Raw genomic sequence first — 57,671 nt, forward strand, 5'->3', positions numbered from 1 at the left:
GCCGGCCCTCGATCGCTTCTTGCCACCAGATCCAGCCACACGCTAATTGTCCTACACCGCAAGGCAAATCCGACGCAACGACTCACTCTATTACCGAAACCTCTTTAGGACGAGGCCGCCGCGGCGCGGATGCCTCAGCGACCTATCGACGGCCGCGGCCGTTCGGTGTCGGCGGCCAACCCCCTGGGAGAAATTCATTAAATTAATTTAACCTTAGTCTCCACCAAAACCAGGGCGACTCACTCGGGACCTTCCAGCATCGCTTTGGTGAACTCACTCCGCCATCCGCCGACCTATCCACGGCTGACGCCACCTGTCACAAACCACTCCTTCTGCCCGCCGCATCGGCGGTGCGATGATGGACTACCTCAGCTTGATTTTTAACCTGTTTCGCGCTTGTTCGAGGGGGCGGTGGCGCGCTTGCCGACGTCGTGTCGGGCGGCGCGCTGCTTGTTCTTGGTGCCGGGTGGGCGTCCGGGGCCGGGCCGGGTGGGTTTCGGTGTGCTGGCCGGGAGGGGTGTTGTCGGGCGGAGGTTCCGAAATCCTTGACGGACCCGCGCGGGGGTGAGCCGGCGCGGTTCGGCGGCGGGTTTCTCCCAGGGTCGGCGCAGGTCTTCGGTGAGGTCGCGGGCGAGCCGCAGCTGGGTGTGGGCGGCGATGATCAGCCAGGTCCAGCGGTCGGCTTGCTCGGGTGTGCGGATCCGGGGGCGGGTCCAGCCCAGGGTTTGCTTGAGGAACCGGAAGGTGTGTTCGATGTCGAAGCGGCGCAGGAACATTCGCCAGAGCCGGTCCACAGTCCACGTCGAGTTTTTCGGTGTGCGGGCGGGAGGACCATAGCCACACCGGTTTGGGATCGCGGTCGCCGGGGAGGCGGTCCACGGTCAGGTGGATCAGGGTGCCCTCGATGATCGGTAGCTGGCCGTCGTGGTGCCGCCAGGCGGCGCAGCTGGTTAGGCGGGGGTGCAGCGTTGCCACGCGCACGCTTGGGCGGTGCCGTAGCGGCTGGTGTCGCTGGTGGTGGTCACGTCGGGTTCAGGGTGGGTGCACGGGTCGGCCAGCATGAACTCGGGGCCGTGTTGGGTGGGACGGCCGACCGCGTGTGTTTGGGGTTCATCGCCACCGGCACCGTCATCGAACGCAGCACCCGCTGCGGCACACCCGGCTGCCGCTGCCACGCCGAACCACCCCAACTCCACGGCCCCTACCACCAATGGACGACCAAGTCCGCCGGCAAGACCGTCACCCGCCGTCTCACCAGCCGCCAGGCCGCGCTCTACCGAGAATGGATCGACAACAACCGCCGACTCCGCCAACTCATCGAGCAAATGCGTCAGATCAGTGCCCGCGCAGCCGAACTGATCCTCCCGCCAGACACACCGGCAACCTGATCACACACCATCGGAAAAGGTTAATAATCAAGCTCAGAACGTGTTGGGAAAGTGACTCGGCGGCAGCTTTGCGATTGACCTTACTGCGGTGGCCAATATGGAGGGGAAGGCGATATCGCAGGTCACGCGACCTTGCGCGGCTGCTCGGCCTGACCCCTAACGGATTTTCGACCGCCGGAATCAGCCTTTCCAAACACGTTCTCAGACGGACACAGCCGCGATGATGTGCCATTCAAGCGCTATCGGTAGCGACTCATTAAACGAGGCTAGTGCTGCGCGGCGGCACTTTTCTCAAGTTGACGCTCCGGGTCACTGACCATAATCCTGTATGGTATCTTTCACGCCATGCCACTCACGGACCGTGTGCTACATAGCCGACGTTTCTGGGACGTCACTAACACGCTTTCGAAGTATTTTTATCCTTTCGCCGCCCGCCGGCTCCGCGGCAACGATGTCGTGTTCATCAACTTCGGTTATGAGGAGGATCCACCGATGGCCGTTCCGTTGGCGGCCGCCGACGAGGCAAAGAGGGCCTTTATCCAGCTCTATCACAGCACAGCGACGCAAACGGATATCAGCGGCAAACGGGTGCTGGAAGTCGGTTGCGGCTTCGGTGGCGGAGCGTCATACGTCATGCGCACCTTACACCCGGCCTCCTACACTGGACTGGACTTGAACCCGGCCGGTATTGATTTTTGCCGGAAATGGCATAAGGTGCCGGGCCTGGATTTCGTGCAAGGCGACGCCCAAAATCTGCCCTTCCCCGATCAGTCCTTTGACGCGGTAATCAATATCGAATCCTCACTTCATTATCCTGACTTTCCGCGTTTCCTCACCGAAGTAGCGCGCGTGCTGCGCCCGGGAGGGCATTTCCTGTACGCCGACATCCAACCGTACGCCGGTGTTGAAGCCTGGGAAGCGATGCTGGCTGATTTCCCGCTGCGAATGCTTTCGCAGCGGGAAATCAATGCGGAGGTTCTGCGCGGGATGGAGAAAGGTTCGCAGTACTGGCTCGACTTGTTCGATCGCCATGTGCCTAGATTCCTGCACCGCTTCGCCCGCAAATTCGCCCCACTGCCGGGCACGACCGTCTATCGCGATCTGGAGAACGGGACCACCTCGTACCGGATGTACAGCTTCGTCAAAGATTGAGGCGCATCCCGAGCGAGAGTTTGCTGCCCCGCGTGATCACCGGCGCTTTGTTTCGGACGACGCCCATACCCGCCCACGGATCCCAAACGCCCAGCCTGCGTGCGCCCACCGCAAGTGACGTTCAGTGCTTTCCGCGCCTGAGAGCCACTATGGAGTGGTGACTTTAAGACCGTCTAAGTGTTGCGGCTGCACATAGGCTGAGGGGCTGATTGACAATGCCCGCGAAGTCGGTCGCAGTGAGTTAAGTTTCGGCGCGCCAAAGACAGACAGCCCGCTTGGCGATCGATGAGGTAATCGCCAAGCGGGCTGCTGTACCCGGGGCCTAAACGTCGAAGTAGAGCGCAAACTCGTACGGGTGCGGGCGAATGTTGACCGGCTCGATCTCGTTCTCCCGCTTGAAGCTGATCCACGTTTCGATCAGGTCGGGCGTGAACACGCCGCCTTCGGTGAGGTATTCGTGGTCTTCCTCCAGGCGATCGATCACGTCGGACAGTTGGGTCGGGGTCTGCGGGATACTCGCAGCCTCTTCCGGTGGCAGCTCGTAGAGGTCCTTGTCGACCGGCGCCTGCGGTTCGATCTTGTTCTTGATGCCGTCCAGGCCCGCCATCAGCATGGCCGAGAACGCCAGATATGGGTTGCCCGAGGAGTCGGGACTCCGGAACTCCAGCCGCTTGGCCTTCGGGTTGCTGCCGGTGATCGGGATTCGCACGCACGCCGACCGGTTGCGTTGGCTGTAGACCAGGTTGATCGGCGCCTCATAGCCGGGAACCAGCCGCTTGTAAGAGTTGACCGTCGGGTTGGTGAAGGCCAGCAGCGACGGCGCATGGTGCAGCAGGCCGCCGATGTAGTGGCGGGCCGTGTCCGACAGACCGGCATACCCCGTCTCGTCGTACATCAGCGGGCTGCCGTCCTTCCACAGCGACTGGTGGGTGTGCATACCCGAGCCGTTGTCGCCGAACAGTGGCTTGGGCATGAACGTCACGGTCTTGCCGGCCTGCCATGCGGTGTTCTTGATGATGTACTTGTACAGCTGCATGTCGTCGGCGGCGTGCAGCAGCGAGTTGAACTGATAGTTGATCTCAGCCTGCCCGCCGCTGCCCACCTCGTGGTGGCCCTTCTCCAGGATGAAGTCGGCGTTGATCAGGTTGGTCAGCATCTTGTCGCGCAGGTCGACGTACTGGTCGTTGGGGGCCACGGGGAAGTACCCGCCCTTGGGGCGGACCTTGTAGCCGCGGTTGGGGCTGCCGTCAGCCTCGGTCGCGTTGCCCGTGTTCCACCACCCCGAGATCGCGTCCACCTCGTAGAACGCGCCGTTGACGCGGGAGTCGAAGCTGACGGAGTCGAAGATGTAGAACTCGGCCTCGGCGCCGAAGTATGCGGTGTCGGCGATGCCGGTGCTCGCGAGGTAGCTCTCGGCCTTGCGGGCGATGTTGCGTGGGTCGCGCGAGTACGGCTCGAGGGTGAACGGGTCGTGCACGAAGAAGTTGAGGTTGAGCGTCTTGGCCTCGCGGAATGGGTCGATGCGCGCGGTGTCCGGATCGGGCAGCAGGAGCATGTCGGACTCGTGGATGGCCTGGAAGCCGCGAATCGACGAGCCGTCAAAGGCCACGCCGTTCTCGAACAGGCTCTCGTCGAATGCCGAAGCCGGAATCGTGAAATGCTGCATTACTCCGGGGAGGTCGCAGAACCGGACGTCGACGTATTCGACCTTCTCGTCCTTGACAAGTTTGAAGACGTCGTCGGGCGTCTTATCCGTCACAGAGTGCTCCTTTACTAGGTGATTCGCGGCCGACGGTATGGAGGTGTTGTTGCCCGCCAGTCAACCCCGTGTTGCGCAGACGTTACGTGACCATACGCCCGCCAACAGCCCGCGGTTGGTGGCCGGGTCCTATTGTGGGGCCATGGCCCGCAAGATCGTAACCGGTCAGCCGATAGGGTTGTCCGGGCCGTCCTGCGGGCGGCCCAGCGGGATGCGGAGCCAGCCGATCGGACCGGGCCGATGACGGCGGAATCTACCGGATATCCCGGCAAGACGCTCGGTTTTCCGCGGACGGGTCCGGGTTCGCTGGCGCCGATGGGGCGCCGCCTGGCCGCGCTGTGCATCGACTGGCTGGTGGCTTACGGACTGGCACTGCTGGGCCTGGGCGTCGGCGCCTGGTCCCAGACCATGCTGTCGTCGATGGTGCTGGTCATCTGGCTGCTGCTGGGCGTCATTGCGGTGCGCCTCTTCGGGTTCACCCCGGGCCAATTGCTGCTGGGCCTGGTGGTCGTAACGGTGGATGGCCCGCTGCCCGTGGGGGTCGGCCGGTTGGTGGCGCGGGGCCTGTTGATCGCGCTGGTGATCCCACCGCTGTTCACCGACTCCGACGGGCGCGGGTTACAGGACCGGCTGACCGGCACCGCCGTGGTGCGGCGCTGACACTTGATGTGCGCGGTTGTTTCTCGTGCGGCCGCGCGGCGCGCATCGTCACCGCGCTGAGAGCGCCCGGCGGTTTGCGGCTATTTGCGACGGACGGTGCGCTGGACGCCGCGCATCTTGCCGGCGTTGGGTAGCGGGCCCTTCGGCAGGGCGCCGGCACCGGCGCGCGAACTCAGCGCGGCCAGACGCGATTCCAGGGTGTCCATCTGCTTAACGGTGATGTTGGCCGGAAGTTTGGTGAGGTGGCGTTCCAACTTGGCCAGCGGCACCTCGCCGTCGCCGTTGCCGATGACGATGTCGTAGATCGGCACGTCGCCGACCAGGCGAGCGGTGCGCTTCTTCTCCTGGGCCAGCAGTGGTTTGACGCGGCCCGCCGATCCCTCGCCGACCAGGATGACGCCCGGCCGGCCGATCACCCGATGCACGGCGTCGAAGTGGCCGGTGGTGGCCACGCCCGGGGTGACCCGCCATTTGCCTCGCAGGTTGTCCAGCACCCACGCCGCGGCGCCGGTTTGACCTTCGGCTTGCCGGTAGATGCTGCGCTGGGCGCGGCGGCCGAAGATGATGAACGCCATCAGCGCGCCCAGCAGCACGCCGAAGATGATCAGCGTGATCATGGTCAAGCCGCCGGCCCACACCCCGACCCCCACCGACACACCGACGATCAGTACGAACGCGCCGATCATGTACGGCAGCAGGCGTTTGTCCTCTTTGCGCTGGATGTTGAACGCCTGCCACAGCTGAACGCGGCGCTGCCGGGCGGCGGCCTTGCGGGCAGCACCTGCCGCGGCTTTGGCGGCCTTGTTATGCGCGGCGTTTCGGGGTTTTGCCATAGTCCTCAAGAATACGGACGCGGCGGCTAACCGGAGCCCGAGGCTGCCGAGCTGCGGGCCTGCCGGTAGAGCCGGCCCGCCCGGTAGGACGAACGCACCAACGGCCCGGCCAGGACCCCGGCGAAGCCCAGCCCCTCGGCGTACTGCGCGTACTCGACGAATTCCTCGGGCCTGACCCACCGCTCGACCGGGTGGTGGCGCGCCGAAGGTCGCAGATATTGGGTGATGGTGACGATGTCGCAGCCGGCGCCGTGCAGATCGGCCAGGGCGGTACGCACCTCGTCGGGGGTTTCACCCAGACCGAGGATGAGGTTGCTCTTGGTGACCAGGCCGGCGTCGCGGGCCGCGGTGAGCACATCCAGACTGCGCCGATAGGTGAACGCGGGCCGGATCCGTTTGAAGATGCGGGGCACCGTTTCGACGTTGTGCGCCAACACCTCCGGGCGGGACGCGAACACCTCCGCAAGCCGGCCGGGCTCGCCGTTGAAGTCGGGGATCAACAGTTCGACGCCGGTGTGCGGATTGAGCTCCTTGATGGCCCGCACGGTTTGCGCATACAGCCAGGCGCCGCCGTCGGGCAGATCATCGCGGGCCACCCCGGTGACGGTCGCATAGCGCAAGCCCATGGTGTGCACGCTCTCGGCGACCCGTCGCGGCTCGTCACGATCCAGGGTGGCGGGCTTACCGGTGTCGATTTGGCAGAAGTCGCAGCGCCGGGTGCACTGGTCGCCGCCGATCAGGAAAGTCGCTTCCCGGTCCTCCCAGCATTCGAAGATGTTCGGGCAGCCGGCCTCCTCGCAGACGGTGTGCAGGCCCTCGCGCCGGACCAGGCTTTTCAGCTCGGTGTATTCCGGGCCCATGCGGGCCCGGATGCGGATCCACGGCGGTTTGCGCTCGATCGGGGTTTGCGCGTTGCGCACCTCCAGGCGCAGTAGGAGCCGGCCCTCGGGTGCGACAGTCACATCGCTGATGCTACGCGTGCGACGGAATGTTCACCGACGGGCAGGACACCGTCCAGAGCGTCGCACACGGCCTCGGCGACGGCCGATCGGACATCGTCGACGGTTACCGGGCGTCCGAGCTCCGCCGACAGCGACGTCACGCCGGCGTCGGTGATGCCGCACGGCACGATGGCGGTGAACGCAGCCAAATCGCAGTCACAGTTGAGCGCGAAGCCGTGCAGCGTCGTCGCACGCGACACCCGTACTCCGATGGCGGCGACCTTTCGGGCCGGGCGCCCGACGTCGGCCGCCAGCCAAACCCCCGACCGGCCGTCGACCCGGCCGGCCTCAAGACCCAGGTCGGCGCACACCTTGATCAGCGATTCCTCAAGGCGCCGAACGTAATTGACCACATCGAGCGGTTCGGCCAGCCCGATGATCGGGTAGCCGACCAGCTGTCCGGGGCCGTGCCAGGTGATCTTGCCGCCGCGGTCGGTGTCGACGACGGGGGTGCCATCCACCGGCCGTTCGTGCGGTTCGGTGCGCCGGCCCGCGGTGTAGACGGCCGGGTGTTCCAGTAGCAGCAGCGTGTCCGGTCCGCCGGCGACCCGGGTGTCGGCGAGCTCTCGCTGCAACTGCCAGGCATCCCGGTAGTCGATGGTCCCCAGCTGACGGACGTCGATCTGGGTCCGGCTCGACCGAATTGAACCAGCCACGATGACGAGGCTACTCGTGACCACCGCGGCGGGTTCGTGGTCGCGCTGAGGCGACGCGAGCGGAACCGCCGGTTTGATGCCGGGAAAAAGCGCTGTGCCGAGATAGTGTGCCTGCAATGAGCTTCATCGAAACCGTTGTCCGCGTGGGCATGGCGATCGACGGCCTGGGCGTCGCGGTGATCATCATCGGCGCTGTGGCGCTATCGTGCTGTTCCTGTACCGAGCGCCGCGCAACGCCGCCCAGGCATACCGAGAGTTTCGCGTACAGCTCGGGCGCTCCATCCTGCGGCTTGGAGCTTCTGGTGGCCGGTGACATCATCAAGACGATTGCCCTGAAACCCAACGCGCAAAGTGTCGCCGCCCTGGCCGGCATCGTTGCGATTCGGACCTTCTTGAGCTTCTCGCTCACTGTGGAGATGACCGGACGGTGGCCCTGGCAGCTGAACAACACGACCGCGGCCTCGCCGGGCGAGCTGGTCAAGGCCACCTAGCAAACGAGGCTCGGGACCGCGGGTTACTGCCCGCCGCCGGACAGCACTTTATGGCAGTCGACCGAGCGCATCTCCATCACCAGCGCCAAGTTCTGTTGTGGGTCGACCGGCACGTCGATGATGTGCACTCCGCCGGCCGCCGCGGCCTGATCGAGTATGGCGCGGAACTTGGCGGGATCGTCGAGCCGATGGCCGGTGGCTCCGTAGCTGTGGGCGTACGCCACGAAATCCGGGTTGGCGAAATCGACTCCGAACCTCTGGTAACCGTCGACCATTTGTTTCATCGCGATCATGGCCAGGCTGCTGTCGTTGAACACCACGACAATCAGATCGAGCCCGAGGCGGACGGCCGTTTCCAGATCCTGGCTGTTCATGGCGAAACCGCCGTCGCCGGTGAGCACCACCACCTTGCGCTCGGGATGAACAAGTTTGGCGGCAATCGCGGCCGGCAGGCTGATCCCCATCGATCCCAGCGCGTGATCGATCAGCATGGTGTTGGGTTGGCGGGCGTTGAAGTTTCGGCTGGCCCACAGCATGTGGAGGCCGTTGTCGAGGGAGAGGATGTCCTCGTCGGCCATGAACTCGCGCAGGGTAGCGATCAGGTATCCCTGTTTGGCGGGCAACGAGGTGTCGGCGGCGGAGCGGTTGATGCTGTCCTGCATGGCTTTTCCGACGTTGTGGAAGCCGTCGTGATCCCACGCCGGATTCCGGTCGAGCTGCGCGGTCAGCCGCCGCAGCGCGTCGGCCATGTCGCCGACCACCTGTGCCTGCGGGAAATACGAGTTGTCGCCTTGGGCGGCAAAGGGATTGAGATGGATGACGGTGCGCCCGTCGTCGGGCTGCATGAACATGGATGGCTTCTCCATCACGTCATGACCGATGTTGAGCACTACGTCGGCGGACTGGATGGCGCAGTTCGGATAGTCGCCGGGCATGATCGAACAGCCCAGATAGTTCGGGTCGTCCTCGTTGGCGACGCCCTTGCCCATCATCGTCGCCACGAACGGGATCTGCGTCTTGGCGATCAATTCCCGTACCGCCGCCGCGACGGCGGGCCGGTTGGCGCGGGTGCCGCCGCCCACCATGATCAGCGGCCGGCTCGCGTTCTGGATCAGCGTGGCCGCGGTCTCGATGCTGTGCTGCGTGGCCACCGGAATGTCGCCGTGTCGGCAGGGAACCAGCGGGCCCAGCTCGGTCTCCTGGGCTACATCGTCGGGCAGTTCCAGGTGCGCGGGTCCCTGACGGCCGCCCAACGCCGACATCATCGCCTGCCGCAGCAGCGAGCCGGCCATCTCCCCGGACGGGATCTTGGCCGTGAACTTGGTGATGGGACGCATCACGTCGACCACGTCAACAAGCTGGTACTGCCCCATACGGTTGTCCCGCTCCGCCTTTTGGCCGGTGATGACCAGCATCGGCATGGCCGCCAGATAAGCGTGGGCGACCGGGGTGGTCAGGTTCATTGCCCCGGCGCCCAGCGTCGACATGGCAACAGCGAGCTTGCCGGTCAGGCGGCCGTAGGCCGCGGCCGCGAAACCCGCGGCCTGTTCGTGGCGGAACAGGACGAACCTGATCCGCCCGTCCTTGCGCTGCGCCTCCATGAAATGCAGGTTCTCATCGCCGGGAATACCGAACACGTACTCGACGCCTTCGGCCGCGAGTGCCTCGACGATCTGCTCGCTGGTATTCGACGGCGGCATCAGAGCTCACCGCTGCCGTGGCTGAGCACCGCTTGCGGGTCTTCGGATTTCAGGCCCGCTTTCATCTGGTCCATCTGCTGCATCACTTGGCGCGCCTTGGTCAGGATCGCCTCGGCCTCGGCGCCGGGGATGACCACGGCCGTCGACCCTTTGGCGAAGATCACGTCGCCGGGTACCACCGTGACCCCGCCGACCGCCACCGGAACATCGGCCAGATAGGGCTGAATCTCATTGCCGCCGGCGCGCACCGTTTCGCCGTGGCAGTACGTCGCGAAGTTGTAGGTGCGCAGTTCCTCGAAGTCGCGCAGCATTCCGTCGGCGAGAATGCCTGCCATGCCCAGGTTTTCAATGCGGCTGAGCTTGGTGCCGCCGCCGAGCGAGGTCTGCTGGTATCCATTCGACGCCATCACCAGGACGGCACCCTTGGCCTCATGCTCCGCGACGGCGCGGTAAATTGCCGGCCCGAGGCTGTGCTTCTGCAGATCCATCAGATCCTTGCGCACCGGCAGAAAGGAGATGGTCACCGCCGGACCGACGAGGACCCGATTGGGGTCGGGGCTGTGGAGTTCGATGATGTGCGCACGGTGTTGATGCGTCATCATCATCGCGTCGACGACGTCGGCGACGCCGAGACCAGCTACCAGTTCCACGAGTTGCATGACTTCGTCCAATCCCTTCTGTTAGCACTCATTGTCGGTTTCACAAGGCAGCAAGCGAAGTAGCAGGCTCACCACCGGGATCATCCGTGCCATCGCGTTCGGCACCAGGTTTTCCAGTGAATCCCAGATGGCCGTGGCGGTTTCGGCGTCGGGCAGGCCGGTGTTCCCCAGCGCGCCGCTGACTGCATGCCCACGTCGTCTGCCGTCGGCGATCACCGCGTCGATCGCGGCCAGCAGCGAGCCGTTGTCGTGCAGGGGTTGCAGGGCGGTGTAGTAGAGCACCAGCATGCCCGGCCAATGAGCAAGGTTTCGGGGCAGGCTGACCTGTAAGTCTCGCGCCTGGCCGCGGGCTCCGATCAGATTCACGATGCGCACCATTTCAACGACGTGCGGCGGCATCTCGTCGATGTTCATCAACAGCGCACCTGCGGCCGGCGGTGGCCGGCGGGGTGGCTGCTGAATCCACGGGCACGCGGGCGGTGTCAGACCGTGCAGCCGGGCCCGGACGGCGCAGACCCCCACCAGGTTGAGCGGATTGCCGGTGTCATACCCGGAAAGTGTTGTACGGATGACGTTTTGGTCATCGGCTCCGATTCCGACGGAGCGCAGCGCGGCAACGCTGAGTTGCGGTACCGGCGGCAACTCTTGCCCCTGGCGCAGCGCGTCGGCTTCCCAGTACACCGCGCCATTGGCGTAGAGAGGTTTCATCGTCTCCCAGGTCCAGCGCAACGCGCCCGGGATCGAGGCGAGATTACGCCAGATCAGATTGACGAAAGTCATTCCGAGCGCTTGGCGGATGTCGGCATAGAGGTCCGCGATTTCCCCAGTGGCCGCGGCCTCGCTGATACTGGGAACCGGATCTCCGGAAGACCGCATGACGCTGGCTTTCAGACTGAATCCACTGCCGGTTCAGTCTGGCATGTTGTCGCGCATATGCTTGATCGCGAGCTTCATGGCCGCTTCCTTGACTTTGTTGCGTGCCATCATCTTTGCGTTGTGTTCGGCGATGTTGATGGTGTAGGGGTTCGCTCGCAACAGCTTTGCCGCAAAGAGCAGGTTGAGCGCGGTCAGCTCGGCGTTCCGGCGCACGTACGGCGACAACTCGCCGCCGGCCTCGATGTAGCTGGCTCCGGGTCCGGCGTCACCGACCCAGTACACGTCGGTGTTGGGTGGGACCGTCGCGCCGAAGTGCAAGAGGTTGGCGAAAGTGTTGGCCACACAGTCGTGGCTACCGTCCTCGTTGCCGGTGACGACGATGCCCGCCACCGACCCGTAGAGCGGGAACTGTCCGGTCCGTTCGCACATCACCGTCTTGGTGGTGCCGTCGAGCCGTTCGATCACCCGCTGGATCACCGACGACCGCACGCCCATCCAGATCGGCATCGCGGGCACGATGATGTTGCAACGCTTGACCTTTTCCAGGATCGCGGGCCACTCGTCCCCGTCGCCCTCGTCGTTCATCACCCCGGGCTTGACGTTGTAGTCGACGACCCGGACGATCTCGGTTTCGATGTCGGGTTCGTGAGCCCGCAGACGCTCGATCAGCAGATTGCATAGCGCCTCGGTGTTCGAAACTTCCGGAGCATTTTTCAGGGTGCAGTTCAGAAAGAGCGCATAAAGCGGCCCTTCCTTTTTCAGGTCGTGGAATACCGACGTCGCCACGCGTTTCTCCATTTGTTGACCGCTGGTGGAATTTTTGATGAGACCGCAAGCGAAGAGTACACGAATGGTCGCGTATCAGAAGGGGATACGCCGGGCAAAAACAGCTGACTGCTAAGCGTGGTCGCGCCGCGCGGTGGCGTAGCGCAGCGCTTCGCCAATTGTGTTGTGGTGGAACTGAAAACCGGTTTGTTCCAGCGCAGCCGGAATGGCGCGCTGACCGCTGAGCAGCACTTCGTCGGCGAACTCGCCGAGCGCGGCGCGTACCGCGAACCCGGGCAGCATCAACGGGGTCGGGCGGTTCAGTGCCCGGCCGAGCGCGGTGGTGAACTCGGCGTTGGTCACCGGCGCTGGCCCGGTCATGTTCACCGGCCCGGACAGGTCGGTGTTGGAGATGGCGAACTGCAGCGCCCGCACCTCGTCCTCGAGGCTGATCCACGACATGTACTGACGGCCGCTTCCCAGCCGTGCTCCCAGGCCCACCGAGAATGCCGGCCGCATCGGGCGCAGCGCGCCCCCGGCCGGAGCCAGCACTAGCCCGGTGCGGGCCAGCACCACACGAGTGCCGGCGTACTGGGCCGGCAGCGTGGCGGCTTCCCAATCCACACACAGCTGGGCCAGGAAACCCCTTCCGGCTGAGTCGTTTTCGTCGACGACGCGGTTCCGGGTGTCTCCGTAGTAACCGACCGCGCTGGCGTTGATCAGGGTGCCGACACCGGCGTCGGCGACAGCGGCGGCCAGCACCTCGGTGGGCGTGATCCGGCTGTCGCGCAGGTTCTGTTTGAACGCCCCCGACCAGCGGCGCCGGCCGATGTTGACGCCGCACATGTTGACCACGGCGTCGACGCCGGTGAGTACGTCGGGATCGAACTCGCCGCTGTCGGGATTCCAGTGCAACTCTTCGGAACTCGCCGGTGTCCGGCGCACGATGCGAAGCACCGTATGGTCGGCGCCGCGAAGCGCGGCGGCCAAAGCCGAGCCGATCAAGCCGGACGAACCCGCTATCGCGACAACCGTCTCGGGCACCGTTTCATCTAGCCTTTCTCGGCCCTTCGTGACAGCCCATCAAAGACCCAGGTCTGCTTCGAACGCTCCCTCTTCGAGGCGGTGCTTGATGGTGCTGAGGAAACGTCCCGCATCCGCGCCGTCGATGAGGCGATGGTCGTAGGTCAGCGGCAGATAGCACACGGAGCGCACGCCGATCGATTCGTTGCCGAAGGAATCGACGATCACCCTGGGCCGTTTGACGATCGCTCCGGTGCCCAACATGGCGGCCTGCGGCGGCACCAATATCGGGGTGTCGAACAAGGCGCCCTGGCTACCGATGTTGGTGATTGTGAAGGTGCCGCCGGACAACTCGTCGGGCTTCAAGTTGCCCGACCGAGCGCGGTTGGCGATGTCGGCAATCGCGCGGGCCAGCCCGGCCAGCGACAAGTCGCCGGCGTTGTGGATGACGGGGGAGAGCAGACCCTGCTCGGTGTCGACGGCGAACCCGAGGTGCTCGGCGTCGTAGTAGGTGATCTCCTTGGTCTGCTCGTTGTAGCTGGCGTTGATATTGGGATGAATCTTGAGGGCGTCGATGACCGCTCGGGCGAAGAACGGCAGGAAGGTCAGATTCACCCCCTCCCGTTCGGCGAACGCCGCCTTGGCCCGGGCGCGCAGCGCCACGACCTTTGTCATGTCGACTTCGTGGGTCTGGGTGAGCTGCGCAGTTGCCTGCAAGGACTCGCGGGTCTTGTTGGCGGTGATCTGGCGGATCCGGCTGGCCTTCTGCGTGGTGCCGCGCAGATGCGCCAACGCGGGGGCCGGGGCGGACGGGGCGGCTTTGGCAGCCGGCGCGGGGGCTGGAGCCGGCGTCGGCTCGGCTGGTTTCTTCTCTTGTGCCGCGGCCAGCACGTCCTGCTTGCGGATCCGGCCGCCGACGCCGGTGCCGGTCACCGCGGCGAGGTCGATGTTGTGCTGTGAGGCCAGCTTTCGCACCAGCGGCGTGACGTACGGGGTGCCTTCCGCTCCGCCTTGGGCCGCGGGCTGAGATGGTGGCGCTTCGGCCTTCGGCGCGGGCGCGGTGGCGGGTTCCGGCTTGGTTTCCGGCTTGGGTTCGGGAGCGGGCTTGGCGGCGGGTTCGGGCTTGGGCTCGGGCTTGGGTTCAGGCTCGGCCTCGGGTGCGGGTGCCGGCTTGGGTGCGGCCGGCGCGGCGGCTTGGGAGCCGGTGCCGATCCGCGCCAACTCACCGCCGACCTGAACGACGTCGTCCTCGTCGGCGGTGATGCTGACCAGAACGCCGGCAACCGGTGACGGGATCTCGGTGTCGACCTTGTCGGTGGAGACCTCCACCAGCGGGTCGTCGACTCCGACCGAATCCCCGACCTTCTTCAGCCAGCGAGTCACGGTGCCTTCGGTGACCGATTCGCCGAGTTCGGGCATCAGCACCGGTGTGGTGTCGCCGGCGGAAGCCGACGGCTGGGCGGGTTCTGATACCGCCTGGGGTTCCGGTTCCGGTTCGGGCTCCGGCGCCGGTTGGGCCTGGGGGGCCGGCTCGGCCTTACCGGGACCCGAGGCTTCCGGTTCTGGTTGGGAGGACTTTTCGTCGCCGCCGCTTTCCGCCGCATCACCGATGATGGCCAGTTCGCCGCCGACCTCAACCGTGTCGTCCTCCTGGGCGATGATCCTGGTCAGCACGCCCGCGGCCGGCGACGGGATTTCGGTGTCGACCTTGTCGGTTGAGACCTCGACGAGGGGCTCGTCGATCTCGACCGTGTCGCCTTCCTGCTTGAGCCAGCGGGTGACGGTTCCCTCGGTGACGCTCTCACCGAGTGCCGGCATCTGGACTGAGAAGGCCATCGCTGTTGACTCCTCGATCGGTCGTCGGTCGGCGCAAACCGACCTCTGGCTTACCACACAGTCGTGCACCGGGTGCGGAACCCAAGTAGATGTCAAAACCTATCCTGTCACTGCCGCCCGGTCGGCACGCATTCAGGGCGCGGCGCTTCGACGCGGGACCTGTCCGACACCCTTGCTACGGTGTGGCCACTGGTAGGCGAAGCAAGTCGCAGGTGAGGCGGAGGTCCGATGCCGGCAGCACAACAGGCACCCCAGCGGTTCGTCGACAGCGCGGACGGCGTTCGTATCGCGGTCTACGAAGAAGGCAACCCCGACGGTCCGGCAGTGGTGCTGGTGCATGGCTTTCCCGACTCGCACGTCTTGTGGGACGGCGTGGCTCCGCGGCTGGCGCAGCGTTTCCGGGTGATCCGCTACGACAACCGCGGGGTCGGCCTGTCGTCGGCGCCGAAACCCGTCTCGGCCTACACCATGGCTTGTTTCGCCGACGACTTCGCCGCCGTCATCGACGAGCTGAGCCCGGGCCGGCCAGTCCACGTCATGGGCCACGACTGGGGCTCGGTGGGCATCTGGGAGTATCTGACCCGCCCCGGCGCCGGGGACCGAGTCGCCTCGTTCACCTCGGTGTCCGGCCCGAGTCAGGAACAGTTGGTCAATTACGTGTGGGGCGGGCTGCGCCGGCCATGGCGGCCGCGACGGTTTCTCCGGGCGCTGGCGCAGGCGCTGCGGTTGAGCTACATGGCGCTGTTCTCGGTGCCGGTGCTGGCGCCACTGTTTCTGCGGATGGCGCTGTCGCTGGCGACGGTTCGTCGCAACATGGTCGACAACATCCCGGCCGACCAGATCCACCACTCCGACAACCTGCCCAGCGATGCCGCTCGCTCGGTGAAGACCTATCCCGCCAACTACTTTCGGGCATTCTCCCGGCAGCGGCGCGCCCGCGGCATCACCGTCATCGGCGTCCCGGTGCAGCTCATCGTCAACACCCAGGACCCGTATGTGCGGCCCTACGGCTACGACGAGACCGCGCGCTGGGTGCCGCGACTGTGGCGACGCGACATCAAAGCCGGCCACTTTTCCCCGATGTCGCACCCGCAGGTGATGGCGGCCGCGGTGCACGACATCGCCGACCTCGTCGAAGGCAACCCGCCCAGCCGCGCGCTGCTGCGGGCACAGGTCGGCCGGCCGCGCAAGCACTTCGGTGACATGCTGGTGGCCGTCACCGGGGCGGGCAGCGGAATCGGCCGCGAAACCGCACTCGCGTTCGCCCGCGAGGGTGCCGAGGTGGTGATCAGTGACATCGACGAGGCCACCGTCAAAGATACGGCCGCCGAGATCGCGGCACGCGGCGGCGTCGCCCATCCGTACGTGCTCGACGTGTCCGACGCCGAAGCGGTCGAGGCGTTCGCCGAGCAGGTCAGCACCCAACACGGCGTTCCTGACATCGTCGTCAACAACGCCGGCATCGGCCAGGCGGGCCGGTTCCTGGACACCCCGCCCGAGCAGTTCGACCGGGTACTGGCCGTCAATCTCGGCGGCGTGGTCAACGGTTGCCGCTCCTTTGCCCGGCGGCTCGTCGAGCGCGGCACCGGCGGACACATCGTCAACGTGTCGTCGATGGCCGCCTACGCGCCGCTGCAGTCGCTGAGCGCCTACTGCACCTCCAAGGCGGCCACGTACATGTTCTCCGACTGTCTGCGGGCCGAACTCGACGCCGCCGGCATCGGTCTGACCACCGTGTGTCCCGGCGTCATCGACACCAACATCATCGCGGCCACCCGCTTCCACACGCCGGTCGGAAAGGGCGAAGAACAGGTCGAGGGCCGGCGCGGCCAGCTGGACAAGATGTTTGCGCTACGCCACTACGGGCCCGACAAGGTTGCCCACGCGATCGTGTCGGCGGTCAAGAAAAACAAGCCCATCCGCCCGGTAGCGCCGGAGGCCTACGCGCTGTACGGCCTTTCCCGGGTGCTGCCGCAGGCGCTGCGCAGTACCGCCCGGATGCGGGTTATCTGACGTCTCCCACACTGGTATCTGCGGCCTGAGACCGCCGCACCGCCAGCGCGCCCGCTATCCCGACGACCCCGATGACCACTAGCGGGATGGCCCACATGCGCCGGCTCGATACCGCCGATTCACATTGAGCCACGAAGTCGGTGTGCGGGATGACCTGGTTGAGGATCGGGATGTTGGCGCCATTGCTGTCGTTGGCGTTTCGCGCCGCGGACAGGTCGGTGGCGAACCCGTTCCCGCAAGAAATCGAACCGCCGTTGCTGTTCGACACCGTCACCGGCACCAGCAGGCCGATGACACCGGCCACCAACAGCACGGCGGCCACCGCCATGATCAACCGTCGCAGAGTCACAATTCGGCCTTCCTCGAAGTTTCCGGTCGCTGATCGGGTTAGCCGCTGGATCGCGCGGCTAAACCTGCGGAGTTTGCTAGCCGGTCGACCGGCGCGGTCCCGGCATTAGTTCCGGGCGCGGCGGGTACCCGCTGGGATCACCCCCGGTGCGAAAGGACCCGTTCATGACAGCGACCCGAGAACTGATCGCGACCCGCGACGTGGCGGCATCCTGCGACGATGTCTGGGGCGTGCTCGCCGACGGATGGACTTACAGCCAATGGGTGGTGGGCAACAGCCGCACTCGCGCGGTCGACTCACACTGGCCGCAGCCGGGTGCGGCCATCCGGCACTCGATAGGCATCTGGCCGTTGGTGATCGACGACCAGACAGTGGTCGAGAGCTGCGCACCCGGCCACGAACTCGTCTTGCACGCCGGGCTGGGCTGGTTGGGTGCCGCCCGGATCACCATGCGGCTGCATGAAATTCCGGCGGGATGCCGGCTCGACATGATCGAGCTGCCGGTACAGGGGCCGATCGGGCTGATGCCTGATCGACTGGTTCTGGCGGCCATCTATCCACGCAACCGTGAATGCCTGTTGCGGCTGGCGGCCATGGCGGAACGCTTCGAGCCCAGTCAGGTCACATAGTCATGGCCCACGCTTGCGACGCGGTCGACGCCGTCGTTATCGGTGCCGGGCATCACGGGCTGGTCGCCGCCTCGATGCTGGCCGACGCCGGCTGGGACGTGTTGGTCCTGGAAGCCCAGCCCGAACCGGGTGGCGCGGTGCGCAGTGCGGAGCTGACGCCCGGCTATGTCACCGACCTGTTCAGTTCCTTCTATCCCATGACGATCGCTTCGCCGGCCATCGCGGCGTTGCAGCTGGAAGACCACGGGCTGCGCTGGTCGCACGCGCCCGCGGTGGTCGGTCATCCGCGCGGTGCGGCCGACGAGGACCCGCCGGTCCTCTACCGCGACCCGGCTCGCACCGCAGCGGAGTTCGAACGCCGCCAGCCCGGCGACGGCGACAACTGGTGGCGGGTGCTGCGACTGTGGGAAAAAGTCAAGTCGCCGCTGCTGGACGCGATGTTGTCGCCGTTCCCGCCGCTGGGCCCGATGATCCGGCTGCTGCGCAAGCTCGGTACTGCCGACGCTGTCCGGCTCGCGCATCTGCTGGTGCAGCCCGCCAACGTCATGGTGGACCGGATGTTCGCCGGTGTGGCGCCGCGGCTTTTGTTGCTGGGCAACGCCATGCACGCCGACGCGCCGCTGGATGCGCCGGGCAGCGGCGCGTTCGGCTTGCTGATGACGATGCTGGGCCAGGATTGCGGCTGGCCGGTGCCCGTCGGTGGCTCCGGTCAGCTGACGGCCGCGCTGGTGCGCCGGGCCACCTCGGCGGGTGCGCGAATCGAGTGCCACCAGAACGTTTCTCGCATCCACGTCCGCGGTGGCCGGGCGGTGTCGGTGACCACCACCGGCGGACGAACGGTTCGGGCGCGACGGGCCGTCGTCGCCGATGTGACGGCGCCGCGCCTGTTTTGCGATATGTTGCCGGCGGATGCGGTTCCCGGCGGCTTGCTTCAGGAGATCCAGCACTACGTCTGGGATCCGCCGGTGGTCAAGGTCAACTATGCCCTCAACGGTCCCATCCCGTGGCGATCGGAGAGGTTGCGGCAGCCGGGCACCGTCCATCTGGGGGCCGACGGGGACGGGCTGGTGCGCTGGATGGCCGACCTGAACACCCGGGTGGTGCCCGAGCATCCGTTCCTGCTGCTGGGCCAAACCACCACGGCCGACCCGACCAGATCGCCCGCCCGAACCGAAAGTGTTTGGGCCTATACGCATCTGCCGCGCAACGTGGCCGACGACGGTTCAGCGGAGCAACTTGCCCAATCGATCGACCACGTCATCGAAGCCCATGCTCCCGGGTTCGGCGCCCGGGTGCTCGACCGGTTCGTGCAACGGCCGTCGGATCTGGAAGCCAGTGACGCCAACCTGCATCTCGGTGCGCTCAACGGCGGCACCGCTCAGCTGCAGCAGATGCTGATATTTCGTCCCGCTCCGGGACTGGGCCGGGCCGAAACCCCTATCGAGGGACTGTATTTGGGTAGCGCGTCGGCTACCCCGGGTGGCTCCGTGCATGGCGCCTGCGGGCGAAACGCGGCGCAGGCCGCGCTGGCAGCCGACGGCCCGACCGGCTGGCCGCGGCGCAAGCTGAGCCGCGCGGTGATCTCGCTGCTGACCAGGTAGCCGGCCGGCGGTGTTCTAGCCGCTTTCGCAGATGTCCTCGAGCACCGCGACCATGGTCCGGGTCGGCACACCGGTGGCGCCCTTGGGCGTGTAGCCCCACGCGCTGCCGGTGTTGTAGGCGGGGGCGGCCACGTCGATATGCGCCCAGTCCACCGAGTCGGCGACGAATTCCCGCAGGAACACCCCGGCCACCAGCATGCCGGCGAAACGTTGACCACTCACGTTGGCCAGGTCGGCCACCGTGGATTTCAGGTCTTCTTTGAGCTCATCCGGCAGCGGCATGGGCCAGCCGTTTTCGCCGACCCGCTGCGAGATCGCGGCGACGCGATCGCGGAACTCGTCGCTGCCCATCACGCCGGGGATACGCGCGCCCAGTGCCACCGTCTGCGCACCGGTCAACGTCGACGTCTCGATCAGGTAGTCCGGGTTGTCCTCGCAAGCCCGAACGATCGCGTCGGCCAGGATCAGCCGGCCCTCGGCGTCGGTGTTGAGCACCTCCACCGTCGTTCCGCCGTATTGGGTCAGCACGTCGCCGGGACGCTGCGCCGTCGCCGAGGGCATGTTCTCGGCGATCGGCACCGTGGCGATCACGTCGATCGGCAGTTGCAGCCGCGCGGCCAGCGTGACCGTGGCGATCACCGCGGCGGCCCCGCCCATGTCCGAGGTCATGTGGTGCATCGACGCGGCCGGCTTGATCGAGATCCCGCCGGTGTCGAAGGTGATTCCCTTACCGACCAACGCGACCTTCTTGGCCCGCTTCGCATTCTTGGCCAGCCGCGACCCCCGATAGACCAGCCGTACCAGGCGCGGCGGCCGCGACGAGCCCTGACCGACACCGATCACACCGCCGTAACCGGCCTTCTGCAGCGCCTTCTCGTCGAGCACCTCGACCTCGAGTCCGGCTGCCTCGCCCAAAACCTTTGCCCACCTGGCTAACTCGGCAGGATAAAGGTGGCTCGGCGGCGTGTTCACCAGATCGCGGGCGGTGGCGACGGCGGTCGCCACCGCCGCGGCGTGCGCGCTGTCCTTCTTGGCGTCCTTGGCGGTGCTCAGCACGGTGATCTTGCGCAGCCCTTCGTCTTTCGGCGCGGTCTTGGCGCTGCGGAAAGCGGTGAACCGGTAGCTGCCCAGGATCAGCCCTTCGACGGTGGCCGAGCAGACACCTTCGCCGGGCAACTCGGCCAGCGTGGTGATCACCGCCTTCGTGCTGCCCAGCGACCGCGCGGCCACCCCGGCGGCGCGGCGAATGGTGTCCGACGGCCATTCCGGCCGCGGCTTGCCCAGGCCGACCGTCAACACACTGCCCACCGGCAGCGACGGCACAACCAGCTGGTGCACCTGCTCGCCGGCGCCCGTGGCCTGCAGTGCCCGCAGGCCGGCTTCGATCTCGGCGACCGCGTCGGCGCCTAGGAACGGTTCGGCGACGGCCACGAGCGCTCCTGGCGTCTCGTCGTCACCGGTCGAGACGACCGGCACGATCAGTACTGCAGAACCCGCACCGCGCTTCGGCAGTGACGTGGCAACGTTGACGGCGGGGCTGTGGTAACCCGGTTCGGTGGTCACGCGCAATTACCCTACGGGACTTGGCCCGTCGGCGTCGTGGGCACGCAGCTCGAAGGCCGTCACCGGGGCGTCGAAACCCTTCAGCGTCAACGGGCCGTGCGCGGTCGCAGGCCAATCCGGCAGTTTGTCATGGAGCTCGCTCGCGGCCAGGATTTGTCCCGGTGCCGCGACGGCCACGAGTCGCGCGGCGAGGTTGACCGGGCTGCCGAAGTAGTCGCCGTTGATGGCTAACACGGTGCCGTAAGCAAGCCCGGCACGCACCTGCAGGTCGGTCTCGCGCGCCCGCGGATGGTCGACCAGATCAACCGCCGCCCGCACCAACCGCTCGGGTGTCGGGCTCACCCACATGACCGCGTCGCCGATGAACTTCACCAGCCGGCCACCGTCGGCATGCACCACGTCGGCGACGGTGGCGCCGAACTCGGTGAGCAAATCCTGCAGCTGCGCGGGTGTGAGCATCTGGGTCAGCGCGGTGAAGCTGGACAGATCCGCAAAACCGATGCCGCAGGTGACGCTGGCCGACGTGTCCTGCACGACACCTTCGAAATACGTGCGGGCACTGGTCAGATGATGCCGGTGAACGACGTCGATCAAGTTCCCGATCCGGGGGACGAACTCGGCGATGGCCCGGTACGCCTGGGCGGTGGCGAGCTCGTCATGGGTGTGGGTCATCTGGATGTCCGGCATCCCGGCGCGGATCATCGTCGACTCGGCTTCGGCGAGCCGGGCCATCGCGGTGCCGATCACTCGCAACAGTCCGTACGCCCCGTCCTGGCCCACTACCGCTTTCAGCCCGACCCAGGTCGCCAGCGCGTCGACGTCGGCCTGGCTCAGCGCCGGAACGTCGGGGCCGGCGACGGTAAGGCCGAGTAGGGCCCAGGCGCGGGCGACCTCCTCGGCGGACAACCCGAGTTCGTCGGCCGCCGACTGCACGGTGTGGATGGGTGGCCCCGACCATTGCAGGACATCACCGGCAAGACCGAACAGCCGGCCGCGGCGCTCGGCTTCGGCCATTTCGGCGACGGTGAAGCCCAGTCCGTCCAAGTACTTGATCAGGTCGGCGCGCCCGCGTGGATCAGCGACTCCGGCAGCTTCCAGCGCTTCGAAGTCGAGGAAGTTCAGCGAATCGGGAGAGTCGAAGGAGTCGGACACCTACCCAAGTGTGCCAGCAGCCGACGCGGATTAGGGTGTGTCGTCGTGACCGATGAGCTGCAGCATGGACCCCTGGAAGACCGGCACCGCGCACTGGGCGCCAGTTTCGCCGAGTTCGGCGGCTGGCTGATGCCGGTGTCGTATGCCGGGACGGTCGGCGAGCACACCGCCACCCGCACCGCCGTCGGACTGTTCGACGTCAGCCACCTCGGCAAAGCGCTGGTTCGGGGACCGGGTGCCGCGGAGTTCGTCAACTCCGCGCTGACCAACGACCTGCACCGCATCGGCCCCGGTAAGGCGCAATACACGTTGTGCTGCAACGAATCCGGTGGCGTCATCGACGACTTGATCGCCTATTACGTCGACGACGACGAGATCTTCCTGGTGCCCAACGCCGCCAACACCGCCGCGGTTGTCAGCGCATTGCAGGCGGCCGCCCCGGGCGATCTGGCGATCACCAACCTGCATCGCAGCTACGCCGTGTTGGCGGTGCAGGGCCCGCGCTCGACCGACGTGCTCACCGCGTTGGGCCTACCGACCGACATGGATTACATGGGTTATGCCGATTCGGCGTATTGCGGAGTTCCGGTGCGGGTGTGCCGCACCGGGTACACCGGCGAGCACGGCTACGAACTGGTGCCGCCCTGGGAGGCTGCCGGTGTGGTGTTCGACGCCCTGGTGGACGCGGTGTCCGGCGCGGGCGGCCAGCCCGCCGGTCTGGGAGCTCGCGACACGCTGCGCACCGAGATGGGTTATCCGCTGCACGGGCACGAGCTTTCGCCCGATATTTCGCCGTTGCAGGCTCGCTGCGGCTGGGCGATCGGCTGGAAAAAGGATGCGTTCTTCGGCCGTGACGCGCTGCTGGCGGAGAAGGCGGCGGGGCCGCGGCGGCTGTTGCGGGGACTGCGGATGGTCGGCCGCGGCGTGTTGCGTCCGGGCCTGACGGTGCTGGTCGGGGATACTGCGGTCGGGGTCACCACGTCGGGAACGTTTTCGCCCACATTGCAGGCCGGCATCGCGCTGGCGCTGATCGATACCGATGCGGAAGTGCCCGACGGTGAGCACGTCACCGTCGACGTTCGCGGGCGCGCGGTCGACTGCGCCGTAGTGTCCCCGCCGTTCGTCGAGGCGAAAACGCGTTAGCGACCCACTCGCGTGCGGAAAACCCTTCGTACACCGATAGAATCGGCGCCATGACCAGCGGGTCCCTGCAGTTCACGGTTACGCGCGCGGCCAGTCCGGCAAGCGATGCCCAACGCGTAGCGATCCTGCAGGACCCCGGTTTCGGCAAGTACCACACCGATCACATGGTCTCGATCAACTACACCGAGGGCACGGGCTGGCACAACGCGCGGGTCATCGGCTATGGCCCGATCGAACTGGACCCCTCGGCGATCGTGCTGCACTACGCGCAAGAGGTGTTCGAGGGCCTCAAGGCTTACCGCTGGACAGACGGCTCGATCGTGTCGTTTCGGGCCGAGGCCAACGCCGCGCGATTGCGGTCCTCGGCGCGACGGCTGGCGATCCCGGAATTGCCCGACGAGCTGTTCATCGAATCGCTGTGCCAGCTGATCGCCGTCGACAACGCCTGGGTTCCGCAGGCCGGCGGCGAGGAGGCGTTGTATCTGCGGCCGTTCATCATCGCCACCGAGCCCGGCTTGGGCGTACGGCCGGCCAAGGAATACCGCTACCTGCTGATCGCCTCGCCGGCGGGTGCCTACTTCAAGGGCGGCGTCAATCCCGTCAGCGTCTGGGTGTCAACAGAATACGTGCGAGCCAGCCCCGGCGGCACCGGCGCGGCCAAGTGCGGCGGCAATTACGCCGCTTCGCTGCTGGCTCAGGCCGAAGCCGTCGACAACGGTTGCGACCAGGTGGTGTGGCTGGACGCGGTCGAACGCCGCTATGTCGAAGAGATGGGCGGGATGAACATTTTCTTCGTGTTCGGCAGCGGCGGATCGGCCAGGCTGGTCACCCCGGAGCTGTCCGGCTCGCTGCTGCCCGGCATCACCCGGGATTCGTTGCTGCACTTGGCGACTGATGCCGGCGTGACGGTCGAGGAGCGCAAGATCGATATCGCCGAGTGGCAGAAGAAGGCCGCGGTCGGCGAGATCACCGAGGTGTTCGCGTGTGGTACCGCCGCCGTGATCACCCCGGTGTCGCGGGTGAAGTACGGCGACGTCGAGTTCACTATCGCCGATGGCCAGCCCGGTGAGCTGACCATGGCATTGCGTGACACGTTGACCGGGATTCAGCGGGGCACCTTCGCCGACACCCGCGGGTGGATGTCGCGCTTGGGTTAGCTGGCGGCGGCGACGGCGGCCCTGGCCGGCCGTATTGGCTCGTGTTGCCAGCAGCCCGAGGTCCGTGAAGTCTGCCGGCGGCGGGCAGAGCCGTCGCAATCTGCGAGTAGGACCAGCCGCGGTACGCCGGCCTGCGGTCGCGGTGCTCGATCGTGCGCCCGGTCGTCCATTGGCCCGGGTGCCCGGACGGCCGCGAAAGCGGCAACCAGGGACAGCGCCAGCACAACGACGACCGGCCAGACGGTGGCGTGCTTTTGGGCGATCATGCCGAGGACACTGCCCACCAGGGTGAACGTAATCGCGAGCAACGTCGCCCCGAAGCCGATCAGTGTCGCGCGGTGCTGCTCGGCGGCGAACACACTGATCCAGGAAACCGACGCGGCGGATACGGGTTGGGCGGCCAGCGTCGCCAACAGGAAAACCGTGCCGTACGCCCACAGGTGGTACCACTGGCCGGACAACTCCGCCACGATGCACACCAGGGCTGCGGCCGTGCTGCACAGCGCGCTGCCCAGCAGCATGCCGCGCACTCCGAACCGCCGGTAGATCTTGCGCCAGAACGCCGAACCGACGACCAGTCCGACGCTGGACAGGACCACCAGCACATGCAAACTGCCCATCTTCTTTGCGGCGCGCAGGCTGTAGAAGGTGGTTCCCAGACAGATCGGGGCGAACAACAGATACGTCATCGCGTACCGGCGAAACCACGGTTGGGCCTGGGCGACCGCGAAACCCTGTCGATAGATTTCCCGAAGCGGCGGGCGGGTGGTGGTGGACGCGGACCGCATGGGACCCACGAGCAGCGCAGCGACGCCGGAAGCGATCAGCGCCAGGGCGCCCAGCCACAGCAGATCGCGGTAGTGGGCTATTTGATCACCGCTGGCCAGCATGGGCGCGATCAGCAGCATGACGCCGGTGGCCAGCGTCGATCCCGCGGCACCTTGAGTCAGGAACAGTTCGCCGCGGTGTCGTGCGGGCAGCTTGCTGGAGACCATGTCGGTATAGGCGACAGTGGCCACCGCGATGACAACTCCGGCGGCAGCTGTGGTCAGCAGAAACACCGCCGCGGCGTAGACGCCGGTCCATGGGATTACCGCATCCCAGATCAGCAGCGCAGCCACCGTCGCCGCGGTCGCCGCAAGCAGCAGGTGGCGCATCCGGCCGGCTCGCTGCAGGATCGCCGGCGACGCCGAATTTCCCATGATCAAGCCGATGCTGTACGCCGGAAACAGCAGCCCGGCCGCCCAGGTGATGCCCTGATGTGCGCAGATGAAGGGCAGCACCACGGCGCTGTTGCTGAGCTGCATTCCGGTGGTGTAGAAAGTGCCCTGGGTCACCAATCGCCCGAACGGGCTGGTCCGCGCCGAGGCGGCAGCAACCGGCCTGGTCGACGGTGATAACGGCATGCCTGAAGACGTTAAGGGCGCTGAACGGCCAAAACAATCCTCCGATCGGCCACAATCAGGGGAAACGCTTGTCCACCGATTGGGGGAACGGCGATGTCGCGAAGGACTAGAAGCGGGCCAGTGCCGCCAGCAGTAGCGCACTGACCGTCGTCGTCAGTTCGATCGCCGCGCCGATCACGTCACCGGTGACACCACCGAACCGGCGCACGCAGTGCGCGACCAGGACGGCCCCGCACAACACCGCCACCAGTACCGCAACCGGCCCGTGCCATGGCCGTGGGCCCGCCGGCAGCGAAGCCGCGACCAGCACAGCGAGCCACGCCGCTACCACGGCCGCCGGCTGGGAATCGGCGACGCGCGCACCCAGGACGCTGCCTTTGGCGGCCGGCACCGACCGGCGACAGGCCAGCACCGCGGTGATCCGGCCGGCGAAGACTGCCACGGTGACACCGGCGGCGCCCAGCGCCGGGAAGGCCAGCCCTTGCAGCGTGATGACCAGGACGACGGCCGTCACCCCGAATGGCCCCGAAGACCCGTCGCGCATCACGGCAAGGGCGCGCTGCGCCGGGCCGTAGCAGCCCAGACCGTCGGCCGTATCGGCAACGCCGTCGATGTGCAGGCCGCGGGTTGCGGCCAGCAACACCGTCACCGCGAGCAACCCGGACAACGGGCTGGACGGCCCGAACACCACTGCGCCGGCCCAGGTGACAGCGGCGGCCAGGCCGCCCAGCGCCGCGCCGACCACCGGTAGCGCCGTCATCGCGCCGCGTCCCATCGGATCGGCCCGGGAACTCGGCACGCGCATCACCGTGCCGAAGGCGAAAGCTGTTGCCAGGGAACGGATCACGGCCAGGCCGGGTCGATACCGGGGGTGCGGGGACCGGACACGCCGGCCTCGGTGAAGGTAGCCATCGACGACAGCGCGGCCACCGCGGCGCGCAGCACCGACAGCGCAAGCGTGGCGCCGGTGCCCTCGCCCAGTCGCATCCTCAGGTCCAGAATCGGATCCAGCTGCAGCGCTGTCAGGGCGAGCTGGTGACCCGGTTCGGTGGACCGGTGACCGGCCTGCCACCACCGCCGGGCGCCGGGCGCCAGACGTTCGGCGACCAGAGCTGCGGCCGTCACCGCCATGCCGTCGAGCACCAGCGGGGTCCGCCGGACCGCGGCCTGCGCGCAGAATCCCGCCATCGCCGCCAGGTCCGCGCCACCGCAGCAGCGCAGCAGCCCGACCGGGTCGGGCAGCACCGGCCGCGCCCGGAACAGCGCATCACGCACCGCGGCCGTCTTGCGGGCCCAGCCGGCATCGTCGATACCGGTCCCGAACCCGACCACCGCGACCGGTTCGGTGTCGGTCAGCGCCGCCACCAGAACCGCCGCCGCGGTGGTGTTCCCGATTCCCATGTCGCCGGCGATCAGCAGATCGGCGCCGGCGTCGACCTCCTCGTCGGCGATCTGCTGGCCGGACGCGATGGCGCGGGCGGTCTCGTCGGCGGTCAACGCGTCTTCGGTGCTGATATCGCCGCTGCCGCGGCGCACCTTGTACGCGCCGATCCGCTCCGACACCGCATCGGAATCCACCGCCAGGTCCGCCACCCGCACCGTCGCACCGGCTACGTCGGCCAACGCGTTGATCGCCGCCCCGCCGGCGTCGATATTGGCGACCATCTGGTCGGTGACTTCCGGCGGGTACGCCGACACCCCCGACCGGGCGACGCCGTGGTCACCGGCGAAAACGACCACTCGGGCACGCTGGAACTGCCGCGGCGGACAGTGGCCCTGGCAGGAGGCCACCCACACCGACAGGTCCTCGAGGCGGCCCAGCGCTCCCCGCGGTTTGGTCAGGACGTCCTGTCGGGCCCGTGCGGCGGCTTCGGCATCCGGGTCGGGCGGCGATATCGGCGCGAATCCGATCATGTGCGTGCCGGCTTGATCGGTACGGCCTGCCCGGCCACCACCAGCACCACCTGATCGCAGACCGCTGCCATTCGCTGGTTGAGGCTGCCCAGCTCGTCGGCGAAGCGGCGCCCGGACGCGGTTGCCGGCACGACGGTCAGACCGACTTCGGGGCTGACGAGCACCAGTGTCGACTCGAAGGCGCTGACCGCGTCGAGCAGGTCTTGGACGGGACCGGCCACGGATCCGTTGTCCCAGGCCCGATGACGGTCCAGGGTGCCGGTGAGCCAGGCGCCGAGGTCGTCGACGAGCGTCGCCGTACCCGGTGACCGCCGCAACTGGGTGATGATGTCGTCAGTTTCGACGGTCGACCAGTGGCCAGGCCGGCGTTCGCGATGCTTGGCGACCCGTTGCGCCCACTCCTGCGCCCCGGCCGGGTCGGACTCGGTGACCGGCGCGGGAGCCAGGTAGCGGACCGGGTGGCCGGGTGCCAGTGAATCCGCGATGGTGTGCTCCGCCCAGCGGGACTTGCCCGACCTGATCCCGCCGAGAACCAGTGTGCGCATGAGTGGTCAGCCAGCTTTCCGGCGCTAACCGATGCTGGCTCCACGCTCCACCTGGGGGCGCGGCGCCCGCATCCGGCGCATCTGCGACGCCCGGCCGGCAGCGTAAAGGCCGAGTTTCCAACGGCTTTCGGTGTTGTTCGGGAACTTCGCGTCGACCCGCCTGCTCACCTTGCGAGCCAACACAATCCCGTCGACGGTCATCAGGGCCATCAGCACCAGCATCGCGGGCGACATGTAGAGCTGCAGCTGCGGAACGGCGAACATCACGAACAGCAGAGCCAGCGCCGACGGCATGAACAGGCTCAGCAGGCTAAAACGCCGGGCATCGACCACATCGCGGACGTAACGGCGTATCGGGCCCTGGTCGCGCGGCAGCAGATAGGCCTCCTCGCCGGCCATCATCCGTTCGCGGCGCTCGCTCATCCGGGCCCGGCTGGCAGTGCGTTCGGCCCGGCGTTCCGCGCGGCTCAGTTTCGGGCCGGACAGCGATTTGCGCCGGGCCCGCGCCTCGGCGGCCGTCATCGGCGCCGGGACGACGGGGCTTTTCTTTGCGCTGCGCCGGGCCTCGCTGCGCTTGGGCGTCGGCCGGCCCTTGGGTCCGGTTGCCCGCGACCCGCGAGAAGTTGCGGGCCCGGCCGGGGAACGGGTCTGCGCCCCCGGGCTGTCCTCGGCCTTCGCCGAAACCTCGGCACCTTCTTCGTGGCCCTTCTTGCGGCCCAGCAGCTTCACAGTCGACAGGTTACTGTGCGCGCGGGCAGCGCCGGGGACCAGCGACGGGGAATTGTGCTGCTGTTACCCAGCGCCAGCATCCGTGTTAGCCCTACTCTTGCTTGTAATGGACGGCTCGTCTGCTTCGGATGCTGCTGCCGATGCCCTCGGGCCCGGCCGGATCCAGCTGCCCGCGATGCGGGTACTGGTGGCACCGGACTGCTACGGCGACAGCCTGTCCGCGGTGGATGCCGCCGCGGTGATCGCCACCGGCTGGACCCGCTCGCGGCCGAACGACACCTTCATCGTGGCTCCGCAGTCCGACGGCGGGCCCGGTTTTATCGAGGTGCTGCAAAACCGCTTCGGGGAGTCGCGGCTGCTGCGGGTGTCGGGGCCGTTGGACACCGCCGTGGACGCCGCGTGGATGTTCGATTCGGCGTCGGCCACGGCATACCTGGAATGCGCGCAGGCCTGCGGCCTGTCCCTGCTGGGCGGTCCGCCGACCCCGGAGACCGCGCTGGCCGCACACAGCAGGGGAGTGGGCCAGCTCATCGCTGCCGCAGTCGCCGCCGGGGCGCGCCGCATTGTGGTCGGGTTGGGCGGCAGCGCGTGCACGGACGGCGGGTACGGCATGATCGCCGAACTCGGCGGCCTGGACGCCGCCCGCCGACGACTCGCCGGGGTCGAGCTGATCGCCGCCTCCGACGTGGAGTACCCGCTGGTGGGACCATGGGGCGCGGCTAGAGTGTTCGCGCCGCAGAAGGGCGCGGACGCGGCCACCGTCGCCGCACTGGAGGCCCGTCTCGAGGCATGGGCGGTGGAACTGGACGCGGCCGCCGGACGGGCAGTGAGCGCCGAGCCCGGTGCGGGTGCCGCCGGCGGCATCGGCGCGGGTCTGCTCGCGCTCGGTGGCCGATGCGAGTCCGGTGCCGCGATCATCGCCGAACACACCCACTTGGCCGATGACCTGGCCGAAGCGCAGCTGATCATCACCGGTGAGGGCAAGTTCGACGAGCAGTCGTTGCACGGCAAGGTCGTCGGCGAGATCGCGGCCGCGGCCCGCCCGCTGGGCATTCCGGTGATAGTGCTGGCCGGGCAAGTGGTCCTGGATAGATCGACGATCCGATCGTCGGGCATCATGTCGGCCTTGTCCATTGCCGACTATGCGGGTTCAGTGCGGTTGGCACTGGCCGATGCGGCCAATCAGCTGATGGGTTTGGCGTCGGAAGTCGCCGCGCGACTCGGGAATCCCCGGCCTGCGGGGTACCGTTAGTAGCAGTGGGTTTTCCCGACGGGGCCGGGCTGACACGACAGCCGGTGAGCCCACCTAAACGATGAGGCATGTAGGAGAAGCAATGACGGTGCAGAACGAGCCGACCGCCAAGACCCATGGCGTGATCCTGACCGAGGCCGCTGCCGCCAAGGCGAAGTCCCTGCTCGATCAGGAGGGACGTGACGACTTGTCACTACGGATAGCGGTGCAGCCCGGAGGGTGCGCCGGCCTGCGCTACAACCTGTTCTTCGACGACCGGACGCTGGACGGCGACCTGACAGCGGAGTTCGGTGGCGTGACGTTGACGGTCGACCGGATGAGCGCGCCGTATGTGGAAGGCGCGTCGATCGATTTCGTGGACACCATCGAGAAGCAGGGCTTCACGATCGACAACCCCAACGCGACCGGGTCCTGCGCGTGTGGGGATTCCTTCAACTGACCTGACCGAAGTAGGTCTACGGGCCGGGATCATCCCGGCCCGGTCAATACTGCCCGGCCGTGCGCAGCACGTACGAGCAAACCAGAATTTGCCCACGCTGGAAGAGCAGCTGCGCGATGCCCTGCACCTGCCCCTTCGGCGGGCCGCCGGTGGCAGGCGTCACCTGCATGGTGAACAGCACCTGGGCCTGGTATTGCGACCAGTACACGACTTTGTCGATCGACGTCACGTCGGCCTGGGAGAACTGCTTACGGAAGGCGTCACTGCTCAACTTGGCCAGGGCCTGATCCGACCGGCGGTCCTTCACCCCGTCGTAGATCCCGCAAAGCGCGTTGCGAACGATGACGTCGACATCGCGGTGCTGGAGTGCGTGGAGGTAGCCCTGAATCGCCGTTTTTGCCGATGCCTCCGTGAAGGTGCCCCCGGTGTTGGCCCCGTTGGTGCGAACCCCGTACACGATGGCCGCGGTCAGCGCACCGACCAAGGCGAGGGCCAGCAGGGCGCCGATCAGCAGCCGCTTGGGCCGTCGCCTCGGATAGGAGCCCGGCATGCCGGGATAACCCGCCGCCGGGGCGGGGGGAAAGGCGTGTTGCCGGTCGGCCGCTTCATGGGGGTATTCAACAGGCTCATCGGGCCCGGTCTGCGGGTACGGTCGCACCTCTCTGGCTCCTTCGGTGCCGACGGCAGGGTTCGGCGGGTGCTGACCGGCCATCGTGGTTCTCCTACGGTGGTGGACGAAACGACATGTGGGCTTGCCGCCCGGCAGCGGATTCCGGCAATGAGGTGAGTTCTTTAGGGCAGGCTAGCGCAATACCTGCCGTCGGCTGTCGGCGCGACGGGGCGGGCCGCGGCGCCGATAATTGTGAGAGGCTAGACGACCTTAAGGACCAAGGACGGAGATTTTGTGACGATTGCGGTAACCGGTTCGATTGCAACCGACCATCTGATGCGGTTTCCCGGCCGATTTTCCGAGCAACTGCTGCCTGACCACTTACACAAGGTGTCGCTCAGCTTCTTGGTCGACGACCTGGTGGTGCGCCGCGGCGGCGTGGCCGGGAATATGGCCTTTGCCATCGGCGTGCTGGGTGGCGACGTGGCGCTGGTCGGCGCGGCCGGCGCCGACTTCTCCGATTACCGCGACTGGCTCAAAGCCCACGGTGTCAACTGTGATCACGTCCTGATCTCCGAGACCGCGCACACGGCGCGGTTCACCTGTACCACCGACGTGGACATGGCCCAGATCGCGTCGTTCTATCCGGGGGCAATGTCAGAGGCCCGTACCATCAAGCTCGCCGACGTGGTGTCGGCGATCGGTACTCCGGAGCTGGTCATCATCGGTGCCAACGACCCCGAGGCGATGTTCTTGCACACCGAGGAATGCCGCAAGCTGGGGCTGGCCTTTGCCGCTGATCCCTCCCAGCAGCTGGCTCGGCTGTCCGGCGAGGAAATCCGTCAGCTCATCGGCGGTGCCAGCTACTTGTTCACCAACGACTACGAATGGGACCTGCTGCTGTCGAAGACCGGGTGGTCGGAGGCCGAGGTGATGGCCCAGATCGACCTGCGGATAACCACTCTAGGTCCCAAGGGGGTGGATGTGGTGGACCCGGACGGCACCACTATCCACGTCGGCGTGGTCCCCGAAACCAGCCAGACCGACCCCACCGGGGTCGGCGACGCGTTCCGAGCCGGTTTCCTGACCGGGCGTAGCGCCGGGTTGAGCGTGGAGCGGTCCGCGCAGCTGGGTTCGCTGGTCGCGGTGTTGGTGCTGGAATCGACCGGCACCCAAGAGTGGCAGTGGGATCACCAAGCCGCAGCGTCCCGACTGGCCGGTGCATACGGCGACGAGGCGGCCGCCGAGATCACTGCGGTGCTGGCCTAGCCCCGCGGGCAGACGCAGAGTCGCACGCGGAAAACCTTCCGCATGCGACTCTGCGTCTGCTGGCCGTCATAACTGGACCGGATACTGCGGCTCCCCGATCTGCGGCACCACGCTGTGCTCGACAAAGATCGCGTGCCACAGCATGAAGATCAGCACGGTCCACAGCCGGCGGCTGTGATCGCTGGCGCCGGTTCGATGCTCGTCGAGCATCCGGCTGACGGCGCCCAGGTCGATCAGGTGACCGGCCCCCGACGAGGCCACCATCTCATACGCCCACTCCAGCAGCTCGCCGGCGCGTAACCAGTGCCGGATCGGCACCGGGAAGCCCAGCTTGGGCCGGTGCAGCACATGCGCCGGAACAATGGGCTTCAGCGCGCGCCGCAGCGCGTATTTGGTGGTGGTGCGGGTGATCTTGGCCTGCAGCGGCAGCCGCGAGGCCACCGCGAACACCTCCGGGTCCAGGAACGGCACCCGCAGCTCGAGCGAATTGGCCATCGTCATCTTGTCTGCCTTGACCAGGATGTCGCCGCGCAGCCAGGTGAACAGGTCGATGTGCTGCATGCGGGCCACCGGATCCCAACCGGCCGACTGCGCATACACCGGCGCCGTGACGTCGGTATGGGTCCAGTCCTCGCGGAAGCCGGGCAGCACGTCGCGCAGCTGTGCGTCGGAGAAGCTGCGGGCATTGCCGTAGTAGCGCTCCTCGAGCGTCAATGAGCCGCGGTGCAGCAGGCTTTTGCCGCGCATGCCCTCCGGCAGCGGCGTGGAGGCTTTCCCCATCGACCGCCGCAGCCGCCGCGGCAGGTAGTCGAACGGTTTGAGCGACAGCGGTTCGCGGTAGATCGTGTAGCCGCCGAACAGTTCGTCGGCGCCTTCCCCGGACAACACGACCTTGACGTACTTACGGGCCTCCCGGGCGACGAAGAACAGCGGCACCAGCGCCGGATCGGCCACCGGTTCGTCGAGATACCAGACGATTTCGGGCAGGGCGGCCACAAACTCCTCGGCGCTGACCACCTTGGCGACGTGGCGCGCGCCGATCGCCTCGGCCGAGGCCACCGCGACATCGAGCTCGGAGAAGCCCTCCCGCTCGAAACCGGTGGTGAAGGTGATCAGCCGCGGATTGTGCCGGATGGCCAGGGCGGCGATGGCCGTGGAGTCGATGCCCCCGGACAGAAACGAGCCGACGGTGACGTCGGCCCGCATGTGCTTGGCCACCGAGTCCTCCAGCACCGCCGTGATCTCGTCGTAGCGCGCCTGCTCGGTGTCGGGCGTGATCGGCGTGGCGGCAAAACGCGGCATGAAGTAACGGGTGATCTCCGGGTCTCGCCCGGGCCGAATCCAGGCGTAACACCCCGATTCGAGCCGGCGGACCCCGCGGTGCAACGTCTCGGGCTCCGGCACGTACTGCAGCACGATGTAGTGCTGCAGCGCCCGGTCGTCGATTTGAGTGTCGAATCCCAGCAAGTCGACGAGGTCGAGCAGGCACTTCTTCTCGCTGGCCACCGCGGTGCCGCCGGTGCCGGTCGCCAGGAACAGCGGCTTGATACCGAATGGGTCGCGAGCGCAGAACAATTCACGGGTGACGGTGTCCCACAGCGCGAAAGCGAACATGCCGCGTAGCCGCTTGAGCACGTCGGTGCCCCAGTGGTGGTAGCCGGCGACGATCGTCTCGCCGTCGCCGTCGGTCGCGAACACAGCGCCGTGCCGGGTGCGGAGTTCGTCGCGCAGCTCCAGGTAGTTGTAGATCTCGCCGTTGAACACCAGCACGTACCGCTCCGGCGCCTCCGGCGGCCCCCACCGCAGCGGCTGATGGGAATGGGCGATGTCGATAATGGACAGCCGGTTGAACCCGAAGATCACCGATCCGTCGGCGTCCGGGTCAACCCAGGTGCCCGGCTCATCGGGGCCACGGTGGCGCATCAGGTGGCACGCGCGGGCAATCGCGCTGTCGGCCTCCGTGGCGCTGCGGGCAGCAGCGTCGGGGCCCTGGGTCTCGGCAGCGGCGGCCGGGGCCGCGACGAAGGCCAGCAGTCCGCACACGGCGCCCCAGTATGCCGCACGAGGCGCTGCTACCCGGGCGCGGCCGGCGGGTAATGGTGATCGAGACCGGATCCCGCGCATGTCGGTTCACGATTTGGAGTTCCGAAAGGGCCGTATCGCGCCGCATGGTTGCCCATTGCGGGCGTCTCACCCAATCCGCGGGTGCCCCGGCGCCGGCCAGGGTACCGGCACCGCCGGCCGTTTCGGCACGCATCGTCGCCTGCGCGGGCGGCGTGGTCTACGCTGCGTAGTATTCGAATCCGAGTTAGCCGACGATTCCCGCCGGAAGCGGCGCCTAGCCCGAGTCGGCCCAGCTTGTGCTACAGGAGGCGCAACGTGACACTTCGCGAGCCAGGTCGTTCGCAATGCTTGTCGCAGGGCAATTCTGAGATCCGTTCCGGCGGTCGGCGGCGCGGAGCGGGCGGGCTCGCCCCACGCCTTCGGCTGGCGGCACTGACCGGGGCCCTCGGCGCGCTGGCCGTCACCCTGAGCGGTTGCAGCTGGTCGGAAGCGCTGGGCCTCGGCTGGCCCGAGGGCGTCACCCCGGAAGCCCACGTCAACCGGGAGTTGTGGGTCGGTGCGGTGATCGCCTCCTTGGTGGTCGGGGCCATCGTGTGGGGTCTGATCTTCTGGACGGCGGTCTTTCACCGAAAGAAGCGAAGCGACGCCGACTTTCCCCGACAGTTCGGCTACAACATGCCCCTTGAGCTGGTGCTGACCGTCACGCCCTTCCTCATCATTTCGGTGCTGTTCTACTTCACCGTCGTCGTGCAGGAGAAGATGCTGCACACCACCAAGGACCCAGAGGTCGTGATCGACGTCACGGCGTTCCAATGGAACTGGAAATTCGGCTATCAGCGGGTCGACTTCCATGACCGCACCTTGACCTACGACGGTGCCGACGAGGCTCGCAAGCACGCCGTCGAATCCAAACCGGAAGGCAAGGACGCCCACGGTGAAGAGCTCGTCGGGCCGGTTGCCGGGCGTAACACCGAGGACCGCAGCTATCTCAACTTCGACAAGATCGAGACGCTGGGCACCACGAACGAAATTCCGGTCCTGGTGTTGCCGGCCGGCAAGCGCATCGAATTCCAGCTGAACTCGGCCGACGTGGTCCATTCCTTCTGGGTGCCCGAGTTCTTGTTCAAGCGTGACGTGATGCCCAATCCGGCGGCGAATAACTCGGTCAACATTTTCCAGATCGAGCAGATCACCAAGACCGGAGCGTTCGTCGGCCATTGCGCCGAAATGTGCGGCACCTACCACGCCATGATGAACTTCGAAGTTCGCGTGGTGGCCGCCAACGACTTCAAGGCCTACTTACAGCAACGTATCGACGGCAAGACCAACGCCGAAGCCTTGCAGGCGATCAACCAGCCGCCCCTCGCCGTGACAACCCATCCGTTCGACGCCCGCCGCGGTCAATTGGCCCCGAGCCAAGGTTAGGACACTGCAGAATGCATATCGAAGCCAGGCTTTTCGAGTTCGTCGCCGCGTTCTTCGTGTTGTGTGCGGTGCTCTACGGTGTGCTGACTTCGATGTTCGCCACCGGTGGGGTCGAGTGGGCCGGCACAACTGCGCTGGCGCTGACGGGCGGCATGGCGTTGATCGTGGCCACGTTCTTCCGATTTGTGGCCCGCCGGCTGGACACCCGGCCCGAGGACTACGAGGGTGCCGAAATTAGCGACGGTGCAGGGGAATTGGGTTTCTTCAGCCCACACAGCTGGTGGCCGATCCTGGTTGCGTTGTCCGGCTCGGTGGCGGCGACCGGCGTCGCGCTCTGGCTGCCGTGGCTCATCGTTGCCGGCGTGGTATTCGTCCTGGCCTCGGCGGCCGGACTGGTCTTCGAGTACTACGTCGGACCAGAGAAGCACTGATCAGAGCCGGAAAGGTCACAATCAGGGCATCAGTTGATCGGTGGCCAGTTAGCCTCGACTTCTGTGCCCTGCCCGGTTGGGTAGGGTTTGCGATACACAGTGAGAATCCACCGAGCGCACGCGCGCAACTGCAGCCGCGGAGCCCAGCGCTCTGGTGAGGCAGTTTGGACAGGGTAGGCAAACATGAGCGGGCCGAATCCGCCGGGACGGGAACCTGAGGAACCCGATTCCGCCGGCGATTCCAGCGCCGAACTGGAAGCCTTGAGCGACACCGGTGATGAGCCGGCAGGTGCCGAGGGCGGAGCACTGAAACCGCTTGACGATAGTGGCCGCATCGACGTGGCATATCCCACGGGGGAGACCGAAGCCTACTCGCGTGCCTACTCGGCTCCAGAGTCCGAGCAATTCATCAGCGGGCCGTATCTGCCGGCCGATCTCAGTTTGTACGACTACGACGACTACGACGACACATCGGACGCCGACGACGAACATCGCGCTCCGCGCTGGCCATGGGTGGTCGGCGTGGCAGCCATACTGGCCGCCATCGCCTTGGTGGTTTCGGTGTCGCTGCTCGTCACCCGCACCGAATCCCACAGACTGGCCAACCCGGCAACGACCTCCTCGTCGGTGCCGGCGATACAGGATGAGATAACGACGACCAAGCCACCGCCGCCACCGGTGTATAAGAGACAGCCCACCACCGAGATCCCGACGGAGACGCAGACCGTGACCGTGACGCCTCCGCCCCCGCCACCGGTGACGACCCCGGCGGCACCGCCTCCGGCGACGACGACGGCGGCGGCACCACCCCCGCCCACCACCACGACCCTGGCTGGTCCGCGACAAGTCACTTATTCGGTTACCGGCACTAAGGCGCCCGGTGACATCATCTCGGTGACCTACGTCGACGCTTCGGGGCGCCGACGGACGCAGCACAACGTGTACATTCCATGGTCGATGACCGTCACACCGATCTCACAATCTGATGTGGGCTCGGTGGAGGCGTCCAGTCTTTTCCGGGTCAGCAAACTCAACTGCTCAATCACCACGAGCGACGGAACGGTGCTGTCATCGAACAACAACGACGCACCGCAAACGAGCTGCTGATGCTCGGCAGATACTCCGCATACCGGCGCGGGCCGGACGGCATCGTGGCTCCAGCTGTCGTCGACCGCATCCTGATCGGCGCGTGTGCGGCGGTCTGGCTGGTGCTGGTCGGCGTCAGCGTCGCCGCAGCGGTCGCGCTGGCCGACCTCGGACGGGGCTTTCACAAGGTGGCGAGGGACTCGCAAACCACCTGGGTGTTGTACGCCGTCATCATCATCTCGGCGTTGATCATTGCGGGGGCGATTCCGGTGCTGTTGCGGGCTCGCCGCATGTCGGGGGCCGAGTCGGCGGCGAGGCCGGCGCTGCCACGTGCGCTTGGCCGACCGCCGGCCGGGCCGGGGAAACCCGCGGTGCGCACGGTGGGCGGCTCGACCCGCCGAGACCAAGTCCGGGCATTCGAGGCGGCCGCCGAGCGGTCCGGTGAGGCGGTGGATCGGATCTGGTTGCGGGGAACCGTCGCGCTGACCGGTGCCATCGGCACCGCATTGATCGGTGTGGCGTTGGCAACGTATCTGATGGCCGTCGGTCACGACGGCCCATCATGGGCCAGCTACGGGGCGGCGGCGGTTATCACCGCAGGGATGCCGGCGATCGAGTGGTACCACGTCCGGCAGCTGCGCCGCGCAGTCGCCGAGCGATAACCCGATCCTGGCAACCGGCAATCGCCTGGTCCTCTCTTGACCTTGACCCCCGACGTGGCGCGCCGACAGCCACCGGGTAGCCGGTGCGGCGTTGCGCAGTTAGCGGGACACCGCAGACCCGTGACGAGTGCGCGCCTGCGGCTGACCGCTTCGGAGTACCGGCTGGTCGACGGCCCGAGCCTGAACCGTATCGGCGCAGGGGTTGTGCCTGCCTCGCCGGCTGTCTCGTCCCTAGTGCTGGCCGTGCTCGTCGTTGGGCGATCCGGCGATGCTGTCCTGGTATTCGCGTAGCGCGGTCAGCGCACGTTGCTCGGCGGCATGACCGGCCTCCCGCAGCGCCGCGTCCTCTGATGCCGGATCGGCGGACAAGAAGCTGCCACTGCCCGGCGCGCCGGCCGAACCCAGCTTGTTCATTCGCTTGGGAACAGCAGCGCCCTGGTACTCCAGCGGCAGCGGATGTCCGTGGTCGTCGACCGAGCCGAGCGGCTGGTGCAGCTCGATGTAGGCCCCATGCGGCAGCCGCTTGATGATGCCCGTCTCGACGCCGTGCTCGAGCACCGCCCGGTCGCTGCGCTGTAGTCCGATGGACCACCGATAGCTGAGGAAGTAGACCAACGGCGGCAGTACCACCATGCCGATACGTCCAATCCACGTCGTCGCGTTGAGCGAGATGTGGAACTTCAGCGCGATAATGTCGTTCATCGCCGCAAGGGTGAGCACCATGTAGAAGGCGATCGCCATCGCGCCGACCGCGGTCCGCACCGGGGCGTCACGCGGCCGTTGCAGCAGGTTGTGATGCGCGTAGTCGCCGGTGAACCGCTTCTCCAGGAATGGGTAGACGATCAGCAGCACAAAGATCAGGCCCATGATCAGCGCCACCCACACGGCCGCGGGAATGGTGTGGTGCCAGAAGTAGAACTCCCACGGCGGCCAGATACGAGCCAGCCCCTCGGTCCACATCATGTAGAAGTCCGGCTGCGAGCCGGCCGACACCTGTGACGGCTTGTACGGACCCAGATTCCAGATCGGATTGATCTGCAGCAGGCCACCCATCAGACCCAGCACGCCGACGATCGCGGCGAAAAATGCGCCGGACTTGAACGCGAACACCGGCATGACCCGTACGCCGATGACGTTGTGCTCGGTCCGGCCGGGGCCCGGGAACTGGGTGTGCTTCTGGAACCACACCAGTGCCAGGTGCAAACCGATCAGCGCCAGGATGATTCCGGGCAGCAGCAGAATATGCAGCGCATAGAGCCTGGGAATCAGGATGGTGCCCGGGAAATCGCCGCCGAACAGTGCCCAGTGCATCCATGTCCCGATCACCGGCAGACTCAGCGTGATGGAGGACAGCGCCGCCCGCAGACCCAGCCCCGACAGTAGGTCGTCGGGCAGCGAGTAGCCAAAATAGCCCTCGAACATCGCCAGGATCAGCAGCAGCGACCCGATAACCCAGTTGGCCTCGCGCGGCCGCCGGAAGGCCCCGGTGAAGAAAATTCGCGCCAGGTGCACCATGATCGCCGCGGCGAACATCAATGCGGCCCAGTGGTGGATCTGGCGGACAAACAACCCGCCCCGGACCTCGAAGGAGATGTCCAGTGCCGTTTCATAGGCGCGCGACATCTCGACGCCGCGCAATGGTTGATAGACGCCGTTGTAGGTGACCTCGGTCATCGACGGGTCGAAGAACAGCGTCAGGTACACGCCGGTGATCAGCAGGACGATGAAGCTGTACAGCGCGATCTCGCCGAGCAGGAACGACCAGTGGGTCGGGAAGACCTTGTTCAGTTGTCGGCGCAACGCGGCCGAAGGGTGATACCGGGTGTCGACGTCCTCGGCTTGACGGGCCAGCACATCACCGATTTTCGGAGGACGGAGATTTGGACTCATGATGTTGTGCGCTCCCAGAATGCCGGTCCGACGGGCTCGACGAAATCGCCGTTGGCGACGAAATATCCGTTGGAGTCGATAGTGATGGGCAGCTGCGCCAACGCGCGGGCCGCCGGGCCAAATATCGGCTTGGCGAAGTGCAGCGCGTCGAACTGCGACTGGTGACACGGACACAGGATTCGGTAGGTCTGCTGTTCGTACAGTGATGCCGGGCAGCCCAAGTGCGAGCAGACCTTGGTGTAGGCGAAGAACTCGCCGAAGTTGAAGCTCTCCTGGCCTTGACGTTTGACCATTCTGCCCAAATCGCTTGGCTTGATGCGGATGAGCATCACCGGGTTGCGAATTCCCATCGCGATGGCCTGCAACTTCTCGTGTGATTCCACGGTGGTGCCCTCACCATCGGATTCCCGCCACGGGAACACCGTCTCCATCCCGCCAGCGTCCATATCCTCGGGGCGCATCTTCACAAACGGCGGTCCATCGTCGGTCCCGGTGGCCCGCGCCAAATAGATCGTCTCTCCCCTGTAGCGCGGGGTCCAGCCGGACGTCCACAGCTCGGCCTTCATTCCCTCGGCGGTGGGGACGACCGGCTTCCACGGGTTCTTGATGAGGCCGCCGGCAAACGCAACCAGGGTGCCGAGCCCGAACGCGCCCAATCCCATGCCCAAGGACAGCCCGACGAGCTTGCGGCGCCGGATGGTCGAGCTCTCGAAGGCGTCGGTCAGATTGGCCACCACCGTCTTGCGGTCGATCTCGCGAGACGCACCGTCGTGCCGGTCCTGGATCGTAATCTCTTCCGGGATAAAGCGTTTCTGGAACAGCACCGCCCCGATTGCGATCGCCAGGATGGACAGCCCGAAGGTCAGTCCGTACAGCGGGGTGGCAAGGGAGTACAGGAAGCTTCCTGACTCTCCCTTGGCTTTGTACTGCCACGGCCAGAAGAGGAAAACCAGCAGCAGGGCGAGTCCGAATGCACCACCCAGCAAAAGCCAGACCGCCACTCCGCGCTCGGCTCGTTTCTCGGCCTTGGTGCCCTCGACCGGCCAGCGGGGTTCCTTGTAGGCGATCTGGACACCGTCGAGCTTGCCGCCCAGGTCGAGCAGTTCCTGCTGCGACATCGCGGCCAGCGCGGCCTCGTCCGGCTCATGGGCCGCGCCCGGGGCTTTTCCCATATCAGAGTCGGTGTCCGAGCCGAGGTCGGTCTTCGCGTCGCCGGTCACGGGAGAGCCGTCGCTCATGATCGCGCCCCAATCCACAGTGCCAGCCCGATGGCGGCGACCATGCCGATGATCCACATCGCCATGCCCTCGGGCGCGGGTCCGAATCCGCCCAGTCCGTAGCCACCCGGTGACCGCTCCTCGGCGACGGTCCGCACATAGGCGATGATGTCCTTCTTCGCTTCGAAAGATAGCTGGCGGTCGCTGAACTTCGGCATGTTCTGCGGCCCGGTCAGCATCGCCGTGAGAATTTGCTGCTCATTGGCGGGCCCCAGGTCGGGGGCGTATTTGCCCGACGACAGCGCGCCGCCCTTGCCGGTGAAGTTGTGGCAGGAGGCGCAATTGAGGCGGAACAGGTCGCCGCCGCGCCCAAGGTCGTCTCCCCGCAGGGATTTCGTGGCGATGCTGCCGTCGGGGTTACGGACCACGGTGGGGCCGCCCCCGTTTGCTTGCACGTAGGCGCCGAGTGCGTCGATCTGTGTCTCGTCGAAGATCGGCTCCTTGCGCTGTGCCTGGGCCTCACCTCGCATGGCGGGCATCCGACCTGTCGAGACCTGGAAGTAGACGGCCGCCTCGCCGACGCCGATCAGGCTGGGCCCGCGGTCGGGCACGCCCTGCAGGTTGGCCCCGTGGCAGGACACGCACGACGTGTCGAACAGCTGCTTGCCGGTGCGCAGCAGCGCTGAGGACGACTCGTCGGCTACCGCTACCTGCGGGGTCGGTGTCAGGACGGCAGCCAAGCCGCCCGCGACGGTGAGCGCTATCAGCAGCAGCAATCCGCCCGACAACCGCCGGTGGAGGCGTCGCCGCCGGCGGTTGTTCTGCTGCTCACTGCCGCCGGATCGGGTGAATCCCAGTCTTTTCAACTGAGCACTCCTATTCATGCCTGTTCGGGGGGGCCGGCTCATCGGATGAAATAGATCACGGTGAACAGCGCGATCCACACGATGTCGACGAAATGCCAGTAGTAGGAGACGACGATGCTGGCGGTTGCCTGCGCGGGGGTGAACTTGCTCATCCCGGTCCGGATCAGCAGGAAGATGAAGGCGATCAAGCCGCCGGTCACGTGTAGCCCGTGGAAGCCGGTCGCCAGGTAGAACACGCTGCCATAGGCGCTGCCCGGGATGGTCGTCCCGTGCGTCGTCAGGTGGTAGTACTCGTAGGCCTGGCCGAGGATGAAGAACAGGCCCATCATGAATGTGATCACATACCAACGGCGCAGCCCGAACACGTCGCCACGCTCGGCGGCGAACACTCCCATCTGGCAGGTGAAGGACGACGCGATCAACACCAGCGTCACCGGCACCGCCTGATAGAGATTGAGCTCGGTCGGCGGCGGCGGCCACTTCCCGCCGGACTGAGCGCGCGCGGTGAAGTACATAGCGAACAGGCCAGCAAAGAACATCAACTCACTGGAAAGCCACACTATGGTGCCGACACTGACCATGTTCGGTCTGTTCAGCGAATGCACGCGCGACGTAATGGCAGTACCCGAGGTCCCTACAGCACTCGTCACATCCGCAAGTATGACGCTTTGTAGTTGTCGAACTCTACCCGGGGCACAAATTCGTTTTCCGCGCGTCGTTTCCCAGCCGTGTGCCGCCGCGCGCCCGGCGTTGCCGGCCGCGCGTTGGGTGGTGGGCGGCCGGCATGCGACCATCGGCGCGTGGCTCGGTCAGGTGAATGGTCCCCCGGTGGTCGGCCCCCGGCGGCGTCGGTTTCCGTGACGTCTTCCGTGACCTCTTCGGTGCCGTCTTGGCCAGGGGTTCTGGGTCGCTTGACGGCCGGGAGCAACTTGGCGCGGGGCCAGGCGGCCTGGGCCATGGATCAGATTATGACCGGCGCAGCACGGCCGGCCCAGATCGCCGCGTTCGCGGTGGCGATGACGATGAAGGTGCCCACCGCCGACGAAGTCGCCGAACTGGCCGGCGTGATGCTCGACCACGCGCGCCCGATGCCGGCCCACGCCGTTCCGGAGGACGCCGTCGATGTCGTCGGTACCGGTGGCGACGGGATCAACACGGTCAACCTGTCCACGATGGCGGCCATTGTGGTGGCCGCCGCCGGTGTGCCGGTGGTCAAGCACGGCAACCGGGCGGCGTCCTCGTTGTCCGGGGGGGCCGACACCCTGGAAGCGCTCGGGGTGCGCATCGACCTGGACGCCGATCAGGTGGTGCGCAGCCTTGAGGAAGTTGGGATCGGCTTTTGTTTCGCGCCGCAATTCCATCCGTCGTACCGGCACGCCTCGGTGGTGCGCCGCGAGATCGGCGTGCCTACGGTGTTCAATCTGCTTGGGCCGCTGACGAATCCGGCCCGGCCGCGGGCCGGGTTGATCGGCTGCGCGTTCGCTGACCTCGCCGAGGTAATGGCCGGGGTGTTTGCCGCGCGCCGGTCCAGCGTGCTGGTGGTGCACGGCGACGACGGGCTCGACGAGCTGACCACGACGACCACCAGCACGATCTGGCGGGTGCTGGCGGGCACCGTCGACAAACTGACTTTCGATCCCGCGGGATTTGGCTTCGCACGTGCCGAGCTCGACGAGCTGCTGGGCGGCGACGCGCAGGCCAACGCGGCCGAAGCCCGCGCCGTGCTGGGCGGGGCCCAGGGCCCGATCCGAGACGCGGTGGTGCTCAACGCCGCCGGCGCGATGGTCGCCCATGCCGGGCTATCCAGCCGGGCTGAATGGCTGCCCGCGTGGGAGGACGGCTTGCAGCGGGCCAGCGCGGCGATCGACAGCGGCGCGGCCGAACAGTTGCTCGCGCGATGGGTGCGGTTCAGCCAGCAGCTCTGAGCTGCCGGCCTGGCGGTGCGGCGGGTCCTGGTGAGGGGAGAGCCGCCCCATCGGGCCGGGTGTCTGCTCGACGGCCAGCTGCGCCGAACGGGCCGATGCCGCCCACGCCGCCCATGCGCCGGCGCAGCGCAACGGTGTGGCCCAGCCCGCGGTTTCGGCGGCGCCCCCGGTGTCCGGAATGCCGGTGACCCGCACGATGCGCACCCCCGGCGCCGCGAGCCAACGGGCGATGAGCGCGGTCTCCTCCACCAGCGCGCCGCCGAGTGGCGCCTCGGCCGGCATAATCTCCTGGGCACCGGCCTGCAGGGCGTCGACCACCGGCACCGGTGGCACCCCGCGCCGGGCGGTACCGGCGGCGGCCAGTTGCCCGTGGCGGATGACAGCAAACTGGTAGCCACCACCGCCGTCCGGCGCCGCGGCGATCAGCTCGGGTAGCGCGGCCAGCGCCCGCAACCGCTGACCACGCCACAGCGTCTCGATCGCGGTGGCGACATGGTCGCGCAGCCGCGCCGCGCTCTCGTAACGATGTCGCTCGGCCAGGACGGTGACCTGGTGGATCGCGGCGGCTAGCGCGGTGTTGTCGCGTCCGTCGATCAAATCCGTCGCGCGCTGCACGGCGTCGGCGTATCGCTGGGCGGTCAGGTTCCGGGCGGCCGGGCACGGCGACACCTCCAGCTCGGCGCAGGCCGGGCCGTGCAGAGCCGACCGCGCCAGCCGCTTGGTGCAGGTCCGGATCCCGGTGAAGCGAGCCAACAGCGTGGCCGTCTCGGCGGCGTCGGCCCGGGACCGGTACGGGCCGATGACCCGGCCGTGCCGGGGAGCGCGAACGACGGCCAGGCGCGGGAACGCTTCCTCAGTAAGGACCACCCACCACCAACGGTGGGGAAACCTCGATCGGCGGTTATACGGGGGCGCATGTGCGGCCAGCATTCGAAGCTCACGCACACCGGCTTCCAGCGGGTGCGCGCACTCGACGTGATCCACCCCGGTGGCCAGGTTGACCATTTCCTTGATCCGGCCGCGGGGGTCGGCGCCGTTGAAGTATTGGCTGACCCGGCGGCGCAGGTCGACCGCGGTGCCGACGTAGAGCACCTCGCCCGACGGCCCGCGGAACACATAGATTCCCGGCCGGTGCGGCAGGCCGTCGGCCAGCATCCGTTTGCGGCGCTGCGCCGGGGTCACGTTGGGTAGATACGCACGCAGGTCGGCGAAGGTGTGCACGCCCTGGTTGCCCACCCGCTCGATCAGCGCATGCAAGACGTCGACGGTGGCGCGGGCATCGTCGAGGGCGCGGTGGGTGGGTTGGGTGGCAACCGAGAACAGCCGCGCCAGTTCGGCCAGCCGCACGCTGGGCGCTTCCTCTCGGCTCAGCACCCGCCGTGCCAGGCGGACCGTGCACAGAACCTTCGGCCGCGGCCAAGCGATGTCGCATCGCCGCGCGGCGGCCCGCAGGAACCCGATGTCGAACCCGGCGTTGTGGGCGACCAATACCGAGTTGCCGGCGAATTCGAAAAACATCGGCAGGACGGCGCCGATGACGGGGGCGTCACACACCATGGCCGTGGTGATCCCGGTCAGCTGCACGATCTGGGGCGGGATGCTGCGCTGCGGGTCCACCAGCGTGGCGAACTCACCGAGCACGGTCCCACCGCGCACCTTGACCGCCCCGATCTCGGTGATGGCGTCCGGCGGGGCCGCTTCGGTGCCCATGGTGCGGCCTCCGGTGGTCTCCAGGTCGACCACCACGAAGGTGGTCTCCCGTAGCGGCAATAGCTCGTCGGAGGGCGGGCCCGGCGCACCCGCGAGGTCGATGCCGGGAAATGCGAGCGGGTCGAGCCCGGCGAGACTCAGTTGAGTTCCGCCGCTCGCACCCATGGCGGTGACGTTAGGCAGCCGCACCGACAGCCGACGGTTCCCACGCCGGGCACGGGTCGGCAGCGCTCGATCCTCAGCAGCGCCGGAGTTGTCGGTGCCGGCGGTTAGCCTTCGGCGCAGCCCCAATTGCGATCGAACGTCTTACCGAAAGGACCGGGATTGATGGCATGGAACGCATGGAACAGCGGTAGCGAATGCACCGGCGGCGCGGCCGAACCGGGGGAGGTGGTCATCGACTGTGACGAGTGCGCGGTGCGGGGACGCGCCTGCCGCGATTGTGTCGTGAGTGTGTTGCTCGGGGTGCCGGACACGTTGTTGCACGACGAGCAAGCGGCCCTCGAGGCCCTCGCCGATGCCGGGTTAGCTCCAAGATTGCGTCTCGTCCCGATCCGGCGTGGCCGAGGGCCGGGTCCTGCGTCGGGTGTCGCCTGATCGAGCCTGTATGGTGGTGGAGCGCAAAGACGCGTTCTCTCACATGAAAATGACAGAAATCTTGCCATTTTCTTAACTCTCCCCTTTGGACAAAAGCCGAGGCCATTTCGTAACCTGTTTGAGACCTAAACCAGCTCGACGGCGCTAGGCCGATGGCAGTTTAAGGAAGCAAATCTTGAGGCTCGACTGTAGGCATTCGATCGCGCGCGTCATCAAGCGGTCCGCAGTCGGTTCGTTGGCGAGCTTCACCGTGTTGTCCGGCATCCTGGCCGCGACTGCGATGGCCGACCCCGCCGACGACGCGCTGGCGAAACTCAACGAGCTGTCGCGGCAGGCCGAACAGACCACCGAGGCGATGCACAGCGCAGAACTCGACCTGAACGCGAAGCTTGCGGCGCAGCAGGCCGCGGAAAAGAAGCTCGCCGACGACCAGGCCGCGCTGGCCGCCGCGAAAGCGCGCCTGGCCACCTTCCAGACCGCCGTCAACAAGGTCGCGGCCGCCACCTACATGGGTGGCCGCACCAACGGCTTGGATGCGATCTTGACGGCGGAATCGCCGCAGCTGCTGATCGACGGTCTCTCGGTGCAGCGGGTGATGGCGCGTCAAATGGCCACGCAGATGGCCGGTTTCCGGGCCGCCGGAGAACAGGCGACCAAGGCTGAGCAGGCCTCTGCCAAGTCGGCTGCCGATGCCAAGTCCGCCGCCGAACAAGCCGCGGCGGTGCGGGCCAGTTTGCAGCACAAGCAGAGCCAGCTGCAGGTGCAGATCGCCGTCGTGAAGTCGCAATACCAGGCCCTGACGCCGGAGCAGCGCACCGCGCTCGCCGACCCGGGACCGATTCCGGCGCGCGTACCAGACGCCCCCGGGCCGGCGCCCGAAGGACTGCCACCGGGCGCTCCGCCCGAGGGTGCGCCTACTCCTGGTGAGGCGCCTGCTGCCGGCGGAGTGTCCGATATACCTTTCATGGCTCCCGGCGGCGGCGGTGGCGGCGACCGGGCGACCGTGGTGCAGGCGGCCTTGACCCAGATCGGCACTCCGTATGCATGGGGTGGCGCCGGGCCCAGCGGTTTCGACTGCTCCGGACTGGTCATGTGGGCGTTCCAGCAAGCCGGGATCGCACTGCCGCACTCCAGCCAGGCGCTGGCGCATGGAGGTCAGCCGGTGGCGCTGTCGGACCTGCAGCCCGGTGACGTGCTGACCTTTTATTCCGACGCCTCACATGCCGGCATCTACATCGGCGACGGTCTGATGGTCCACTCGTCCACCTTCGGCCAACCGGTGCGGGTAGTGCCGATGACCTCCTCGGGTCCGATCTACGACGCCCGTCGCTACTGACGACCTCGTGGCGTGGCTTCGCCGCCGGCCCCGGTGGCTGTCGATCACGCTGGCCTTCGTCTTCGTGGCCGAGTTGGTCGCGGCAGCCGCTCTGCCGGCCCATCCGATACGCGACGGCTCGCCAGCACCGACGGCGGCGCGAGTCGACGACGCCGGCCTCACCCCGGTGGTGGTCGGCGGCCACACCGTCCGGCTGATCGGCCTCGGCGGCGCGGACAGCGAGCGCCTGCTATCCCGTGTCGCGGCGAACCTTGGTTCCGCGATCGACGCGGTCGCGGCCTTCTGGGGCACCGATTGGCCGCACGAGATCTCGGTGGTGGCGGCCGGTTCCGATGACCAGTTCCGTACTGCCGCCGGCGGCGGGCCGGCGTCGCAGTGGGCCGATATCGCGGCGGTGACCGTCGTCGAGCACGTCGATACCGCCCGCCGGACCGCCGCCGGCCAACGGATCGTATTCGCGCCGGGCGCAGCCGACATGAGCCAATCTGCGCTGCGAATCGTGTTGACGCATGAGCTTTTTCACTACGCCACGCGTGTCGACACCGCGCTCGATGCGCCGCGCTGGCTGACCGAGGGGGTGGCCGATTTCGTCGCCAGACCGGCGTCCAGGCCGCCCGTCGATGCGCTGCCCCTGGCGCTGCCGTCAGATAACGACCTGGACACCGCGGGACCGCGGCGTTCACTGGCATATGACCGGGCGTGGTGGTTTACCAGGTTCGTCGCGGAGACCTACGGGACGACCGCGTTGCGCGGGCTCTACCTGGCCGCGTGCGGTGCCGGACACCCCAACTTCGCAACCGCCGCGCGCACCGTGCTGGAGACCGACCCTACCGGGCTGCTCACCCGCTGGCAGGGATGGCTGACCGATTAGCCTGACGCAGGTGAGCCGGGTCCTGTTGGTAACCAACGACTTTCCGCCCAGACGCGGCGGCATTCAGTCCTACCTGGGGGAGTTCGTCGGTCGGCTGGTCGAAGCCGGATCGCATTCGGTGACGGTGTACGCACCGCAATGGAAGGGGGCGCAGGCGTACGACGACGCGGCTTGTGCAGCCGGCTATCGGGTGGTGCGTCATCCCGGCACGCTGATGCTGCCCGTCCCGGCCGTCGACAGCCGCATGCGCCGCCTGATCGCCGAGTACGACATCAATACCGTCTGGTTCGGCGCGGCTGCCCCGCTGGCGCTGCTGGCGCCGCGTGCGCGCCGGGCCGGTGCCACCCGGATAGTGGCCAGCACGCACGGCCATGAAGTGGGCTGGTCGATGCTTCCGGTCGCGCGGTCGGTGTTGCGCCGAATCGGGGACAGCGCTGACGTGGTGACCTTCGTCAGTCGCTACACCCAAGCCCGGTTCGCGCCCGCCTTCGGACCCGGCGCCGCGCTGGAATACCTGCCGCCCGGGGTGGACAGCGACCGGTTCCGGCCGGACCCGGCCGCGCGCGCCGAACTGCGTAAGCGGTACCGGCTGGACGAGCGGCCCGTGGTGGTATGCGTGTCCCGGCTGGTGCCACGCAAAGGCCAGGACATGCTGATCAAGGCGCTACCGGCGATCCGCCGGCGCGTCGACGGGGCCGCGCTGGTGATCGTCGGGGGCGGCCCTTACCTGCAGGCGCTGCGCAAGCTGGCCAAGGACTGCGAGGTGGCCGACCATGTGACGTTCACCGGCGGCGTGCTGGGCGACGAACTACCGGCGCATCACGCGTTAGCCGACGTGTTCGCGATGCCGTGCCGCACCCGCGGTGCCGGATTGGACGTCGAGGGCCTGGGGATCGTGTTTCTCGAGGCTTCGGCAAGCGGCGTGCCGGTAATCGCCGGCGAGTCCGGCGGAGCGCCGGAAACTGTGCAGCACAACAAGACTGGATTGGTGGTCGACGGTACCTCGATGGACAAGGTGGCCGACGCCGTCGCCGACTTGCTGACCGATCGCGACCGTGCCGCCGCCATGGGCGCTGCCGGCCGGCAATGGGTAACGGCCAACTGGCGCTGGGACACACTGGCAATCCGGCTGGCCGGCCTGCTCGGCGGCTAGCCGCTGGTATAGATCGCCTCGATCTCGTCGGCGAACTTCTCGGCCACCACCTTGCGCTTGACCTTCATCGTCGGTGTCAATTCGCCGGTGTCCTCGGTGAAGTCGACACCCAGGATGCGGAACTTGCGGATCGACTCGGCATGCGACACCGCCAGGTTGGCCTGTTTGACGGCCGCATCGATTTCGGCCACCAGGTCGGGATCGGTGGCCAAGTCGCCCACCGACGCGTCGGCGGGCTTGCTGTTGCGCTGCTTCCAGCCGACGAACGCCTCCGGGTCGATGGTGATCAGCGCGCCGATGAACGGCTTGGCATCTCCGACCATCATTGCCTGACTGATCAGCGGGTGTGCCCGCAGCTGGTCCTCCAACACGGCGGGGGCGACATTCTTACCGCCCGCGGTGACGATGAGCTCCTTCTTGCGGCCGGTGATGCTCAAGAAGCCGTCCTCGTCGATCGCGCCCAGATCACCGGTGCGGAACCAGCCGTCGGTGAAGGCCTCCTCGGTGGCCTGCTGGTTGCGCCAATAGCCGCTGAACACCACGCCGCCACGTACCAACAGCTCCTGGTCGCCAGCGATGCGTAAACTGTTGCCGGGCACCAGCTTTCCGACCGTCCCGATCTTGAGGGCACCAACCTGGTTAACCGTGATCGCCGCGCTGGTCTCGGTCAGGCCGTAGCCCTCGTAGATGGTCAAGCCCACGCCGCGGTAGAAGTGGCCCAGCCGCGCGCCCAACGGCGCACCGCCGGAGACCGCCGCATGGCAGTCACCGCCGAGCGCCGCGCGGAGCTTGTGATAGACCAGCCGGTCGAATAGAGCGTGCATGGCGCGCAGCAGCAGACCCGGGCCGCCGCGGTCGCAGGCCCGGCTCCAATCGACCGCGATCTGCGCGGCGCGTTTGAAGATCGCTCCCTTGCCGTCGTTGACGGCATTCTGCTCGGCGGTGTTGTACACCTTCTCGAAAACCCGGGGCACCGAGACCACCACCGTGGGTTTGAAAACCCCGAACAGCGGCAGCAGGTTCTTGATGTCGCTGGTGAACCCCACGGTCACTTTGCTGGCGAACGCCGACAGCGTCAGCGACCGGGCCAGCACGTGGGCGAGCGGCAAAAATACCAGGAGCCGCTGTCCCGGGCACAACAGCGTGGGCAGGCATTCCCGGGTGCCCCGGATCTCGTGGAGCAGGTTGGAATGCGTGAGCTGACAGCCTTTGGGCCGCCCAGTGGTGCCGGAGGTGTAGATCAGGGTGGCCGCGTCGCCGGCCCGCAGCGCTTCGAGGCGCGCGGTCAGTTCCGCCGGGTCAACAGACGCGCCCTGCTCGACGAGCTGGTCGAGCGCCTTGCGGCCGGAACCGTCGATATGCAACACCCGGCGCAATGCGGGCAGGTCACCGGTGAGCTCGGAGACCATCGCGGCATGCGCGTCGGTTTCGGCGAACGCCACGACGGCTTCGGAGTTCTGCAGCACCCAGCGGACCTGCTCGGCCGACGACGTTTCGTAGATCGGCACCGTGACCGCGCCCACCGCCAGGATGGCCAGGTCCAGGATCGCCCACTCGTAGCGGGTGGCCGAAAAGATCGACACCCGATCACCGGCCCGTACCCCGAGCGCGATCAAACCCAATGCCGCACCACGGATCTGATGCGCCGCCTCGGCGCAGGTCACGTCGGTCCAGACGCCGTCGACGAGGCGTTGGTAGATGACGTATCCGGGATCGTCGCGCTCGTGCTCAAAGACCATGGCCGCGACGTTGTCGCGCTCGCCGACGGAAAAGCGGGCAGGGACACTGTACTGACGCACCTTGCTGACCTCGCTCCAACCGATGTTTTTGCGGGTAGATCCCCTCGCCCCAGCCTAACCGGGCATTAGGGGAAGCCAGATGATTGCTGGTTTGGTGGCTTTTCCGGACCGAGCCGAGCGCCGTTGGCCGTCGATACGCGGGTGTGTGAAGCTGTGGCTATGAACAGCATCCAGATTGCGGACGAGACGTATGTCGCCGCGGATGGCGCACGGGTGGGAGCTGCGATCGCCGACCCGACGAAGTGGCGCCGGTGGTGGCCTGATCTGCGGCTGGAGGTCACCGAGGACCGCGCCGACAAGGGCATGAGGTGGGCAGTTACCGGCGCCCTGACCGGCACCATGGAAATCTGGCTGGAACCGTCGATGGACGGGGTGGTGCTGCACTACTTCCTGCACGCCGAACCGACCGCGGCGGCGGCCTGGCAACTGGCCCGGATGAATCTGGCCAAAATCACCCACCGCCGTCGGGTGGCAGCGAAGAAAATGGCGTTCGAGGTCAAAACCACAGTGGAACAAGCACGCCCCGTCGGGGTTTCTCCGGTAGTTTAACCGGGTCGAGTGGGCTCGAGTGGGGCTCAAGCTGGGCATCGGGAGTAGCGTTTGTGCCGAATGGCGGGTATTCCCGAGGAATCGACGCGCAGTGCGAGGAAACGGGAAAGGGATTTGCCAGGTGGCGGACAAGACGAGGCAGACGATCTACATCGACGCGGCTCCGGGCGAGGTGATGAAGGCGATCGCCGACATCGAGGCTTACCCGGAATGGATTTCGGAGTACAAGGAAGTCGAGGTCCTGGAGGCTGACGACGAGGGATACCCGCAACGGGCCCGGATGTTGATGGACGCAACCATCTTCAGGGACACCTTGATCATGGCATACCAGTGGCCGGCGGACCGCCAGTCGCTGAGCTGGACTCTGGAATCCAGCTCCCTGCTGAAGTCTCTCGAAGGTTCATATATCTTGGAGCCCAACGGTTCTGGAACTGACGTGACCTATGAGCTCGCCGTCGACCTCGCCGTCCCGATGATCGGGATGCTCAAGCGCAAAGCCGAACGCAGGTTGATAGACGGCGCGTTGAAGGATCTGAAGAAACGAGTCGAGGCTGAGTGAGTCCAGTGAATTCCGGGCGTCAGCCCCGGCCCGGATCAGTCTCTTCGTCGGTAAAGGCGGGGTAGGAAAATCCACACTGGCGGCCGCCACCGCAGTGTGCGATGCCGGTGCTGGTCAGCGAGTGCTGCTGGTATCCACCGACCAGGCGCACTCGCTCGGTGATGTGCTGGGCATCTCGGTGCCGCCGACCGGCCGGGGCGAGCCGGTCCGCGTTCTCGCCGATCTCGAAACCGGGCGATCCGGGTCCGACGGCGGTTTCCTCGACGCCTTGGCGCTGGACACCTTGGCGCTGCTCGAGGACCGGTGGCGAGACGTCGTCGACGCCTTGGACCGGCGATTCCCCGGTTCCGAGCTGAGTAGCGTTGCGCCAGAGGAACTCTCGGCGTTGCCCGGGATTCAGGAGGTGCTCGGGCTGCAGGCCGTCGGCGAGCTTGCCACCAGCGGACGTTGGGATCGCGTCGTCGTCGACTGCGCGTCGACCGCGGATGCGCTGCGAATGTTGACGCTGCCGGCGACCTTCGGACTCTACGTGGAGCGCGCGTGGCCGCGGCATCGCAGGCTCGCCATCGATGACAACCGATCCGCTGCACTGGTGGAGTTGCTGGAGCGCACCAGCGCCAGCGTGGACCGGCTCAGCGCCTTGCTGACCGATGGTGACCTGGTCGGCGCGCATCTGGTGCTGACTCCGGAGCGGGTGGTAGCGGCCGAGGCGGCCCGCACGCTGGGTTCATTGGCGCTGATGGGCATACGCGTCGAAGAGCTGCTGGTCAATCAGGTCCTGGTCCGGGACGAGACCTACGAGTACCGCAGCCTGCCCGACCACCCGGCCTTCTACTGGTATGCCGAACGCATCGCCGAGCAACGCGCCGTCCTGGAAGAACTCGACGCCACCATCGGTGACCTGGCGCTGGTGCTGGTTCCGCACCTGTCCGGCGAGCCGATCGGCCCCAAGGCGCTGGGCGGTCTGCTCGACGGTGCCCGCCGCCGCCGAGGGTCGGCGCCGCCGGGTCCGCTGCGGCCTATTGTGGACCTGGAATCCGGGTCGGGGCTTGAGTCGGTATATCGTCTGCGGCTAGCGTTGCCCCAGCTCGATCCCGGTTCGCTGGCGCTGGGCCGCGCAGACGACGACCTGATCATCAGTGCTGGCGGGGTGCGGCGCAGAGTTCGGTTGGCGTCCGTACTGCGCAGATGCACGGTGCTGGACGCGCAACTGCGGGGCAGCGAGCTAACCGTTCGATTTCGACCCAATCCGGAGGTGTGGCCGACGTGACCGGGGTTCATACCGAGGTTGGTCCCGAACTGCGCAAGCTTGCACAGGCAATCCTGGATGCGATCGACCCCGCGATGCGCGCCGCGGCCGCGATGGCATCCGGGTCGACCGGTGGCAAAGCGGCCGCCAAGTGCCAACAGGTGTGGTGTCCGGTATGTGCACTGGCGGCGGTGGTCGGTGGCGAACAGCACCCGTTGCTGACGGTGATCGCCAACCACAGTGTCGCTTTGCTCAACGTGATTCGCGCCATGGTCGACGACATTGATCGATCGGCAAAACCGCCGCCGGAGGATCCGCCCGGCGGCGGCCTCACCAGCGAGACACCGCCGGAGAACGGGTCCGCGGACCCGGGTGCGAAAACGCGCTACCAGCCCATCCCGGTGAGTTTGCAGGAGTGAGCCGCCGCCCGGCGCAGGTGGTCGCAGCCACGGCAGATGGGTACAGTTGGCCCAGACATTGTTCCGGTGCGGGCGAGAGGGAGGGCCATGTGGTACTACCTTTTCAAGTACGTTTTCATGGGCCCGCTATTCATTTTGCTCGGCCGGCCGAAAATTGAAGGCGCGGAAAACATTCCGAGTTCCGGGCCGGCGATCCTCGCCAGTAACCACCTTGCCGTGGCGGACAGCTTCTACCTTCCGTTGGTAGTGCGCCGCCGGATCACCTTTCTGGCAAAGGCCGAATACTTCACCGGCACCGGGCTCAAGGGCTGGATCAACCGCTGGTTCTACAGCGTCTCCGGGCAGGTGCCCATCGACCGCACCAACGCCGACTCCGCACAAGCAGCGCTGGAAACCGCGGAACGTCTCTTGCGCCGGGGCAAGTTGCTCGGCATGTACCCCGAAGGCACCCGGTCGCCCGACGGTCGCCTCTACAAGGGAAAGACCGGCCTGGCGCGGCTGGCGCTGCACACCGGGGTTCCGGTGATTCCGGTGGCGATGATCGGCACCAACGTCGTCAACCCCCCGGGCAAGAAGATGTTGCGGTTCGGCCGGGTGACCGTTCGTTTCGGCAAGCCGATGGACTTCACCCGGTTCGAGGGACTGGCCGGCAACCACTTCATCGAGCGGGCCGTCACCGACGAGGTGATGTACGAGCTGATGGAGCTGTCCGGTCAGGAGTACGTCGATATCTACGCGGCCAGCGTCAAAGGCGGCAGCAACGGTGCCGGGGCTCATCCCGGTCCGCAGGACGCCGCCAGGATCCCCGAGACCGCTGCCGGCTGATCAGGCCGCGGCCGTCGACACCGGGGTCCGCCCCGGCTCGGGCGAGCGCTCCGTCGTCAGCCGGGTGGTTACGGTGAGGCCGGCAACGACGATGACCGCCAGCGCCCACCACACGTAGGACATCCCGGCGAGTTGACGCCACCAACCCGCGGTGGCCTCCCGGTGCTTGGGCAGCAGATCGATCGGCGCCCATCTCATCAGCGCCACCCCGGCGGCGGTAACCACGGCCAGCGCCGCATTTCGCCGCCGCCAGGCCAACACCCCGGTCACCAGAACCGCCGGCAGCATCCACACCCAGTGGTGGGACCACGAAACCGGTGAAACCACCAACCCGAACAACGCCACGCAAATCACGGCCAGGGCCGGTTCGTCGGCCCGCAGCACTCGGCGCATCGCCCATACCGTCGCAACCAGCACCACCAGCGACAGGACCACCCACAGCAGGAAGCTTTCGTGCTCGCCGATCGGCAGCCGGGCCAGCGCACCCGCGATGTTCTGGTCGGTGTTCAACGAAGCCGAACCGATCCGGTCGGTGTGGTGCAGGGTATGGGTCCAGTACTCGCGGGAATCACGCCACGCCAGCGCGAAGCCGGCCAGCGTCGCAGCCGCGAAGGACGCCAGGGCTGTCAGCGCCGCCCGGCCGTCCCGGCGCAGCAGGAAGTAGAGCAGAAACACCGCCGGAGTCAGTTTCAGTGCCATCCCCAAGCCGAGCAGCAGGCCCCGCGGCCACGGCGTGCGGCGCGGGAAACAATCCAAGATCACCAAGGTCATCAGCACGGCGTTGATCTGGCCGAAGGCGAAGTTGGAGCTCAGCGGCTCCAGCCAGATCGACGCCGGAGCCACGATGATCACCGCCAACCACAGCCGGCGCACCCAGGCCGGCCCGGGCAGCAGCGTCGAAGTGGGCCATACATTCAGACCGGTCAGCACGACCACCGTCGAGGCGATCAGCACCACCAGCGTCAGCAGCGTGATCGCGATGCTGGCGGCCGGCATCTTCAACCAGGCGAACGGGCTGAACACCACCGCGGCCAGCGGAGGGTAGGTGAACGGCAGGTCCAGCCCGATGGGTGTGTGGAACTTCACGTCGCCGCTGTACAGCGGACGCCCGTCCAACCAGGCCTGACCGCCCATCTGATAGATGTCGATGTCGATGCGGTAGGGGATGTGTCCGAACAACTTCCAGGCCACGTAGCCCAGTGCCCCGGCGGCCACCAGCCCAAGCAGGCACCATAACGAGACCCGCCCGAGTCGACTGCCCAGCTCGGGCGACCGCCATGTACTCATGTCAAAGACAGCCTAATCGTTACCGAGGCGGTCGCTTGCCGCCACAGCGCGGCTCAGGCCGCTTAGGCCTCGCCTGCGTCGGCCGGCGTAGTTTTTGCGGAGTGCTCCAATGGCTGCAGCATGACTGCCCCTGCTGTGCTGCCTGGTCGCCTTTATCCTGACCTTTTTTGTGACGCGCACCTTCGCCCGCATCATCCGTCGCCGCCCCGGCGATGCGCCACCGCCCAGCTGGTGGCAGCCTCGCAATATCTACATCGGGTCCGTGCACGTCCACCACGTGGCTTTCGGCGTGCTGGTGGTGATGGTCTCCGGGCGGGCGCTGGTGACGCTGTCCGTCGGCGGACGCGCACCCGAGTTCGCGGTGTCGGCGACATTTTTCGGAATCGGCGCGGCACTGGTGCTCGACGAGTACGCGTTGATCCTGCATCTGTCCGATGTCTACTGGGAGGAAGACGGACGCACCTCGGTGGACGCGGTTCGCCGCCGTAGCCGTGGCGGGGTTGTTGACCCTGGGATTCCATCCGCTGATGTTTGTCCTGACGATCTGGTCGGACACCAATTCCGTGATATGGCATGCCGCGCTGGTCGGCGGCGTGCTGCTGACGCTGCCGCTGGCGGTGGTGGTCCTGTTCAAGGGCAAGGTGTGGACGGGGCTGCTCGGCATGTCCATGGTGGTGCTGCTGATCGTCGGCGCGATCCGGTTGTCGCGTCCGCATGCCCCGTGAGCACGGTGGCGATACAGCGCCCGGCCGGACAAGATGCGCCGTGCCCTGCAGCGTGAACGTATACCCTGCGCCGCCCCGTGGTACGGGCCACGCTGTGACTGCAATGTGCGATCGCCGGAACCCCGCGTGGCCCGACGAACATGCCGTGGACGCCCGGTTGGACCTCGACTCCATCCCGCGCCACCGCCGAAGGCTGCCGAACGCCTGCTGACCGCGCGATAGCCTGCCCGGATAAACTGCGATGTGCGGTACTTCTATGACACCGAATTCATCGAAGACGGCCGCACCATCGAGTTGATCTCCATCGGGATGGTCGCCGAGGACGGCCGCGAGTACTACGCCGTCTCCACGGAGTTCGACCCCCAGCGTGCCGGCAGCTGGGTTCGCTCCCATGTCCTGCCGAAGCTGCCGTCGCCGGGTTCGCAGCTGTGGCGCTCACGCCGGCAGATCCGTGCC

General features: G+C 66.9%; 53 protein-coding genes and 4 pseudogenes (1 of these 57 running past the window's edge). 28 read left to right on the plus strand and 29 right to left on the minus strand.

Annotation, left to right across the window (positions count from 1 at the left end):
- Window positions 1–380: 380 nt before the first annotated feature.
- Window positions 381–794, minus strand: coding sequence for a hypothetical protein (locus CDN38_RS24675; protein ID WP_180276382.1), 414 nt, complete (start codon window positions 792–794; stop codon window positions 381–383).
- A 243-nt stretch (window positions 795–1,037) separates the two neighbouring features.
- On the opposite strand from CDN38_RS24675, the gene CDN38_RS24680 reads away from it, so the two are divergent.
- Both CDN38_RS24680 and CDN38_RS24685 read left to right on the plus strand, forming a co-directional pair.
- Window positions 1,038–1,388: a DUF6788 family protein gene (locus CDN38_RS24680; RefSeq protein ID WP_201258298.1), complete on the plus strand. Its 351-nt coding sequence runs from the start codon at window positions 1,038–1,040 to the stop codon at window positions 1,386–1,388.
- A gap of 345 nt (window positions 1,389–1,733) precedes the next feature.
- Window positions 1,734–2,540 carry a phthiotriol/phenolphthiotriol dimycocerosates methyltransferase gene (locus tag CDN38_RS24685; RefSeq protein WP_075512446.1) on the plus strand — a complete coding sequence of 269 codons (807 nt, stop codon included), beginning with the start codon at window positions 1,734–1,736 and terminating at the stop codon, window positions 2,538–2,540.
- 322 nt (window positions 2,541–2,862) lie between these two features.
- Here the strand turns inward: CDN38_RS24685 and glnA are convergent, their stop codons facing one another.
- Window positions 2,863–4,299, minus strand: coding sequence for a type I glutamate--ammonia ligase (gene glnA, locus CDN38_RS24690; protein WP_075512445.1), 1,437 nt, complete (start codon window positions 4,297–4,299; stop codon window positions 2,863–2,865).
- 240 nt (window positions 4,300–4,539) lie between these two features.
- Between glnA and CDN38_RS24695 the strand changes: the two genes are divergently transcribed.
- Complete coding sequence (locus CDN38_RS24695; RefSeq protein WP_075512444.1) at window positions 4,540–4,959, plus strand: RDD family protein; 420 nt, start codon at window positions 4,540–4,542, stop codon at window positions 4,957–4,959.
- An 80-nt stretch (window positions 4,960–5,039) separates the two neighbouring features.
- Here the strand turns inward: CDN38_RS24695 and CDN38_RS24700 are convergent, their stop codons facing one another.
- From CDN38_RS24700 to lipB, 3 genes and pseudogenes are all read right to left on the minus strand, one after another.
- Complete coding sequence (locus CDN38_RS24700) at window positions 5,040–5,792, minus strand: DUF4191 domain-containing protein (RefSeq protein WP_075512443.1); 753 nt, start codon at window positions 5,790–5,792, stop codon at window positions 5,040–5,042.
- A gap of 26 nt (window positions 5,793–5,818) precedes the next feature.
- A complete protein-coding gene (lipA, locus tag CDN38_RS24705) occupies window positions 5,819–6,754 on the minus strand; it encodes a lipoyl synthase (protein ID WP_075512442.1) in 936 nt (311 codons plus the stop codon).
- A gap of 10 nt (window positions 6,755–6,764) precedes the next feature.
- A pseudogene (lipB, locus tag CDN38_RS24710) lies at window positions 6,765–7,449 on the minus strand (lipoyl(octanoyl) transferase LipB).
- 116 nt (window positions 7,450–7,565) lie between these two features.
- On the opposite strand from lipB, the gene CDN38_RS24715 reads away from it, so the two are divergent.
- Window positions 7,566–7,940: a DUF1622 domain-containing protein gene (locus tag CDN38_RS24715; protein ID WP_201258297.1), complete on the plus strand. Its 375-nt coding sequence runs from the start codon at window positions 7,566–7,568 to the stop codon at window positions 7,938–7,940.
- A 23-nt stretch (window positions 7,941–7,963) separates the two neighbouring features.
- Here CDN38_RS24715 and CDN38_RS24720 read toward each other — a convergent pair whose 3' ends face one another.
- The 6 genes from CDN38_RS24720 to sucB form a co-directional block, all read right to left on the minus strand.
- A complete protein-coding gene (locus CDN38_RS24720; protein ID WP_075512441.1) occupies window positions 7,964–9,640 on the minus strand; it encodes an acetolactate synthase large subunit in 1,677 nt (558 codons plus the stop codon).
- Entirely contained in the window at window positions 9,640–10,299 is a 660-nt protein-coding gene (locus CDN38_RS24725; RefSeq protein ID WP_075512451.1) for an RraA family protein, read from the minus strand. Before CDN38_RS24725 ends, CDN38_RS24720 begins: the two co-directional genes overlap by 1 nt.
- Before the next feature lie 21 nt (window positions 10,300–10,320).
- Window positions 10,321–11,175, minus strand: coding sequence for a hypothetical protein (locus CDN38_RS24730; RefSeq protein WP_075512440.1), 855 nt, complete (start codon window positions 11,173–11,175; stop codon window positions 10,321–10,323).
- Window positions 11,176–11,208: 33 nt separating this feature from the next.
- Window positions 11,209–11,961, minus strand: a complete 753-nt coding sequence (locus CDN38_RS24735) for a flavodoxin family protein (protein ID WP_075512450.1) — start codon at window positions 11,959–11,961, stop codon at window positions 11,209–11,211.
- 111 nt (window positions 11,962–12,072) lie between these two features.
- Complete coding sequence (locus tag CDN38_RS24740; protein WP_075512439.1) at window positions 12,073–12,984, minus strand: TIGR01777 family oxidoreductase; 912 nt, start codon at window positions 12,982–12,984, stop codon at window positions 12,073–12,075.
- 39 nt (window positions 12,985–13,023) lie between these two features.
- Window positions 13,024–14,799: a 2-oxoglutarate dehydrogenase, E2 component, dihydrolipoamide succinyltransferase gene (gene sucB / locus CDN38_RS24745; protein WP_099319243.1), complete on the minus strand. Its 1,776-nt coding sequence runs from the start codon at window positions 14,797–14,799 to the stop codon at window positions 13,024–13,026.
- Window positions 14,800–15,027: 228 nt separating this feature from the next.
- Between sucB and CDN38_RS24750 the strand changes: the two genes are divergently transcribed.
- Window positions 15,028–16,812, plus strand: coding sequence for an SDR family oxidoreductase (locus CDN38_RS24750; RefSeq protein WP_075512437.1), 1,785 nt, complete (start codon window positions 15,028–15,030; stop codon window positions 16,810–16,812).
- On the opposite strand, the gene CDN38_RS24755 is transcribed toward CDN38_RS24750, so the two are convergent.
- Window positions 16,805–17,161 (minus strand): aminopeptidase, encoded by a 357-nt coding sequence (locus CDN38_RS24755; RefSeq protein ID WP_075512436.1) that lies wholly within the window; start codon window positions 17,159–17,161, stop codon window positions 16,805–16,807. The two genes, CDN38_RS24750 and CDN38_RS24755, sit on opposite strands and share 8 nt — an antisense overlap.
- A gap of 164 nt (window positions 17,162–17,325) precedes the next feature.
- Between CDN38_RS24755 and CDN38_RS24760 the strand changes: the two genes are divergently transcribed.
- Together CDN38_RS24760 and CDN38_RS24765 are read left to right on the plus strand one after the other, a co-directional pair.
- Window positions 17,326–17,790 (plus strand): SRPBCC family protein, encoded by a 465-nt coding sequence (locus CDN38_RS24760; RefSeq protein ID WP_075512449.1) that lies wholly within the window; start codon window positions 17,326–17,328, stop codon window positions 17,788–17,790.
- Window positions 17,791–17,792: 2 nt separating this feature from the next.
- Window positions 17,793–19,391, plus strand: a complete 1,599-nt coding sequence (locus CDN38_RS24765; protein WP_075512435.1) for a phytoene desaturase family protein — start codon at window positions 17,793–17,795, stop codon at window positions 19,389–19,391.
- A 15-nt stretch (window positions 19,392–19,406) separates the two neighbouring features.
- On the opposite strand, the gene CDN38_RS24770 is transcribed toward CDN38_RS24765, so the two are convergent.
- Window positions 19,407–20,954: a leucyl aminopeptidase gene (locus tag CDN38_RS24770; RefSeq protein ID WP_075512434.1), complete on the minus strand. Its 1,548-nt coding sequence runs from the start codon at window positions 20,952–20,954 to the stop codon at window positions 19,407–19,409.
- Window positions 20,955–20,960: 6 nt separating this feature from the next.
- On the minus strand, window positions 20,961–22,076 hold the full coding sequence (locus tag CDN38_RS24775) for an adenylate/guanylate cyclase domain-containing protein (RefSeq protein WP_099319472.1): 1,116 nt from the start codon (window positions 22,074–22,076) through the stop codon (window positions 20,961–20,963).
- Between the two features lie 75 nt (window positions 22,077–22,151).
- Between CDN38_RS24775 and gcvT the strand changes: the two genes are divergently transcribed.
- Complete coding sequence (gcvT, locus tag CDN38_RS24780) at window positions 22,152–23,249, plus strand: glycine cleavage system aminomethyltransferase GcvT (protein ID WP_075512433.1); 1,098 nt, start codon at window positions 22,152–22,154, stop codon at window positions 23,247–23,249.
- A 50-nt stretch (window positions 23,250–23,299) separates the two neighbouring features.
- Window positions 23,300–24,406: a branched-chain amino acid aminotransferase gene (locus CDN38_RS24785; RefSeq protein WP_075512432.1), complete on the plus strand. Its 1,107-nt coding sequence runs from the start codon at window positions 23,300–23,302 to the stop codon at window positions 24,404–24,406.
- On the opposite strand, the gene CDN38_RS24790 is transcribed toward CDN38_RS24785, so the two are convergent.
- The 5 genes from CDN38_RS24790 to CDN38_RS24810 form a co-directional block, all read right to left on the minus strand.
- Window positions 24,403–25,812 (minus strand): MFS transporter, encoded by a 1,410-nt coding sequence (locus tag CDN38_RS24790; RefSeq protein ID WP_075512431.1) that lies wholly within the window; start codon window positions 25,810–25,812, stop codon window positions 24,403–24,405. The two genes, CDN38_RS24785 and CDN38_RS24790, sit on opposite strands and share 4 nt — an antisense overlap.
- Before the next feature lie 106 nt (window positions 25,813–25,918).
- Window positions 25,919–26,659: an adenosylcobinamide-GDP ribazoletransferase gene (locus tag CDN38_RS24795; RefSeq protein ID WP_075512430.1), complete on the minus strand. Its 741-nt coding sequence runs from the start codon at window positions 26,657–26,659 to the stop codon at window positions 25,919–25,921.
- Window positions 26,656–27,726: a nicotinate-nucleotide--dimethylbenzimidazole phosphoribosyltransferase gene (cobT, locus tag CDN38_RS24800; RefSeq protein ID WP_075512429.1), complete on the minus strand. Its 1,071-nt coding sequence runs from the start codon at window positions 27,724–27,726 to the stop codon at window positions 26,656–26,658. The genes CDN38_RS24795 and cobT overlap by 4 nt, the downstream gene beginning before the upstream one ends.
- Window positions 27,723–28,271 (minus strand): bifunctional adenosylcobinamide kinase/adenosylcobinamide-phosphate guanylyltransferase, encoded by a 549-nt coding sequence (locus CDN38_RS24805; RefSeq protein WP_075512428.1) that lies wholly within the window; start codon window positions 28,269–28,271, stop codon window positions 27,723–27,725. The genes cobT and CDN38_RS24805 overlap by 4 nt, the downstream gene beginning before the upstream one ends.
- A 24-nt stretch (window positions 28,272–28,295) precedes the next feature.
- A complete protein-coding gene (locus CDN38_RS24810) occupies window positions 28,296–29,000 on the minus strand; it encodes a DUF3043 domain-containing protein (protein ID WP_075512427.1) in 705 nt (234 codons plus the stop codon).
- A 175-nt stretch (window positions 29,001–29,175) separates the two neighbouring features.
- Between CDN38_RS24810 and CDN38_RS24815 the strand changes: the two genes are divergently transcribed.
- Together CDN38_RS24815 and CDN38_RS24820 are read left to right on the plus strand one after the other, a co-directional pair.
- Window positions 29,176–30,252: a glycerate kinase family protein gene (locus CDN38_RS24815; protein ID WP_099319473.1), complete on the plus strand. Its 1,077-nt coding sequence runs from the start codon at window positions 29,176–29,178 to the stop codon at window positions 30,250–30,252.
- A gap of 82 nt (window positions 30,253–30,334) precedes the next feature.
- Window positions 30,335–30,691, plus strand: a complete 357-nt coding sequence (locus CDN38_RS24820) for an iron-sulfur cluster assembly accessory protein (protein WP_036393138.1) — start codon at window positions 30,335–30,337, stop codon at window positions 30,689–30,691.
- Between the two features lie 43 nt (window positions 30,692–30,734).
- Here CDN38_RS24820 and CDN38_RS24825 read toward each other — a convergent pair whose 3' ends face one another.
- On the minus strand, window positions 30,735–31,403 hold the full coding sequence (locus CDN38_RS24825) for an Rv0361 family membrane protein (RefSeq protein ID WP_075512425.1): 669 nt from the start codon (window positions 31,401–31,403) through the stop codon (window positions 30,735–30,737).
- A gap of 192 nt (window positions 31,404–31,595) precedes the next feature.
- On the opposite strand from CDN38_RS24825, the gene CDN38_RS24830 reads away from it, so the two are divergent.
- Window positions 31,596–32,570, plus strand: coding sequence for a carbohydrate kinase family protein (locus CDN38_RS24830; protein WP_075512424.1), 975 nt, complete (start codon window positions 31,596–31,598; stop codon window positions 32,568–32,570).
- A 66-nt stretch (window positions 32,571–32,636) separates the two neighbouring features.
- On the opposite strand, the gene asnB is transcribed toward CDN38_RS24830, so the two are convergent.
- Complete coding sequence (gene asnB / locus CDN38_RS24835; RefSeq protein ID WP_075512423.1) at window positions 32,637–34,613, minus strand: asparagine synthase (glutamine-hydrolyzing); 1,977 nt, start codon at window positions 34,611–34,613, stop codon at window positions 32,637–32,639.
- Window positions 34,614–34,949: 336 nt separating this feature from the next.
- Between asnB and ctaC the strand changes: the two genes are divergently transcribed.
- The 4 genes from ctaC (at window position 34,950) to CDN38_RS24855 (ending at window position 38,238) form a co-directional block, all read left to right on the plus strand.
- Window positions 34,950–36,059: an aa3-type cytochrome oxidase subunit II gene (gene ctaC / locus CDN38_RS24840; protein WP_075512422.1), complete on the plus strand. Its 1,110-nt coding sequence runs from the start codon at window positions 34,950–34,952 to the stop codon at window positions 36,057–36,059.
- A gap of 11 nt (window positions 36,060–36,070) precedes the next feature.
- A complete protein-coding gene (locus CDN38_RS24845; RefSeq protein ID WP_023364906.1) occupies window positions 36,071–36,490 on the plus strand; it encodes a cytochrome c oxidase subunit 4 in 420 nt (139 codons plus the stop codon).
- A gap of 183 nt (window positions 36,491–36,673) precedes the next feature.
- Window positions 36,674–37,597, plus strand: coding sequence for an MmpS family transport accessory protein (locus tag CDN38_RS24850; protein ID WP_099319244.1), 924 nt, complete (start codon window positions 36,674–36,676; stop codon window positions 37,595–37,597).
- Complete coding sequence (locus CDN38_RS24855; RefSeq protein WP_075511964.1) at window positions 37,597–38,238, plus strand: DUF2561 family protein; 642 nt, start codon at window positions 37,597–37,599, stop codon at window positions 38,236–38,238. The genes CDN38_RS24850 and CDN38_RS24855 overlap by 1 nt, the downstream gene beginning before the upstream one ends.
- Before the next feature lie 231 nt (window positions 38,239–38,469).
- Here CDN38_RS24855 and qcrB read toward each other — a convergent pair whose 3' ends face one another.
- From qcrB to ctaE, 4 genes are all read right to left on the minus strand, one after another.
- Complete coding sequence (gene qcrB / locus CDN38_RS24860) at window positions 38,470–40,128, minus strand: cytochrome bc1 complex cytochrome b subunit (protein ID WP_075511963.1); 1,659 nt, start codon at window positions 40,126–40,128, stop codon at window positions 38,470–38,472.
- Window positions 40,125–41,300, minus strand: coding sequence for a cytochrome bc1 complex Rieske iron-sulfur subunit (gene qcrA / locus CDN38_RS24865; protein ID WP_233027119.1), 1,176 nt, complete (start codon window positions 41,298–41,300; stop codon window positions 40,125–40,127). Before qcrA ends, qcrB begins: the two co-directional genes overlap by 4 nt.
- Before the next feature lie 62 nt (window positions 41,301–41,362).
- On the minus strand, window positions 41,363–42,211 hold the full coding sequence (gene qcrC / locus CDN38_RS24870; protein ID WP_075511962.1) for a cytochrome bc1 complex diheme cytochrome c subunit: 849 nt from the start codon (window positions 42,209–42,211) through the stop codon (window positions 41,363–41,365).
- A 38-nt stretch (window positions 42,212–42,249) separates the two neighbouring features.
- Window positions 42,250–42,861, minus strand: coding sequence for an aa3-type cytochrome oxidase subunit III (ctaE, locus tag CDN38_RS24875; RefSeq protein WP_075511961.1), 612 nt, complete (start codon window positions 42,859–42,861; stop codon window positions 42,250–42,252).
- A gap of 150 nt (window positions 42,862–43,011) precedes the next feature.
- Between ctaE and trpD the strand changes: the two genes are divergently transcribed.
- Complete coding sequence (gene trpD / locus CDN38_RS31260; protein WP_408633025.1) at window positions 43,012–44,136, plus strand: anthranilate phosphoribosyltransferase; 1,125 nt, start codon at window positions 43,012–43,014, stop codon at window positions 44,134–44,136.
- Here the strand turns inward: trpD and CDN38_RS24885 are convergent.
- Window positions 44,074–46,011 (minus strand): annotated as a pseudogene (locus CDN38_RS24885) (DEDD exonuclease domain-containing protein); the annotation flags it as partial. The gene trpD and the pseudogene CDN38_RS24885 overlap by 63 nt on opposite strands.
- 104 nt (window positions 46,012–46,115) lie before the next feature.
- Window positions 46,116–46,244, minus strand: coding sequence for a hypothetical protein (locus tag CDN38_RS32005; RefSeq protein ID WP_267888300.1), 129 nt, complete (start codon window positions 46,242–46,244; stop codon window positions 46,116–46,118).
- A gap of 19 nt (window positions 46,245–46,263) precedes the next feature.
- On the opposite strand from CDN38_RS32005, the gene CDN38_RS24890 reads away from it, so the two are divergent.
- From CDN38_RS24890 to pimB, 4 genes are all read left to right on the plus strand, one after another.
- Window positions 46,264–46,443, plus strand: coding sequence for a hypothetical protein (locus tag CDN38_RS24890; RefSeq protein WP_233027120.1), 180 nt, complete (start codon window positions 46,264–46,266; stop codon window positions 46,441–46,443).
- Between the two features lie 175 nt (window positions 46,444–46,618).
- The gene (gene ripC / locus CDN38_RS24895) at window positions 46,619–47,779 is read left to right on the plus strand and encodes a peptidoglycan hydrolase RipC (protein ID WP_075511958.1); all 1,161 of its coding nucleotides are present in this window, start codon (window positions 46,619–46,621) and stop codon (window positions 47,777–47,779) included.
- Between the two features lie 106 nt (window positions 47,780–47,885).
- Window positions 47,886–48,650 (plus strand): hypothetical protein, encoded by a 765-nt coding sequence (locus tag CDN38_RS24900; RefSeq protein WP_408633046.1) that lies wholly within the window; start codon window positions 47,886–47,888, stop codon window positions 48,648–48,650.
- 10 nt (window positions 48,651–48,660) lie between these two features.
- A complete protein-coding gene (pimB, locus tag CDN38_RS24905) occupies window positions 48,661–49,803 on the plus strand; it encodes a GDP-mannose-dependent alpha-(1-6)-phosphatidylinositol monomannoside mannosyltransferase (RefSeq protein WP_075511957.1) in 1,143 nt (380 codons plus the stop codon).
- Here pimB and CDN38_RS24910 read toward each other — a convergent pair.
- Window positions 49,800–51,602 (minus strand): AMP-dependent synthetase/ligase, encoded by a 1,803-nt coding sequence (locus tag CDN38_RS24910; RefSeq protein ID WP_075511956.1) that lies wholly within the window; start codon window positions 51,600–51,602, stop codon window positions 49,800–49,802. The genes pimB and CDN38_RS24910 overlap by 4 nt on opposite strands.
- Window positions 51,603–51,761: 159 nt before the next feature.
- Here CDN38_RS24910 and CDN38_RS24915 point away from each other — a divergent pair, with 159 nt between their 5' ends.
- From CDN38_RS24915 to CDN38_RS24935, 5 genes are all read left to right on the plus strand, one after another.
- Window positions 51,762–52,151, plus strand: coding sequence for a polyketide cyclase / dehydrase and lipid transport (locus CDN38_RS24915; protein WP_075511955.1), 390 nt, complete (start codon window positions 51,762–51,764; stop codon window positions 52,149–52,151).
- Between the two features lie 121 nt (window positions 52,152–52,272).
- Window positions 52,273–52,710 (plus strand): SRPBCC family protein, encoded by a 438-nt coding sequence (locus tag CDN38_RS24920; RefSeq protein WP_023364872.1) that lies wholly within the window; start codon window positions 52,273–52,275, stop codon window positions 52,708–52,710.
- Window positions 52,703–53,980: an ArsA family ATPase gene (locus CDN38_RS24925; protein WP_082277259.1), complete on the plus strand. Its 1,278-nt coding sequence runs from the start codon at window positions 52,703–52,705 to the stop codon at window positions 53,978–53,980. The genes CDN38_RS24920 and CDN38_RS24925 overlap by 8 nt, the downstream gene beginning before the upstream one ends.
- The gene (locus tag CDN38_RS24930) at window positions 53,977–54,378 is read left to right on the plus strand and encodes a hypothetical protein (protein WP_075511969.1); all 402 of its coding nucleotides are present in this window, start codon (window positions 53,977–53,979) and stop codon (window positions 54,376–54,378) included. Before CDN38_RS24925 ends, CDN38_RS24930 begins: the two co-directional genes overlap by 4 nt.
- Before the next feature lie 87 nt (window positions 54,379–54,465).
- On the plus strand, window positions 54,466–55,203 hold the full coding sequence (locus CDN38_RS24935; protein ID WP_075511953.1) for a lysophospholipid acyltransferase family protein: 738 nt from the start codon (window positions 54,466–54,468) through the stop codon (window positions 55,201–55,203).
- Here CDN38_RS24935 and CDN38_RS24940 read toward each other — a convergent pair whose 3' ends face one another.
- Window positions 55,204–56,490 carry a glycosyltransferase 87 family protein gene (locus CDN38_RS24940; RefSeq protein ID WP_099319246.1) on the minus strand — a complete coding sequence of 429 codons (1,287 nt, stop codon included), beginning with the start codon at window positions 56,488–56,490 and terminating at the stop codon, window positions 55,204–55,206.
- Window positions 56,491–56,614: 124 nt separating this feature from the next.
- Here CDN38_RS24940 and CDN38_RS24945 point away from each other — a divergent pair.
- Window positions 56,615–57,437: pseudogene (locus tag CDN38_RS24945) on the plus strand (hypothetical protein).
- A gap of 21 nt (window positions 57,438–57,458) precedes the next feature.
- A pseudogene (locus CDN38_RS24950) lies at window positions 57,459–57,671 on the plus strand (polyadenylate-specific 3'-exoribonuclease AS); its annotated part runs 291 nt beyond the window's last position; the annotation flags it as partial.

It is taken from the genome of Mycobacterium ostraviense, from assembly GCF_002705925.1.
Taxonomy (GTDB): domain Bacteria; phylum Actinomycetota; class Actinomycetes; order Mycobacteriales; family Mycobacteriaceae; genus Mycobacterium; species Mycobacterium ostraviense.

Coding starts and splice junctions, on each gene's coding strand:
- sucB (WP_099319243.1), bottom strand. CDS start 14,799: ATGGCCTTCTCAGTCCAGATGCCGGCACTCGGTGAGAGCGTCACCGAG.
- CDN38_RS24720 (WP_075512441.1), bottom strand. CDS start 9,640: ATGCCGCCGTCGAATACCAGCGAGCAGATCGTCGAGGCACTCGCGGCC.
- CDN38_RS24820 (WP_036393138.1), top strand. CDS start 30,335: ATGACGGTGCAGAACGAGCCGACCGCCAAGACCCATGGCGTGATCCTG.
- CDN38_RS24750 (WP_075512437.1), top strand. CDS start 15,028: ATGCCGGCAGCACAACAGGCACCCCAGCGGTTCGTCGACAGCGCGGAC.
- cobT (WP_075512429.1), bottom strand. CDS start 27,726: ATGATCGGATTCGCGCCGATATCGCCGCCCGACCCGGATGCCGAAGCC.
- CDN38_RS24935 (WP_075511953.1), top strand. CDS start 54,466: ATGTGGTACTACCTTTTCAAGTACGTTTTCATGGGCCCGCTATTCATT.
- CDN38_RS24815 (WP_099319473.1), top strand. CDS start 29,176: ATGCGGGTACTGGTGGCACCGGACTGCTACGGCGACAGCCTGTCCGCG.
- CDN38_RS24700 (WP_075512443.1), bottom strand. CDS start 5,792: ATGGCAAAACCCCGAAACGCCGCGCATAACAAGGCCGCCAAAGCCGCG.
- CDN38_RS24805 (WP_075512428.1), bottom strand. CDS start 28,271: ATGCGCACACTGGTTCTCGGCGGGATCAGGTCGGGCAAGTCCCGCTGG.
- CDN38_RS24785 (WP_075512432.1), top strand. CDS start 23,300: ATGACCAGCGGGTCCCTGCAGTTCACGGTTACGCGCGCGGCCAGTCCG.
- CDN38_RS24765 (WP_075512435.1), top strand. CDS start 17,793: ATGGCCCACGCTTGCGACGCGGTCGACGCCGTCGTTATCGGTGCCGGG.
- CDN38_RS24685 (WP_075512446.1), top strand. CDS start 1,734: ATGCCACTCACGGACCGTGTGCTACATAGCCGACGTTTCTGGGACGTC.
- qcrA (WP_233027119.1), bottom strand. CDS start 41,300: ATGGGAAAAGCCCCGGGCGCGGCCCATGAGCCGGACGAGGCCGCGCTG.
- CDN38_RS24940 (WP_099319246.1), bottom strand. CDS start 56,490: ATGAGTACATGGCGGTCGCCCGAGCTGGGCAGTCGACTCGGGCGGGTC.
- CDN38_RS24855 (WP_075511964.1), top strand. CDS start 37,597: ATGCTCGGCAGATACTCCGCATACCGGCGCGGGCCGGACGGCATCGTG.
- CDN38_RS24730 (WP_075512440.1), bottom strand. CDS start 11,175: ATGCGGTCTTCCGGAGATCCGGTTCCCAGTATCAGCGAGGCCGCGGCC.
- CDN38_RS24825 (WP_075512425.1), bottom strand. CDS start 31,403: ATGGCCGGTCAGCACCCGCCGAACCCTGCCGTCGGCACCGAAGGAGCC.
- CDN38_RS24850 (WP_099319244.1), top strand. CDS start 36,674: ATGAGCGGGCCGAATCCGCCGGGACGGGAACCTGAGGAACCCGATTCC.
- CDN38_RS24715 (WP_201258297.1), top strand. CDS start 7,566: ATGAGCTTCATCGAAACCGTTGTCCGCGTGGGCATGGCGATCGACGGC.
- CDN38_RS24845 (WP_023364906.1), top strand. CDS start 36,071: ATGCATATCGAAGCCAGGCTTTTCGAGTTCGTCGCCGCGTTCTTCGTG.
- qcrB (WP_075511963.1), bottom strand. CDS start 40,128: ATGAGTCCAAATCTCCGTCCTCCGAAAATCGGTGATGTGCTGGCCCGT.
- CDN38_RS32005 (WP_267888300.1), bottom strand. CDS start 46,244: ATGACCACCTCCCCCGGTTCGGCCGCGCCGCCGGTGCATTCGCTACCG.
- CDN38_RS24790 (WP_075512431.1), bottom strand. CDS start 25,812: ATGCCGTTATCACCGTCGACCAGGCCGGTTGCTGCCGCCTCGGCGCGG.
- CDN38_RS24695 (WP_075512444.1), top strand. CDS start 4,540: ATGACGGCGGAATCTACCGGATATCCCGGCAAGACGCTCGGTTTTCCG.
- CDN38_RS24915 (WP_075511955.1), top strand. CDS start 51,762: ATGAACAGCATCCAGATTGCGGACGAGACGTATGTCGCCGCGGATGGC.
- CDN38_RS24725 (WP_075512451.1), bottom strand. CDS start 10,299: ATGCAACTCGTGGAACTGGTAGCTGGTCTCGGCGTCGCCGACGTCGTC.
- CDN38_RS24760 (WP_075512449.1), top strand. CDS start 17,326: ATGACAGCGACCCGAGAACTGATCGCGACCCGCGACGTGGCGGCATCC.